Genomic DNA, 57671 nt, shown 5'->3' with positions numbered 1-57671 from the left:
GCCGGAAGTAGGGATCCAGCTTCATGTACTCGAGGAAGTCGTGCATCCAGCCCATGTTCCACTTGAAGGTGAAACCGAGACCGTTGTCCTCCGGACGGTGTGTGACCATGGGCCAGGCTGTGCTCTCCTCGGCAATGATCATGCTGCCGTCCTTCCGCCCGGCGATCACGGAATTCAAGTGCTTGAAGAACTCAATTGCCTCGAGATTCTCGTTGCCGCCGTATTTGTTCGGGCACCACTGACCGCTCTGTCTGCCGTAGTCCAGATAGAGCATCGATGCTACGGCATCGACCCGGAGTCCGTCCACATGGTATTCGTCTATCCAGTAGAGCGCATTCGCAATCAGGAAGTTCTTGACCTCGGTCTTGCCGTAATCAAAAACCTTGGTGCCCCAGTCCGGATGCTCGCCCTTTCTCGGATCGGCGTACTCGTAGAGCGCCTGTCCGTCGAAATCCACAAGGCCGAAGGCATCCCGCGGGAAATGCGCCGGCACCCAGTCGAGAATCACGCCGATGCCCGCCGCGTGCAGTGTGTCGACAAAAGCCTGAAATTCCGCCGGGCTCCCGTAGCGGGAAGTCGGCGCGTAGTAGCCGGTCACCTGATAGCCCCAACTCCCGTCAAACGGATACTCCGCAATGCCCATGAGTTCCACATGGGTATAGCCCATGTCCTTGACATAGGCCGAGAGCTCCCGCGCCAAGGTCTCATAGGAGAGAAAACCGTCCCGCTCGTTTTCATCGCCCCGCCGCCAGGAACCGAGGTGACACTCGTAAATGCTGAGCGCTTCCTGCCGCGGATTCTGCTTTGCCCTCTGTTGCATCCACGCCTGATCCTTCCACCGGTAGTCCCAGGGTTCTCCCGTGAGCTGTGACGCCGTGCCGGGGCGGAACTCCGCCCCGCGCGCATAGGGGTCTGCCTTGTAGAGAAGCTCCCCGGCAGCGCTTTTCAGAAGGAATTTGTAGAGCATCCCGGCTTTGAGTCCCGGGATGAAGCACTCCCAGATGCCGCCCTCAAAAATTTCCGCACACGGGTTTGCCTCTGCCTGCCAGTCATTGAACTCGCCGACCACGCTCACCGCGCGCGCGTGCGGTGCCCAGACCGCAAAGTAGTACCCTTCCACGCCGTCCCGCGTCATGGGATGTGCACCGAGCTTCTTATAAATCTCATAGTGCGTTCCCTGCCCGAACAGATAACAATCTGTCTCTGTGATGACACCCATACCTCTGTTGACTTCTGCCATACTCCCTCCGCGCAACGATTGTTTTGTATGCTACAAGTATAGCTTTTTTTTCGACATTTGACAAAGCAAGAAAAGGAGGATTTTATGTTTTTACAACTCTCTCCGCTCGCCCTCTTTTTGCCACTATTCTCGATTGCGGATTTGAAGGAACGCCGTATTCCGAACCGCCTCCTCCTGTTGGCCCTGCTGCCCGGTATGGCGGCACAGAATCCGCACTTCCTGCTTCGCCTCTGCCTCTCTGCCCTTCTCTTTTATCCCTGGTTCCGCCTGCATCTCATCGGCGCGGGCGATGTCAAGCTCCTCGGTCTCTGCTGCGCCTATCTGGGGCTCTCCGCCTTTCTCGGTTTCTTTTTTCTGAGCCTCCTCGCCGCTACTCTGCCGGCGCTCTGGCTGCTGCTCTCCGGACGGCGCTGTGAACAGCTGCCGCTTGCGCCCTTTTTCTTTGCCGGCTTTGCGCTCTTAAAGCTGCTCTCCGAAACCCCGCTTCTTCACACCCTTTTCTTCTGACACACCAAAGGAGGTTCTTCTCATGCGACGCTGTGCCGTTCTTTTACACCCCGACGCCGACTACGCCGGACGCCTTGCCGACTTCTGGAACCAGCGAAAGAGTCTCGGCCTTCCCGTCTATGCCTTCTCCGCACTCGAAGCGTTCCGCGCCTTTCGCGCGCGTGCCGATGTGGAGTTGCTGCTGTTCTCCGAGCACTTTGCCGAAGAAATGCAGGGCCTGCTCGGACAGAGCATGGCCATCCTGCTGAGCGAAGACGGCTTTGTCGGCGAGCGCTGTCAAAACGCGCTCCCGGTTCCCGCTGTCTTTTCCTATCGTCCGGCCGATGCCCTTGCGCGCCGCGTCATGCAACTCTATGCAGCCGCAAGACCGGGCTCCCTCTCCCCGGTTCAGCGCGGCGACTGCGAAATCCTGGGCATCTACTCTCCCGTCCACCGCTGCGGCAAGACCACCTTCGCCCTCTCCCTCGGACTCGCGCGCGCCGCGCAGGGCAAGACCCTGCTTCTCTCGCTCGAAGACTACGCCGGCGTCTATGCGCAAATTGCGCCGGATGCCGCCGAAAGTCTCTCGGAACTTTTATTTGCCCACAGCAGCGGTCGCTACAGCTGGGCCGTTTTGCAGAGCAGACTCTCCGCCTTCGGCGCACTGGATCTGCTGCCGCCGGTGCGCTGTGCGGAAGATTTGTCTCTGCTCCCCCCGGAGGAATTCGCCGCCCTCTTACAGCGTATCGCGCGGGAGAGCGGCTACCGTAGCATGGTGCTGGATTTCGGCGCCTTCGGCCGCCGCGCGCTCGAGCTCCTGGAACTCTGCGACCGCATCTTCATGCCCGTGCTCTCCGACCCGCTCTCCGCTCTGAAACTGAACTCGTTCCGGGAGTATCTCCGGCAGAGCGGCCGCGCGCAGCTGCTTGAAAAAACCGAAACGCTGGAACTTCCCCCGGAAACGGAAAAAGCGCAGGACTACGCCTGCGCTTTGCTGCCCGCCTATGAGAGCGGACCTCTCTATGAACTTGCCGCCGCCTTGCATTGAACCGCGGCAGTGTTTGCGCTGTCTCAGCGGAAGGTGGCAAAAATCGAAGCACCGACCACAGTCATGATACCGCTGACTACAATCGCGAGTCCCGCCATAGCACCCTCAATTTCACCGATCTGCATTGCCTTCGAGGTGCCGATTGCATGTGCCGAAGTGCCGAGCGCAAGTCCCTTGGCAATCGGGCTGTGAATCGCGAACAGATGACAAATCGGATCGGCGAGCACATTACCGAGAATACCGGTCACAATAATCGAAGCCACGGTGATGGTCGTATAGCCGCCGAGCTCCTCCACCACGCTCATACCGATTGCCGTCGTGATGGACTTCGGCAACAGCGTGATGTACTCCACATGGTTCATATGAAATATCGTGCAGAGCACGAGAATCGAACCGAGGCTCGTGAGCACACCGGCCAGGACGCCGAGCACGACCGCAAGCAGATTGTCCTTCAGAAGTTGCAGCTGCTGGTAGAGCGGCACGGCGAGCGCCACCGTCGCCGGCGTCAGAAGATAGCTTAAATACCGCGCGCTCCGGATGTAGCTTCCGTAGTCGATATTAAACGCAACCATGAAGCCGATGACCAGAATAATCGAGATCAGCAGCGGATTCAGCACCGCAAGCCCCGTCTTGACGCGCAGTGCGCTGCCGATATCAAAGGCGAGCAGACTGATGACGATGCCTATGATGGTCGAGTTTCGAATAACTTCATTCATGGCCTCATCCATGCCCATGATGCTTCCTCCTTTTCTTCCCGTGCGCTGCCGTTGCCTCTGCGGCAGCGTGTTCTGTTTTCGCGGTCTCTTCCGCTTCGGCAGTCTCTGACAGTGCGGCGCAGTCCGTTACTTCCGGCTCTTCGCTCTTGGTCACCTCGCCGTGCAACAGATGCTTGATTTTTTCCGTCTCGTGTTTTGCCGCCTCTCGCAATTCTTCGGCGATTACATTCTCTTCGGCCAGAACCTCTTCCTTTAACTCCTGAGAAGCCGTCTCGCCTTTTGCACGTCCGCGCGCCGTCACGGCGAGCAAAATTTCGGTCACGCGCCCCGTGATACCCATAACCAGCACGGTCGAGACAAAGGTCACGACCGTGACCGGCAGAATGATGGTACGGAGCTGCCCCCAGGCTGTCATGAGACCCACACCGGCCGGAATGAACATGAGCGGCATCGCATCAATCAGAAACTGCGAGGTCTCGAGCACACTCTCCAGCTTTATCATCCCTGTCATCAGCGCGATCATCATGAGCGCCAGGCCGTAAATACTGCCGGGCACCGGCAGCGGAATAAAATAATGCATCAACTCGCCGACACAAGTCATGCCCGCGATAATGCCGAATTGTCGCATCAATCTCATGGTTCGATTCTTCCTTTACCTTGCTTGCCTTAAGATTTCCTTATCATAAAACTTTTTTTGCAAACAGAAAAGTGTAAACCGGCAATCCGCTTGTCTTTTTTCAGCGACAGCCTTATAAAGAAAGAGACTTTTTGGTTTGAACAACTGCCTCTCTCCTGTTATCAGGCGAGAGGCATCGTGGTCAACGGGCGGCGCATAAAATCCCTGGTCTTCACGACCGATCTCGCGATTATCCGAAACTGTGACGCCGATGCGGTCTTCGCGGTCTACCCGTTTACCCCGCAGTCGGCCATCAGCCACGCACTGATCAACGGCTCCTATATCCCCGTCTTCTGCGGCTGCGGCGGCGGCACGACGAAGGGACTTCGCACGCTCTCGCTCGCACAGGATGCCGAGGGACAGGGCGCCATGGGCATTGTCCTGAATGCGCCGATCAGCGACTTAAACCTCCTCGCCGTGACCAAGGTCGTGGATATTCCGGTCATCATCACGGTCGTCAGCGAAGAGACCGATATCGCCGCGCGCCTTGCAAGCGGCGCGAGTATTCTGAATGTCGCGGCAGGCCCCGGCACCGCGGCGCTGGTACGGAAAATCCGCCGCGATTTTCCGGAGGTCCCGATCATCGCGAGCGGCGGCAATACCGAAGAGAGCATTCAGGCAACCATTGCGACCGGCGCCAATGCCATCACCTTCACACCGCCCTCCACCGCCGAGCTCTTCAAAAGTATGATGGCCAGGTATCGCGAATCTTGACAGAACTGCTCTGCTATTCTATACTGAGCCTGTAGTCTTCAGGGCAGGGTGAAAGTCCCTACCGGCGGTATAGCCCGCGAGCCGAAAGGCATGATCCGGTCAGATTCCGGAGCCGACAGTATAGTCTGGATGGAAGAAGCAACGCACCCTCCATAGTCAAAAGTCCCTTGGAATGGAAATTCCAAGGGCTTTTTTCTACTTGCCCCGAGCCTTACGCCGGGGCTTTTTTGATTGCCGAAAGGAGGTCTCATGCACGAAACTTTTATGCGCCGCGCCATTTCGCTCGCAGAGCGCGGCCGCGGTCACACCGCGCCGAATCCGCTGGTCGGCGCCGTCCTTGTCCGGGACGGCAAAATCATCGGCGAAGGCTTTCACGCATTCTACGGCGGCCTGCACGCCGAGCGCGCCGCGCTCGAAGACTGCTTTCAGCGCGGACTCTCTCCGGCGGGCGCCTCACTCTATGTGACACTGGAACCCTGCTGTCATACCGGCAAGCAGCCGCCCTGCACCGAGGCGATTCTCGCCGCCGACATCCGCGCGGTGTTTGTGGGAAGCAGCGATCCGAACCCGCTGGTCGCAGGCAAGGGCATTGCCGCACTCCGGCAGGGCGGCATTGCTGTCACGGAACATGTGTCGGAATCCGCTTGCGATGCGCTGAACGCTCCCTTTTTTCACCACATCAGAACCGGACTCCCCTTTGTCCTTCTGAAATATGCGATGACGCTCGACGGCAAAACCGCCTGTGCCTCCGGCGCCTCCCGCTGGATTACCGGCGAGGCCGCACGGGAGGAAGTTCACCGGACCCGCGCTGCGGTAGGCGCCGTGATGGTCGGCATCAATACCGTGCTGCAGGATGATCCTCTCTTAACCTGCCGCATTCCGGGCGGGCGAAATCCGCTCCGTGTGGTCTGTGACTCCGGTCTCCGGACGCCGCTTGACAGCGCCCTCGTAAAGACCGCCGCAGAAGTTCCGACCTTACTCGCCTGCTGTGTGAGCGATACAGCCAGACACGAAGCCTATCTTGCCGCGGGCTGTGAAGTTCTCACCTTCCCCGGCAGGCGCGTTGACCTCCGCGCCCTGCTCACATCACTCGGCGCGCGCGGCATCAATGAGGTGCTGGTCGAAGGAGGCGCGGAACTCGGCTGGGCGCTGCTTAGTGCCGGTCTCGTGCAGCGCGTACAGGCCTATATCGCCCCGAAACTCTTCGGCGGGAAAAATGCCCCCTCGGCGCTCGGCGGCACCGGTGTGCCGTACCCGATAGATGCGTTTGCCCTCAAAAATATGCACATCCGCTCTTTCGGCGCCGATGTGCGCATCGAAGGAGATCTCTGATTATGTTCACCGGCCTCATTGAGGAGCGCGGCACGCTTCTCAACTTTTCCGAAAAGCATCAGCTCACTATCGCCGCTCAAACGGTGCTCGAAGGTCTCTCTGCGGGCGACAGCATCGCGGTCAACGGCGTCTGTCTCACTGTCGTCTCTTTCACCGCACAGTCTTTTACGGCAGATGTCATGCCGGAGACACTGCGGCGCTCGAATCTCGGTATGCTTCGCGCAAAAAGCCAGGTCAATCTGGAGCGCGCACTCCCGGTCAACGGTCGCCTCGGCGGGCACTTTGTGAGCGGCCATATCGACGGCACCGGCGAACTGCTCGGCATCCACTGCGAGAACAATGCCCTGCTCTTTTCGATTCGCGCGGCCCCTGCTATTTTACAGGGCATCGTCGAAAAAGGTTCCGTCGCAATCGACGGCATCAGCCTCACTGTGGTCTCCGTCGACAAAGATCAGTTTTCGGTCTCCGTGATTCCGCACACAGCCGCAGTCACAACCCTCGCCGCAAAGCGTCCGGGCGACAAGCTGAATCTCGAGACCGATTTGCTCGGCAAATATGTGCTGCGCGCCCTCTCCCTCGCAGGGGAGGACGGGACAGACAAAAAGAGCCGAATCAACGAGGAGTGGCTTCGCAAACTCGGTTACTAAAACCGTTCGCCCCAATAAGAGAAAGGAATTCTGCCATGGGATTTTCAACGATTGAACAGGCGCTCTCGGATCTTCGCGCCGGAAAACTGATTGTCTGCATCGATGACCCCTCACGCGAAAATGAGGGCGACCTGATTTGCGCCGCCGAATTTGCCTCTGCGGAACTCGTGAATCGGATGGCCGGACTTGCGCGCGGTCTGATCTGCCTCCCGGTGGCTGCGGACTATGCAAAGAAGCTCGGGCTGCCGCCGATGTCCGCCGTCAACAGCGATAACCACGAGACCGCCTTTCTGGTCTCGATTGACCATGTTGAGACCACAACCGGCATCAGCGCCGCCGAGCGCGCGCTGACCGCAAGGAAACTGGTCGCCGAGGATGCCGCTCCCTCTGATTTCCGCCGCCCCGGCCATCTCTTCCCGCTCCTCGCGCGCCCGCACGGTGTCCTCGAGCGCCGCGGCCACACCGAGGCGACCGTTGACCTCTGCCGCCTCGCGGGACTGAAGTCGGCCGGCCTCTGCTGCGAGATTATGCGCGAGGACGGTGAGATGATGCGGACCAAAGAACTGCTTGCCCTCGCCGAGCGCGAAGACCTTTGCATCATCAGCATCGAGGACCTGGTTCGCTACCGCGAGCGCTACGACTACGCGCTCGAAGAAGTTGCGAGCGCCGCCCTCCCGAGCGCCTTCGGTGACTTTCAAATTTACGGCTTTCTCGATCCGCTGAGCGGGCTCGAACACCTCGCGCTCGTCAAGGGGGATCTCGCCGGAAAAGAGGCGGTGCTCTGCCGCATGCACTCCGAATGCATGACAGGCGATGTCTTCGGCTCCAGGCGCTGCGACTGCGGCGAACAGCTGCAGCGCGCACTGAAGCAAATCGAAACGGAGGGACAGGGTGTCCTCCTCTATCTCCGCCAGGAGGGACGCGGAATCGGTCTCCTCAACAAGCTGAAGGCCTATGCGCTCCAGGAACAGGGACTCGACACCGTCGATGCCAACCGCGCGCTCGGCTTTCCGGACGATCTCCGGAACTACGCACCGGCTGCTGCCATGCTCCGCGCCCTCGGTGTACGATCTCTGCGCCTTATGACCAATAACCCCGATAAAATCGCACAGCTCACGGACTTCGGCATTCCGGTCACATCGCGCGTTTCGATTGAGATTCCCGCAAATCGCCACGACATCCGCTATCTCCGCACCAAGCGACACCGCATGGGGCATCTTTTGGATTCGACCCTGCTCCGCGAAAGCTGCTGAAACGCTTTGCATGCAAATACCCCTGACTTTGAACCAGCGAAAGAGAGGATAAACCATGAATCTTTACGAAGGAATCTTACATCTCGAGTCCCCCGAAAAAATCCGCGTCGGCATCGTCGCGGCGCGCTTTAACGACATCGTGGTCTCCCGCCTGATTGACGGCGCGGAGGATGCTCTGCTCCGCCACGGCGTTCTTCCCTCACAGATTTCACTCGTCAAGGTGCCCGGCGCCTTTGAGCTCCCCCTTGTCGCCAAAAAGATGGCGGAAAGCGGCAAGTACGACGCAGTCATTGCGCTCGGCGCGGTCATTCGCGGCGATACCGACCACTATACCTATGTTTGCAACGAAGTCTCCAAGGGACTGGCCGCCGTCGGCTTGGAGAGCGGACTCCCCGTGCTCTTCGGCGTTCTGACCTGCGACACGCTCGAGCAGGCACTGCTCCGCGCAGGCTCGAAGGCCGGCAACAAAGGCTTCGAATGCGCGGTCGCTGCGCTCGAAATGATTTCTCTCCTCGAGAAACTCTGAGCCTGCTTTTCGTTTCGCTTCCCTTCGGAAACGAACTTCGCTTCCGAGGGCAAGCGTAAAGCCGGCACTGTTTGGGGAGCGCATACGCCGCGGCCTTTCTCATCTGCTTTTATCGCAAATCGCAATGGCAGCTTGCCGAAACAGGCACAGACTCGGCAAGCCTTCCGGCGAATACCGGAACTTGCGCGCCCACTTTACTTCCGCTTAGCCCAAAAAGAGCTCGTCTCCGGTCTTTCCGGCGACGAGCTCTTTTCCTGCCCTGAAATCCTGCTTTTTCAATTCAATCGCGCTCTGTCTTCACCGCTTTCTCCCTATCTTGCCCGCGCTTATTTCCTGTTTCGCCGCCGCGCCCGGTTTGCCGCGGCGATAACCTTGTTTCGCCCGGTTTTGCATGTTAGTATCAAATGCGATTACACGCTACGCTATCAATCCAAGATATATCGGGAGGCTGTCATGACCCTTCAGCAAATCTATTATCTCACGGAAATCGCCGATGCCGGCAGCATCAACCGCGCCGCGGAAAAGCTCTTCCTCTCGCAGCCCGCTCTCACGAACGCCGTCAAAGAGGCCGAAGAAGAACTGGGCTTCCGTCTCTTTAACCGAAACTCACGCGGCATCAGCCTGACACCGGACGGCACGGAATTTCTGGCGCGCGCGAGAGAACTCCACCAGCAATATGAACTCCTGATGGACCGCTTCGGCGCTTCCCGCCAGATCCGGCAGCGCTTTTCGATCTCAACCCAGCACTACTCCTTTGTGACCCAGGCCTTTGCCAATATGACCCGGCGTTTTGACACGAATGAGTACCAGTTCTCGGTGCTCGAGACCCGCACGAACGATGTCATCCGCAACGTGATCAGCGGCAAGTCCGATGTCGGCATCCTCTACGAGAGCAGCTTTAACCACCGCTTTCTCTCGAAAATTTTCCGCGAGGAACTGCTCGAATTCCACCCGCTGATTGAGTGCAACGCCTATGTCTATCTCTACAAAGACCACCCGCTGGCCTCCCTCGACGCAATCAGCTTCGAAGAACTGCAGCCCTACCCCTGCATTCAGTTTGACCAGGGAGAAGACAGTTCTGCCTTTCTCGCCGAGGAAATCTTAAGCGACCGCGACTACCCGCGCGTCATTAAGACCTCCGACCGCGCGACCAACTTAAATCTCATGCGCTCCATTCAGGGCTACACGCTCTGCTCGGGCATCATAAGCCGCGACTTAAACGGCTCCGACTATGTCGCCGTGCCCTTCCGCGAGGACAGGCACAATAAAAATCAGACCATGCGGATTGGTTACATTTTTAAAAAGGGAACCGTTCCGAATGATCTGATGCTTCATTTTCTCGAAGAAATCGAGCGCTGCCTCAGTGCTGAGCGGACGGCGGGGTGAGCGCGCGCATCGCGTTCAGCACAGCAATCACCGTCACACCGACATCGCCGAAGACCGCTTCCCACATGTTCGCGAGCCCGAAGATGCCGAGAATCAGGACCGCCGCTTTGACGATCAGCGCAAAGGCAACATTCTGCCGCACAATGCGCACCGTCTTTCTCGAAATGCGGATGATGTCCGCAAGCTTCGAGAGCTCGTCGTCCATGATAACAAGATCCGCCGCCTCGATCGCCGCGTCGCTGCCGAGCGAGCCCATCGCAATGCCCACATCCGCGCGCATCAAGACCGGCGCATCGTTGATGCCGTCGCCGACAAAACCGACCTTTTCGCCGTTTTTCTCGGCCGCGAGCAGGGCCTCGACCTTCTCAACCTTGTCCGCGGGCAGTAAGTCGTGATAGACCGTATCGACACCGACCTCCGCGGCAATCGCCTCCGCGGCGTCCTTCCGGTCGCCGGTCAGCATGACCAGCTTCTCGATGCCGACTTCGCGGAGCTGCCTAAGTGCCGCCGCTGCGCCCGGCTTCACGACATCCGCAATGATGATATGTCCCACATAACTGCCGCCGTGTGCGGCGTATACCACGGTTCCGTGCTCCTTGACCGCGGGGAAATCAATGTCTTTGCTCTTAAGCAACTTTTCGTTGCCGAGAAGCAACTCTCTGCCGTCCAGCATGCCCTCGAGCCCGTGCCCGGCCGCCTCATGCATCTCGCCGAGACGCGCGCGGTCAATTTCACCGCCGTAGGCCTGTAAAATGGATTGGGCAATCGGATGCGAAGAGAGGCTCTCTCCGTGCGCCGCCATCGAGAGAAGTTCCTCCTCGCTGCACCCCTCCGCGGGGTGAATCCCAACCACACGAAACTCTCCCCGGGTCAGCGTACCGGTCTTATCAAACACCAGCGTCTTTAACTCCGCAGCGGTCTCGAGAAAGTTGGAGCCCTTGACGAGAACACCGCGCTTTGACGCCGCGCCGATGCCGCCGAAGAAGCCGAGGGGCACCGAGATGACCAGTGCGCAGGGGCAGGAGACAATTAAGAAAATGCAGGCGCGCTTAATCCAGGGCGCCGCCGGTGCGCCGAAGAAAAGCGGCGGGATCAGTGCCAGCAGGAGTGCCGTGACCGTCACAATCGGCGTATACCAGCGCGCAAAGCGGGTGATGAAGTTCTCCATGCGAGTCTTCTTCTCGCTCGCGCTCTCGACCAGCTGCAGAATCCGCGCAACCGTCGAGTCCTCATAGGCCTTACTTGTCTTAACGCGGAGCGCTGTCTCGCCGTTCACACAGCCGCTGATCACCGCATCGCCGGGGCGCACTTCGCGCGGCACCGGCTCACCGGTCAACGCCGCCGTGTCGAGAAAAGAACTTCCCTCGAGGACAATGCCGTCGAGCGGCACCTTTTCGCCCGGGCGAATCAGTATCACTTCGCCGACCTCTACCTCGTCCGGATCCACTTCCTCGATTTTTCCGTCCCGCTCCACATTGGCCGATTCCGGCGCAATGCTCATCATCGCCGTGATCGAAGCTCTGGATTTTCCGACCGCGAGCGACTCGAAGAGCTCACCGACCTGGTAGAAAATCATGACCGCGCAGGCCTCCGAGTACTCACCGATGCCAAAGGCAGCGACGGTTGCAATGAGCATTAAAAAGTTCTCGTCAAAGACCTGACCGTTTCGTATGTTCTTGAGCGCCTTTAAGATGACCTCTCGTCCCACCAGAAGATAGGGGAACAGAAAGAGGACACCGAGTATCCCCCCGGGCATTTGCAGACTTTCGGCCGCGCCGCTCTTGTCAAAAATCAGAACGGCCGCATAGCCCGCGACCGCAAGTAAAATGCGCTTTAAGAGGGTTTGTTGTTTCCGATTCATACCCCTTCCTCCTATCAACGCACCACCGTAAAGTCCGCCTCAACACGCTGTCCGGCCCGGATTGCGGCATCCAGAACCTGCTCAAACGACGCGTCCTCTGCCTCGAGAGTGAACTTCTGCATCAGGAAATTCACCTTCACATCCACGACGCCGTCCACCTTCCGGATTGCATCTTCCACCTTCTGCGCGCAATTTGCACAATCAATTTCACAAGCGAACTTCTTTTTCATCTTTCGTCTCCTTATTCTGCAATGTGTTCCAATCCCTGCCCGATCATCGTGCTCACATGGTCATCGGCGAGCGCATATATCATCGACTTACCCTCGCGGCGCGCCCGCACCAGCCTTGCCTGTTTTAACAGTTTCAGCTGGTGAGAAACGGCCGACTGCGTGAGGTTCAGGCTCTCCGCAAGCTCATTCACGCCGTACTCTCCCGAAAACAGACGGTATAAAATCCGGATTCGCGTCGAGTCTCCGAAAACCTTAAAGAGCTCGGCGAGATCGTAGAGCTGATCTTCGCTCGGCACCTGCTGTCTGATTTTCTCCGGCATATCTCCTCCTCTGAATTTGCAAGTATCTATCACATTTGAACATATGAGCATTTGTTCATTTGTTGATTCCAGAATACCACCTTTTCCGGAAAAGTCAAAATTTTTTTAACTTTAGAGACACTAATTTTTGTTCGCGTCAGGCCTCCGCATCCGGCGCTGTCTCCGTATGCTTTTTTTCATCCCAGTCACCCTGTACGGAGAGCTCATCCAGCGTATTGCCGTAGGGCGGCAGACAATTCTCCATAAAATCCCGAAGCTCCGGCAATTCCCCGGCGAGCTTTTCAAGCTCTGCCTCTATGGTCTTCTTTGCCGTCCGAAATTCCGTATTTCCCGCGCTCTCTTCCTCAAGGCACTTGATATACGCCGAGAGCTTATCCGCTGCCTTGACGAGCCGCCAAAGATAGAGTTCTTCCGCGCCGCCCTCTTCCGCCGCCGTGACAATCCCGAGCAAGGGCGCATAGACTGCTGCGAGATCCTTCGGCAGACGCGCAAGTAAACTCTCCGTCGCCCTCTCCTCCGCCGCGTGATATGCTTCGCGGAGCGCTGCGCTGCCGTACTTGACCGGCGTCGGCATATCGCCGGTAATAATCTCGCTCGCGTCGTGGAATAACCCGATCACAGCCGCGCGCTCGGCATTCAGCTGTCTGCCGTGGCGCAAATTTCCGATCTCACAGAGCGCATGGGCGAGAATCGCGACCTCGGCCGCGTGCTCGCTCAGGTTCTCGCGCCGGCTCGCCCGCATCAGGGCCCAGCGGTCTATGTACTTCATGCGCGCAAGCGCCGCAAAAAATGTAACTGCCATTGTTTTCCTCCCTCTTCTGCTCTTTGCCCCCGTTGCTCTCCTAAGCAGCCTGAAGCACGGCACAAAAAGAGGCGCCCCTGCGGGCGCCTCTCGCGATTTACTCTGCCAACTCCTCGAGCTGTGTCAGCAGTTCATCAAAATACTTCATTGCGTCCTCAACCGGCTTCTCGGTCGAAAGGTCCACGCCTGCAATCTTCAGGATGCTGACCGGATCGTCCGTGCAACCCGCGGACAGGAAACGGATGTAATCCTTGAGTGCGGGCTCTCCCTCGGTCAGGATGCGCTTCGCGACCGCAACCGAAGCCGCAAAGCTCGTCGCGTACTGATAGCAGTAGAAGTTCATGTACATGTGCGGCACACGGCTCCACTCCTCGCCGATCAGCGGATCGGATATCATAGCCGGACCGTAGTACTCCTTGTTCAAGCGGAGATAGAGCTCGGAGAGGCTGTCCGCCGTAATCGGAACGCCCTGCTCCGACATCCGGTTGCTCTCGATTTCAAACTCCTCGAGCATCGCCTGGCGGAACAGCGTGCCCTTGAAGCTGTCAAGCAGGTGGTTGATGAGATACGCCTTCTCCTCGCGGGACGCTGCCTTACCGATCAGGTAGTGGTTCAACAGAACTTCGTTGGTAATCGAAGCGACCTCGGCGACAAACATCTTATACTGTGCATTGAAGAAGTCGTGACTGTGGTCGGAGTGCCAGAAGTGCATCGCATGACCCAGCTCATGCGCAAGCACAAAGGCATCCTCGAAGGTATTGTTAAAGTTCATCAGGACAAAGGGATGCGTCGCATAGACCGAGTTGCAGTACGCGCCGACGCGCTTGCCCTCGTTCTCGACCGCATCGATCCAGCGATTCTCAAACGCCTCGCGAAGCAAATCAAGGTAGTGATCGCCGAGCGGTGCAAGACCCTCGAGCAGCATCTCCTTTGCCTCCTCGTAAGTCACGCTGCGCTCGTAATCCTTTAACATGTTCGCGTAAACATCGTACATGTGAAGCTCGTCCACGCCGAGCATCTTCTTTCTGAGTGCCATATAGCGGTGGAACGGCGCAATGTTCTTGTGAACGCTCGAGAGCAGCCGCTCACAGACCTGCGGGGACACATTGTCTCTGCCGACCGCCGCCTCAAAGGAGCTCTTATACCCTCTCGCCTTCGCAAAGAAGAAAAGCTGCTTCATCTGCGCATCGTAGAGAGAAGCAATGGTATTGCGGAAGCTCTTATAGGTTCCGTAGTACTGCTCAAACACTTCCTTGCGGAGCTCACGGTTCGGAGATGCCTCGAGCAGCGTAAATCTGCCGTTCGTAATCTGCACTTCCTCGTCGCCGTCCTTTACCGTCGGGAACTTCATGTCCGCATTCTGCAGCATCGAGAAGCTCTGATAGGGGGCAAGTGCCATGATGTTTGCCGCCGCGAGCAGCTTCTCCTCGCTCTTATTCAGCGTGTGCGGCGCAAGGCGAATCGCATCGTCAATCGTAATCTGAAATGCGCGAAGCGCCGGGCAGCTCTCATAGTAGGCGTTCATCTTCTCCTCGCCGAGTGCCAATACTTCCGGCTCAATGAAAGCTGTCTTCTCGAGGATCTTTACATCTGCACTCTGTGCTTTCTGTAAGAGCGCGAGGTTATCCGCATTTCCGGTGTCCACATCGCTTCGCATCATCGCATAGCCGAAGAAGCGGTAGTCTGTCTTCTTGCACTCCTGGTAGAGCTCATAGACCTTTAAGAGTACCTCGGCGCCGTCGCCGAGTTTTCCCTCGTAGCCCGCAATTTCGTCCGCAAGGACGAGGCCGCGCTTCAGATCTTCTTCAAAGGCCTGTACATCCGGGTAGACATCCTCCAGCTTCCAGGTCTGCTCCACTGCAACTTCACTTCTCTTGGGCAGCTTCTGTTCCATTGGGTTCTCCTTTCGAGAGCAATTGTTGACTTCTGTATCATCGTACCAAAAAGAAAGCGCTTTGTGAATCTGTTTTGTAAGTTTTACACAATCACAAGCTTAGAGAAATCTATCATGTTCAATATGTCGCATTTTATGAAAGTATGATATAGTTATATGGCATAGAAAGGAGATATGTCATGAATCGAAATCGCTTGCTTATCATCATTTCCTCGGCTGTTGCAATTCTCGGAGCATTTCTCCCCTGGGCGAGTGTCTCTGCCGGTTTCTTCGGCGCCATGAGTATTCGCGGTACCCAGGGCGATGGCACCTTCATCGCGGTACTCGGCGTTATCGCGATTGTCCTCGCCTGCCTGCAGGACAATAAAACAGCGCTGCCGAGAAACTTTGCGACCGGCGTTTCCGTCATCGGCGCACTGCAGACCCTGATTATGTTAATCAACCTCCTCAACCTGAGCCGCGTGTTCGGTTCGCAGGGTGCCGCACTGAAAAGCTACGGTGTCAGCGTTCACATCGGCATCGGCTTCTTGTTCGACCTCCTCGCCGGTATTGCGACTGCCGTTTTCGGCGCAATGGCACTCTCCGGCGGCAAGCTCTCGAAGGACACGCTGACCGAGGTCATGGATGCGAGCAAAAATCTCTCCAAGACCGTCGCCCAGGCGACCACAACGGTTGTGAAGTCCGCGTCCGAAGAAATCAATAAACAAAGTGAGAAGCTGAAGGAAGCCAAAGAAGTGAAGGCCGCCGAAGCAGCACAGGCAGAAAGCGCTGCGACAGGTACGGCGGCACTGCCGGAAAGTACGACCCCCGCTCCCGAAGAGCCGGCAGTTCCCGCCGCTGAAAACGGTACCGAAGAACCGCCCGTAAGTGACAGTACTTCCGACAATTCCGCGCTCTAAGCCGACATCACCGCAATTCTCTTTTCAACCCGGCACAGCCCGAACAGGCTGTGCCGGGTTTCTTTTACCCTTCTCGCCCCGGCAATCCATGTCATGATTGCAGCCGCCGCGCATGCACACTATACTGGATAAAGTTCCGCTTTGCGGACCCGACCGAGCGCACTGCGCCACTACGAAAGGACAAGCATGAAATTTCAAGCCGTCAACGAATTCTCCCACTTCTCTTTTTCCGACTGCGTGCTCACCGGAATCGAATGGAACCCCGCCGGCATACAGCTCACACTCGAGGCACTCATCGTCCTCCCGGAAAATTCACAGAATACAAACTTCACCAAGAGCTACGCGGGTCCCGTACAGTTGCGCCTCATCGGCGGACAGCTGACAGACAGTGTCAAAGAAGGCTACCTCTACCGCGATGCCAACGGAAAGCTCCTCGAATCCGTCCCGGACACCGTGCTCTCCCCGGCCGAAGTCGAGGCGCTGCTCCCCACCTTCCGCGATGTGTACCTCTTCCAGATTCTCAGCGAAACAAGAGAAGACGGGAGTGTTCTCCTGGAGCTCGGCATCGAATTCCCGCAGGCCGAGGAATTTGACACGCTCGTAACCCCCTCCTACCGGATCGGCGTCCGCTGCGAAAAGGCCGTCTTCGGCTGGGACTACTATATGAACCGCGTGGAGAGCTGAGCCCGGAATGATTCTTTGGACTTCTCAGGAAGAAGCCGTCTACAACGAGCTTCTGAAAACCGGCGTCTATCGCTGCGATTTGAATCTCTCATCGATGAGAGACTGTCGTAAGCAGTACGACTGGCTGGTGCGACAAATGAAACAGCGCATCGGCCCGCCGCCGGACAAGGTCACTTACCCGGTCTGGGCCCTCTATCAACAGAGCGACAAACACCGTAAACCGGATCTCCACAGAGAGCGCTGGGAGTTCGGCTGCGACGGAGAACGTTTTGCCTGCATCGAAATCGAAATTCCCGACCGGGATGTTCTCTTATCCGATTTTGACGCCTGGTGCATCATCTTAAGCGACTTCCTGATTTCCGATACCGAGCAAGAAGACCGTTGTCTAGAAGCACAATACGAGGCGCTCTCACCTTCCGAGAAGCGCCGCATGAAAGAGAAAAACTGGGAGCGCGTTTTTAGTCTAAGCCCCCTAAACAACGGCTGGGCTCGAAGAGGGTACGAAATTCAGGCAACCTTCTGGGAACTCCGGCTTGAACAGGTTCGGGACGTTCGCTTCTTTCGCGCCGCAGCCAAATCCGATTCCCCGCAGTAGGACTCGGCTGTGCTGCCGGAAGTCCTTCTTTCCTCTCCTCGGTTTTCGGCAACTGCCCCGTAGCTTCGCTTTTCATCGGTTTCTCTCAGCCTGCGCAGGCGCCCCACCATAGCTGTGACCCGCAGTGCTGCTCCGAGAGTCCGGCCTTTGCCCCTATTTGACAGTTGCAAATTCGAAAAACAAAAAGGACAGAAACGCGTGATTTCGCTTTTTTGTCCTTTTCACGTTACAACAAACTCTCATTACGGCAAAATCTCAAGCCAGTAGCCGTCCGGGTCCTCGATAAAGTAGATGCCCATCGCCTCGTTTTCGAAGCAGATGCAGCCCATCTCCTTGTGCTTTTTGTGTGCCGCATCAAAATCGTCCGCCCGAAATGCGAGGTGAAATTCGCACTCGCCAAGATCATACGGCTGCGGATGGTCCTTAAGCCAGGTGAGTTCCACCTCAAATTCCCCGACCTCGCTTTTTAAATACACGATGATAAAGTCATCGCTCGTCTTCCGTCTCACCTCGTGTAAGTCGAGGGCTTCGTTATAGAAGCGGATGGAGCGCTCCAAATCCGCAACATTCAAATTCTCGTGTATCATCTTAAACTTCATATCTCTTCTCCTTTCGCTGTCTCCGTGTTTCTGATGCGGGCGCTATACTGCGGGTATTCCGTGAGAAAGCGCTGAATTACTCCAGGCTCTCCCCAGTAGTGTATCGGAAAAACGGCATCACAGTCCACATTTTCCAGGAAATACAGCAAGCCGTCCGCGTAGTGCGCTTCCAGTCTCGGGTCAAGCGGCACAAAGGCGCAATCAAAATGCCTGCCCTTGATTTTTCCGATCTCCCGGTGATAAATTTCGCGGAGCTCCCGGTTCTCTTCCTCCGGCTCCCCCTCCCAATACCAGTCGTTTAAGTCACCGGCGTGGTAAATGCTTCCCTCTCCGGTGCTCACGAGAAACGCGACGCCGCTGTCATTGGAAAGCAGCGTCTCAACCCGAATCCCGCTCTCAAGTTGATAGCTTTGACCCGGCGCAACGAAGCTTCGCTCTATCTTTGATAAGCGCTTCTCATCATTGATATCATTCGCCAGCACCGCCCGGTAGCGCAGGTCCCGCTCATCGAGTAGGTCAAAGATTTTCGGGTTGTAGTGATCCCTGTGGGAATGACTGCAAAAGACAAGCACTTTCTTTTTCCGGTCGAGCGGCGGCAGTTCACCCTTGTAATAGTCAAAAATAAAGTAGCGGTCTTTCCCTTCCAGCAAAAAACCGCTGTGGTCAAGATATGTCACTTTCATAAGAACCTCCTCTGTCCTTCAATCTTCCCGCCTACTTTCTCCGGTCGCATAGTCAATCACAATGCCCGGCTGTACATTGTAGAGAAACACATGGAAGCGAATCCCGCCCTTTTCCAGGGACTCAGCCTCCAGTTCCACGCCGCGCGCCACCAGCTCATCTCCGGAAAAGACCGGTGTTGCCTGGTAGAGGACAGCGCCGCCGCCGTTTTGGATAAAGTCCCCGACCTGCTTCTCATAGGGCAACATGCCCTCCACATTCAAATAGCGTGTGCCCGTAATCAGGTTATTCGGATTCGCATTTTCTCCGGAAAGCATATAGGCAATCAGATGACAGCGATTATAGAGGAATTTTCCGTCAATCAAATCATCGTAGCGCACCGTGTGCCAACCGCTCGGGCGCACCATGCCGATGCTACCCCGCGGTTCTGTCGGCATCGTCTCTTTGGTCAGAACTGCAAACGCACTGCCGCAACGCCCGAGGGCGTCGAGCGCCGCATAGGACTCATAGCCCTCCTTGGCCCGCGCCCTGCCGAGTTCCCGCTCCTCCGCCGTAAAGTCCGGGATTCCGTGGTTGATGTCGACAGCCGCCTGTCCCGTATAGCTGCCCGCTGCCGAGAGCACCGGAAATTCCGACTCTCCGGGCGGCGGCACAATGACACCGATCGCCTCACTGCTCTCCGGAACGGCTCCCACGCTCTCCTGTTGTACCGCAATCCCAGCTGTGTCCGTGCCGACTCGAAGTGCAGCCGCCGTCAACAGCAGTACCAGCAGCGTCGCGGCACTTCGAAGCGTTCTCTTCCTCAATTTGTGCTTTCTTCTCGCCATCTCCTCCTCCTGTCCATACCGAAAACCAGTATACCATATTCGCGATATGGGCAGGTTGCGGAGGGAGGGGGATTTGCCGGGATAGATTCTTGCATTCAATCTATTTTTCTGCTACTATCTACCCAACAGAGTTGCCCGAGGTAATGTGCGTCGGGGACCAGGCTGAACCTCCCGGTTCGGCCTTTTATTTTACTTATCTGCCACTCAATCCATCTTCCTGCACTGACAAAATATCCGTCTTGTCGCTCTGTTCCTAACAGGAATCGAACTCACAGCCTTTCGCCCAGGAAATCACAGAACTATTTTTTCACGGGCCATTCTACCGAAGTGTGTTCTATAACATTACAGTTTAATACAAAGTGTAGCTATATAGTCATTCCCATAACGAGATAATCTATTTCTCTTGTCACACGATTCATAAAAATCTATCATCGCGAGACCGTTTTTAAGTTGTCCTCTGATCTGTGTTTCTAATGTGTGGCTAAATTCATATCCATATTCCGGATTTATGCTTATCTTACCTTCCTCTTCAAGCTCTTTTGAATTAAACGGGATTGAAAACTTTAAACGTAATTCCTCATCGGGTTTGTCCCATACAATGTCAGCATCATACATGTATACCCAAGGATTCATAAATCCGACCATTAACAGTCCACCCTTTTTCAATACGCGAGAGGCTTCTTGATACATGTTTTCCAAATCTTCTATATACACATTTGAAACCGGATTAAAAATAATATCAAAATTCTCATCTTCAAACGGGAACGGTTTTGTCATGTCGGCTTGAACCGTGTTGATTTTTAAGCCTTCTCTTTCAGCAACCATATCATCTCTTTGTAATTGTGATGCAGAAAAATCCATGATGGTTACATCATACCCCTTTACAGCAAAAATCGGTCCCTGCTGTCCGCCGCCACAGGCTAAACCCAATACCTTTTTTCCGTTGGCTTTTTCAAACCATTCTATCGGAACTTTTTTCCCGACAGTTAATGCAACAGAAATCGGATTCTTTCTAACATTCTCTAATTCTTCATGTGTCAACGGCTCGGTATAGTCATTTTTTACATGATTCCATCTGTCTTCATTTAATTTGATATAATCCTTCATCTTATAGCCTCCTCGTGATTTTATACTGTTTCGATTTGAGTCGGATGTGTTGTCATGGCATTTTTTTGTCTTTACAAATCCTGACAAGTTCTCTTCCATCTCATTATATCTTATATCACTTTTTCCACATTTCCCCATTTACTCAAACTAAATATTAATTAACGATGGTTTGCGTAGCTCTTTTGGCGAAAAAATTAGTGTATTAGTTGTTCACGATCCATGTACTTTTTGCACTGTTATTTTATTCAATAATATTGCTTTTATTTGCATAATCACCTTCATTTTACGGTCTCCATGACACCATGAAAATCATGATAAAGAGCTTGAATCCGTTGAAAACAATGAGATTTTTAGGTGAGATACTCCGCTTTCGCATCTCTTAGATAGTTATAATAAGCGTTCGGATGAATGTATAGCCTTTTAAAAAATCATCTCAATCCGAACTCCTGCTTTTACGTATCAAGGAAACGATATGCCACTAATCGATTTCCTTCGCGAAGATTACCGCTGCTTTTTAAGAAGCTGTTCTCCTTTTCTAATCTGGCTTTTTCACGCCGGAGATGACGAAGTTCTTCCATCATCTCCAGCTGAGACTTCTCCTCATCATTGTTTTGGCAGTCTTCGCGATACGAGCGTACCCAGTTTGGAAACAGTGGCTCCGGATATGCCGTACTCAACCGCAAAGCCGGCAATCGTGCGTCCATACTGAATGTGCGCACGAACAATTTATCATCTGATTTCATCTGATATTCGAGTCATGTGTTTTTCTCCTCTGCTAATACTATAAGCTATTAGGCAGATGTGCTACAACTTCACTGTACCACTATACTTCAAACAATGTAGGCTTATTCAGGTACGTGGTAAAACGATTTGTGAATTCGATACGGTTATCTGTCTGAATGCATCGTATAGGCAGCGGAAATGCCTTGATCAGATGCTCGCTGTTTTGGTGACATCATGATGGGCCGCATAGTGAATGAGGGATAGGTGAAAACGCATATCCTGTGTTATAGTGGCCACAACGGAAGACCTCCTTTGGTGAGTGGACGTTTGTGGTGAACTTCACTTTAACACAAAGCGAGTTCTTCCTTTCTCTATTTTCACTGCTGTAACACATGTATGGTACTCCTACAAAGAGGATTTAAAATTCCCCTTGACTTAGAGTTAACTCCAAGGTTTATACTAGCATTAAACGCTTCGGACATTTATTCATTGTTCTCGAGGGGGTGCTTTATTTGAAAATTAAAGACGTCGTTGAATTAACTGGAACCGCAGCTGATACATTACGCTACTATGAAAAAATAGGTCTATTGCAAATCGAAAGGAAAAATGGTGTGCGTTCTTTTTCAGAGAAAAATTTAGAACAAATTCACATGATTTTACAACTGAAAGAGGCGGGTTTTCTGCTCAAAGAAATTGTTTTTTTGTTTACACTTGATGATGCCATCCAAAGCCCCATGTGCTTAAACTTAAAAGATGAACAAGTTTTAACGGATGTAAAGGATCTGGTCTTTACTAAGCTTAACTTAACTCGTAAAAAAATAATCCGAATGCAGGAAAGCGTTAAAATTCTGGAAAAAATGCACTCCAAGTTAGTCAATGCACTTAAAAGCGGAAAAATGGAAGGATATACAAAATGAATAAAATACTTTTTAAAGCATTGCTGAGTATATATGCACTTCTAACTATGTTGGCAGTAATATCAGATTTGCGTGTTAATCCATTCAATCCCGCTCATTTATTCTTTTTTATGGGCTGCGCAATTTTTATTTCCGTGGTATCCTTAAAAACTTCTCATACACTTGTACTTTTGATAACGGGATTGGTTTGTATGCATATTGCGGCGATTATTGCTGGTCAGATAAATGGTTTCCACTTATCTCATCATATAGTAAGAGCCGCTGTTTCCCTGACGTTGGTGTTGATGTTCCTTCGAATAAAACCCTAAAGGAGAGCTTATAAACAAAGGAATATCAATCAAAAAGGCTTTTATGGATTTTTATTTGATTCTTCCTTATAATTTTATATGCCACAATCGATATGATGAAATATAGTGATATGAAAGGGTATCGTTTCTGATTATAGCAGAACCCTAAACATTATTGTTGTTATTTTTGCATGGTGCTATTCTTTAATTTTCTTGCCCACATGCTTTCGCAGCGAGCATTGGCATGATATCGGCCACCATAGCTATTCATGCTCTGGGTGATATCATATTTGTCTCTTGTGGAGCGGTACAAATGGCTCGTGTACTGTATGCCACGGTCTGAATAAACGATTGCTCCTCTCAGTTTCGCCTTCATGTTGGTATCCATTGCCAGACTAAGAACACCAGAATCAAAGCAATCAAAAATGGCCGAAAGGTAGAGTTTGCCATTATGAGCTTTAATCTCTGTCACGTCAGTGACATACTTGGTCAACAGCTTATCAGACTTAAAGTTACGTTTCAGAAGATCGTCTGACTTACATGCTGCCGGATCTGCTTTGGGAATGCCGTTTGGCTTACGACGCGGACAATGTGGGTTAGCCCTATCTCCTGCATAATGCGGTAAACTGTACGCCCGCTTGGGATATCGACGCCTTCAGGCTTCTTAAGCTGCAACGCCTGATACATCCGTATGCGTCCATATGTATCATTGCATTCATCTTATGCATTGATCTCTCTCATGGCATCTGCCAGGTGCTGATACTTTCAGATCTGAGTCTTATTCATTAGATATTGATTGAGCCCCTGTCAAGTTACGCGCAGCATCCTGCAGCAGAAACTGACTTCTCCCTTTATACCCTACATTCCCGTGATTCCACGCTAGGATATCATTATGATAAGTTCTGCAAAGCCGCAGCATAAAGAACCTTAATCCTCCTGCAAAAAGAGGACTGGTACCTTTTGCATAGACGGAACGACTCTTCTTTGGTGCCACTTATCTATTCGATCAGATCGGCATCGTTACCGGCGTAACAGCAGATTTAAAGATCTGTTTCCCACATACCTATAAACAGATCCAGTTAATCACCTATTACCTGATCTTGGAGGACCGAAATCCGCTCTTCCGTTTTAAGAAGTGGGCCATGCTCCATAAACCCCCTTACGGGAATGACATTCCCTCTCAAAGGAGTTCGGAACTTTTCCAGTCCATTACGGAAGACGCAAAGATGCAGTTCTTCCGCCTGCAGGGAAAGCGACGGGTTGAAAAGGAATACTGGGCTTATGACAGCACTTCTATATCCAGTTATTCTGAGAACCTATGGCAGGTCAAGTATGGCAAGAACAAGGATGGGGAAAAGCTTCCGCAGATCAATCTGGCCCTGATCTTCGGAGAAAACTCTGGCCTGCCGTTCTACTACCGTAAGCTTGCCGGGAACATTCCAGACGTCAAAACGATTCGTGAACTGCTCCGCGAACTGGATGTCCTTGGCTATGAGAAGATCAAGCTGGTCATGGATCGTGGATACTACAGCGTGGATAACATCAACGCCCTGTACAAAGAGCATCGAAAGTTCCTGTGCAGCACCTCTGCGGCGTTGAAGTTTGCGAAGGATTCCATCCGTGAAATTGGAGCAGAGAAGGACCGCTATGAAGCTGAAGGAGAGTTGGCTTAATCCAAAACTTTATCTTATCGGAGCCGCTTACCATCAGCACGTTCTTATTTCTGGCATTGCATTGGCAGGATTCTTCGATCGGTTGCCCATTATGAGCCGCTCTGTTTTAGTGAGCATTACGTTGTTTTCAAAAACCAGATCATGAATGATGCAATGTCTTTTGGATCGCCCCAGAAAACGTTCTATCAAGTACTTTTTTAATTGATTGGAATTTTCTTTTCTGAAAAGAAGTAAGAAAAACAGCACCCCTTGCAATTTACTGCTTCTAAAATTGTTCTATTCATCAATTCAATAAACTGGAATTTATCGTGCTATATTTAGAATCAAAGCGTTAAACGCCTTTGCAAAAACCGGAGGGATATTGTGAGCTGCTTTCTTCCATATCTCATAGCGACAATACGGATTCATCTCAGCCATTTTCTTAACACTGTCGATAATCTCTTTCTGTTCCTTTTCGCCCGCCAAAGCAATAATTGGAAAAGGCACATTGACAAACTGTGGTTCGCTCTCAAAGGTGATGCCATTATCAACTGAATTGTGGATAGTTTCTGCTTTTACCTTCTGCATCCATCCAATGAATTCTCGCCTTGCTTCTCTGGGAAGACCGTTCATGAAACCAATACAATTACATAGCCATTTCTTTTTCAATGAAAGTAATTGCTTTTCGTTTATCTTCAATGCCTTCTTGATTGAGACCGCTGTTTTGTTCAGCCAGGGGCTGACAATGATAGCAGAATAGAAAAGCTCTGAGTGTTCAGAAATGAGTTTGAACGCAAGTTGTGCACCTAATGAGAAGCCTACTAGCAGAACTTTCTGATCAAGTTCGGAAATAGAATCGGCAATTTCGTTTGTGCAAATTTCGGCATCAAATACTCTGTCTGCCTCTTCACCGAAGCCCATAATATGGGGTATTATGATATGAAAACGATCAGCAAGCGAGTATTGTCTGCCAAAGCTATGAACAAAATTTGCCCCATGAAGCATTACGATCGTACTATTGTGTTCTTTTCCAAGCTCAATGATTTTCAACGTTTCATCACCTCAACCTCAATAAATTATAAATTGTTTTTCACTCAATATTCCTATTATTATATCATATTTTTGCTTAATTTTACAGCCATAACTCTTACTTTTTGACCTGCGTTAGTTCTCTGTTTTCTTTATACAATTTCCAACACGGATTATTTCCGTCAATCACATCGCCAACTTCTAATTTTTCTCTAAATATTGCTTGTGTTATAGTGTTTAGGGTATTTTATACGATCCACGATCAGATTCCTCACTTGCTCTCAAATATTCATCATAACATACAGAAAAAGATGGATAAAAAAATCATTTTTCCCCTGTTCTCTCTATTTCAATTTCATTACATTTAACAGTTTATCTTGAAATATATCCTTACTGATTTGGCTAAAATATATCTTTGCTGTAGAGGATTTCCCATTCATTTTTTATATGCGGTTTGGCTTTTGAGGAGTAACTCGTTCTTTGTTAGTCTGTGATTTTTCTGCTTTTTCAATCCCTTCCCTTATCTGTGCCATTTCCTGTTCTGTCGGTTCTATTTGTTTTTTGAGTTTGTTTTCAAATGTTCCTTTGTTGCCTGGTTTCGGCAAAAGAAAGACGTCTCCGATTCCTTAAAGGCGCTGTTCACTGGGTATTGCATTATCACTCCTGATCCCGGCTTTTCTTTCTTCACTCATGATTTCTCTTGCGGCATCCATGGTGAAGCTGCCTTCCTGAATCAGCTTTTTCAGACGCTGTGTCTCGGCGTAAAAAGACGGATTAGCTTATGTTGAATTCCATATTGCTTTAAGCGATCTTCAAACAACGTAGGCTTATTCATGTGCATGGTAAAACGATTTGTGAATTCGGTACCGTTATCTGTTTGAATACATCGTATAGGTAGCGAAAACACCTTAATCAGATGTTCCAGAAAACGTGTCAAAGCATGGGGATTGTGCTCGTCAAAGGCTTCTACATAGCGACAGCGAGAGTATTCATCAATAGCTGTATACCGAAAGAACTGTTCTTCGGCAACAGCGCTATTTTTAAGGCAGACGGAAGGAACATACTTCACGTCAACCTGAATGCGTTGTCCCGGGAACTGCATCTGTTCATAAGGTTTAGGGATGTACTTTGGATTCTTTGGATGAATTGTCGTGATACCACGTCGTTTTAGGATTCTATACAAAGAGCTGACAGAACGAGAATAACCTCGCTGCATAAGCTTTACCCAGAAAACAACCAAGCCGGCATGGGGATTGCGGCGACACATGTTAAAAATGAGTTTGATTTCTTCCGGAGTATGTTGTCGAGGATGGTGATGTGGTCGCCTGGAACGGTTACGCAGAGAATACCAGGAACCATCGTAACGATTTTTCCACCGATAGACGTATTGGCGATTGACATGATACTTAATCGCTGTTTTGGTGACGCCATGGTGGGCAGCATAGTGAATGAGAGATAGGCGAAAACGCATATCCTGTGTTATAGTAGCCACAACGGAAGACCTCTTTGTCGAGTGGATGTTTGTGGTGAACTTCACTTTAACACAAAGCGAGTTCTTCCGTTCTCTATTTTCACTGCTGTAACACATGTATGGTAATCCTACACTACCACGAACGAGTTCTTTCAGCTGATCCTTGATAACGTCCTCGTTGAACTGTACAATCTTATCAGACATGGTTTGTAGTCTCCTTTCTGAGTGTTGTCTCGCAACTTCATTCTACCAGAGGACTGCAAACTATGTCTTCTTTATGTGATTCTCAATTTGCGCAACTTGGTATACCTTATCGATACCGATGAGCGCGACACCGCCGCCTGCCATGTTGTTGGCTTGGATCCGCCAAGGAAGACCTGGCTGTCCATGTTGCCGATAATCGTGTCAGCGTTGTCTTTGTAGATTGCCTTTAGCTGAGACCTTGCCTGCAGCACCAGGCAGGCGCTGATTTCGCGGGAGCGAATCGTGGCGACCAGCTTTTCCAGATTCGGAATCTGGCCAATGTTCGCCGCCTCGTCAATCAGGCACATCACATGGACCGGAAGCCTGCCGCCGTACACATTATCCGCCTTCTCACAAAGCAGGTTAAAGAGCAGGGTATAGATCATGCTGATCAGGAAATTAAAGCTGCCGTCCGTATCTGACATCATCAGGAACAAAGCGGTTTTCTCATCTCCGAGGGTATCCAGGCCCAGCTCGTCATACATCGTGATCTCACGGACTTCCTGAATATCGAAGGGCGCAAGTCTGGCACCGGCTGACACGAGTATCGACTTAAGGGATTTTTCCTGTTGCTCCTTGTCAAGGACTTTTTAATCAAAATCCTCTTTTTTTTCGTCCGATTTTCTCCTAAGCTCTCTCAGCATTATTCTTGTAAGTTTATCTTGCATTGTTTCAGGTGCATTTTCATTGAAATGTACAACAACTTCATAGGTGATCTTTCCAATCTTTCTCTTTGTGCTAATGCCTTTTTTATCTGTATTTTTCAGTTCTTCCATGAATTCGCCTTTCCATGTTTGGATTTTTGACACCGAAAAAGGAAGTATCGGCAATTTGCTTTTACTTCCTCTCTATAATTTTATTTGATTGTTTTACTTCGACAAACTTGGATTTAGATTTTAACCCTTACGGAAAACAAAACGGGCTATTCTCCTGAAGTATGTTCTATAACATTATAGTTTAATACAAAGTGTAGCTATATAGTCATTTCCATAACGTGATAATCTATGTCTTTTGTCACACGATTCATAAAAATCTATCATAGCGAGACCATTTTTAAGTTGTCCTCTGATCTGCGTTTCTAAGGTATGGCTAAATTCATATCCATATTCTGGATTTATGGTTATCTTACCTTCCTCTTCAGGCTCTTTTGAATTAAAAGGTATTGAAAACTTTAAAAGTAATTCCTCATCGGATTTGTCCCATACAATGTCAGCATCATACATGTATATCCAAGGATTCATAAATCCGACCATTAACAGTCCACCCTTTTTCAATACGCGAGAGGCTTCCTGATACATATTTTCTAAATCTTCCATATACACATTTGAAACCGGATTAAAAATAATATCAAAAGTCTCATCTGCAAACGGAAAGGGTTTTGTCATATCGGCTTGAACCGTGTTGATTTTTAAGCCTTCTCTTTCAGCAACCATACCATCTCTTTGCAATTGTGATGCAGAAAAATCCATTATGGTTACATCATACCCCTTTACAGCAAAAACCGGTCCCTGCTGTCCGCCGCCGCAAGCTAACCCTAATATCTTTTTCCCGTTGGCTTTTTCAAACCATTCTATCGGAACCTTTTTCCCGACAGTTAATGCAACAGAAATCGGATTATTTTTAGCTTCTTCTAATTCCTCATGTGTCAACGGCTCAGTATAGTCATTATTTACATGATTCCATCTATCTTCATTTAATTTGATATAATCCTTCATCTTCTAGCCTTCTCGTGATTTTATACTGTTTCGATTTTAGTCGGAGGTGTTGCCATGACACTTTTTTCGTCTTTACAAATTCTGACAATTTCTCTTCCATCATCTCCACCTGAGACTTCTCCTCATCATTGTTTTGGCATTTTTCGCGATACGAGCGTACCCAGTTGGAACCAGTGGATCCGGATATGCCGTACTCAACCGCAATGCCGGCAATCGTGCATCCATCCTGAATGTTCGCACGAACAACTTTTCGCCTAGTTTCGTCTGATATTCGAGTCATGTGCTTTTCTTCTCTGCTGACAATACAATCTATCAGGTAGAGGTGTTACAAATTCACTGTACCACTACAGTCAGAAAACACAATGCTTCTTCATAAGTGCATACAATACTTTTCTGTCATCATCAAGCACTATACTCTCTTTTTTCAAAGCATAGTGATGGGTAAATTCTGTATCTATGTATGCGTGATCGTTGATTACAACGGCATTTTTATACCGCGGCCGCACATGGATATGCAGATGTGGATTTGGTACCAATTCTTTGTAAAAGTTATTCAGCAGACAACTCCAATTGCATAATTCAGCACCTAATACCTCTTTATAGATCCATTCCAGTCGATTTATAATCGTTTTCAATTCCATCCACTCAGGAACATCCAATTCGGAAAGACTGCCGCAATGCCGATTCAACACCAGAATACATCTGCCGACATAATCCTGTCTATCTGCCAAATAGACTGACCAATGCAGTGATTGATATAGCAACCACTCAGTTTCCTTATACGCACACCATTCGCAGCCACGCATTACATCTCTCCATAGATTCCGATTTGTTGCTCAATTTTCGTATTCAAATTATACCATAAAACTTTTGAACAATTCTGCCGTAACTTTGGACTATATGAGAAAGGTCCGAACAGTCTCCTGCCCGGACTTTCTCTTATAAATCAATTCCGCTTTCACAACTTCCTTTGCCTGTACCTTGCAAGCGTTTATCTGCCATCCCCATTCCATTTGGTTTTCGGCTTTCAGTTACTCGGTCACGCCGTCTCGCTCTGCCAGTAACCTCACGATCAGCTCCATACGGTTTCGTTCCGCTTCGTCAATCTCGCGCAATACCTCAATAGCTTGTCAGATAGCACCTGTTCATTGAACAGTATCGGGAGATACATTTCCAGATATGCCTTGCAAAGTCTGCCATAGTGTCTGATGAGCTTGGTCGTGCGGATAGCGATGTTCGGGATAAGATAATCGCCGTTCTGTGTGTAAGTGATATTCATGCTGTTTGCACTCCTTTCATCGGCTCTCCCTGCGGTAAATTGCTGACGGGAACGAAAACGCCCTTTGCAATGTCTTCCGCACGAATAGTGGCTTTCTTGACTTCGATTTCTGCCTTTTCCAAAGACTTGCCGAATGATTTTTAACGGCTGCGTCGATTGCATCTGCTGCCAGCTGTTCCCCGGTGATGCCGTAGCTCTTGCGCATCGCATCGGTCACCAGAGCGCTGGAGGTTTCGCGTTCATTGCTACCTAAGTCAAAGCGATAGACTACCGCCATGTCCTCTACCGTCTCATGGGGAATCTCGGCAAGTTTCTCTTCATTCCCCTTAACCGGAATCATCTGCAGCATCAACGTTTCCTTCATCTGCTCATAGTTGCCGAGGACATTCCAGTCAATCTGCGGCATGTTCTTAGAAGCCTCCCGAACCGCACTCTCAATCATATCCATCACCTGGTGCTCGGAAACACCTGTATTGGTGCGCTCATAGTAAGAATACAGACTCATGCTTGCGCTCACCTTGCTGCCGGAAAGTGTAACCATAACTCCCTCATAGGACGCTCCCTGCAGCTTCTTCATCACCCGGAATGTAAATTCCGGATTCGGGAAGCATTCGCGCATTTCATCCACATTCTTGAATTCAATTCACTTTTCTGTTACCATCTACTCAACAGAGTTGCCCGAGGTAATGTGTGTCGGGGACCAGGCTGGACCTCTTGGTTCAGCCTCTTATTTTACCTGTGAATTGGGGAACGGACATGAATCTGAAGATACCGCTGACTTTCTCGGAACACCGCATCCTTTCCCGGAAATTAAGAAGCGTTCCGTTCCTGACGGGAGTCGAACCCGGAGCCTTTCGCCCGGGAAGCGATAGGGCTCTTTTCGTCGATGTTCACCCTTTCGTTAGATATCCACGAATTCTCATTAGACAACTTTTAGATTATCTAATCGCGGGGAAAAGGAACTCTTTCCGGCTATCGACTTTATTAGCAAAATCTCTATCGTTGACATTCAGTTGTTATTCATAAATATCCGCAATTCTTGCACTATTTGCGTTGAAATTCAGTAGAATATTCAAATTGAATTGCATATTATAAAAATAAACGAGAGAAAGATTTTTTTAATCTTCCTCCCGTTTTGTGCTGTTCCCGGCGGGAGTCGAACCCACGACCTTTCGCTTAGGAGCAAGTCCGGCGTTTGGTTCTTATTATCCATCCGTGTTCACAGGTGTTCATGAAACCCGCGTATTTCCAATGGTTTTTCGTGTTCCGAGTTGTCCTCTGTTCACAGATTTCTTTAGATGTTCACCGCTGTCTAATCGTTTCCATTAGACGGATTTTAGAAATCGCTAAAACCGGCGTCTTGTGCCCTTACCAACTGTCGCCATTTTTAGATATTTTAAGCCCACAGAGCCTCTCTTACAAGGTCCTGTGGGCTATGTATTCTTATGCGTTTCAACTTAGCTTTTTCAATAGATTCATCAGTAGCGTTGCAGTCGATTCATCACTCATAAGCTTCTCAAGCAGCTGTCTGTCACCAGCGGTTAGAGCGTCTCTTGTTTTTGTTTCGACCTCCGGTAAATGTTCTCCCGTATCCTCCCGAACAATATCCTTCCGGTAAAATGCCTTTTCAAAAAGCTTTGCATTCTGCTGCCGGTCATCATCCAGGATATGCGAGTACTGGTCCGTGACCATCTTAGCCTGCGCATGACCGGAATCGCCCTGAACTGCTTTAATATCACCTCCGTTCAGTTTCAGCTTATAGGTGATACTGGAATGCCGCAGGCTGTGGAATACCACCGGCGGAAGATCATGCTCCTTAATCAGCTTCTTGAAGGATTCTGTTATAGTGCTTGCTTCCGTGGGCATTCCGTAGTCTCCGGCAAAAACAAGATCATAGTCTGAATATTCGGATCCCAGGGCCTCCTTCAGTTCTTCCTGCTCCTCCTTCCTGATGACCAGCATTTTTGCAACCGTACGGGGGAGAAATACCTTCCGGATACTGGACAGCGTCTTCGGCTTCTTCAAAACGAGCTGCGTCCTGTTCTTTTCAGAAATAACCGGAAACGCAAAAATAACATCCTTTTCATCCAGTTGCTGCATAGCACTGCGGTTCACCCGCTGCAATTCCTTATTCACATAGACATAAGCGACTCCCTTTTTGATGCTCTCATCCGAAACATCGATGCAAGACCAGGTTAAGCCGAGCAGCTCACCAATTCGAAGAGAGCAGGCAAATGCCAGATTGATGGCAAGCCTGAGCTTTGAATCCCCGCAAAGCTCAACCGCTCTCATGAGAGTTTCGGCATTCCAGATCTCACGCTGCTTTTTCGTTGACTTCGGCACCGTGGCGTAATCCGCCGGATTCCGTATCATCAGATCCCAACGGACCGCCTGTTCAAAGCAGCTGTGAAGAAGCTTATGTATGCGCCTGACCGTTTCCGCCGATACCAGCGCAGAGGTCTTCTTATGCCTATTATCCGTGCATTTGGGAACCGCCCGCGTCTTCAGCATCGTCTGGTAGTACTTCTCCAGTGACCTTGCGGTAACATCTCCCAGCTTCATTTGTCCCAGGTGCGGGAGAATGTAGGCGTTAATCATATTGATATTAGAAGTGTAGGTCGAAAGCGCCCAATTGTTCTTGCCATACATGGATATGTATTCCTTCAAAAGGTCTGCCATGGTTTCGCACTGCGAGATTACGATGCTGCCAAGTTCTTGGCGATATTCTACCTCCGACTTTCTTCTCTGCGCATCCGCCTTCGTCTTGCAACTTTCCCATTTCTGTTTCTTTTCTCCGGCTTCGTTTCCGTAAGTGTATACCACATAATACCTGTTCTTCCTTTCAACAAGCGATGCCATCACCGTTCCTCCTTCTCACAAGCGTTGTCCTGAGAGGACAGCCACCATTCCAGGGCAGCACGCCTAATCCGAACCATCTTTCCGACACGAATGCCCTTGAGAATATCATCTTCAATCATCTTGTATATCTCACGGGGCGTTGCGCCGATTAGGAGGGCGGCCTCTCTGACCGTAAAACTCATCTTGTCAGCATCCAACAATACCGTGCGCTCGGAATCATCGACCTCTTCGAGTTCTTTATCAAGACCCGAAGTTTGCTCCGTGACCTTCTGATAACAATCCTGTCTCTGATACCAGCGTTCAAAGCTATCCAGTGTAACACGTTTTTTGTCCGCAACCGTGATAATCTCGAAAACACCCCGATTACGCTTTCTTCTGACCAGCGAGTAGGCTTCCTCGCGGCTGATGCCCAAAAGCCTTGCCATCTGCGGCAGCGTCATGGAAGTATTTTCCCGCTCCGCATCTCGCTGCCGATCCTCCGGCGTCCTGTACTTCGTCTGGGCCTTATACCACGCATCAAAGATATCCTTACGGACGCGCCTCCAGGAAGCAACCTCAAACGTTTCGAGCTTGTCCCGCTTGATGATTTCATAGACAGTCGAATCACTGATACCCAAAAGCGTCGCAATCTCCGGTATCGAATAAGAATCGGCCTTCAATTCGGCACCTGGCGGCGGACCGGCGACCTTCTTGTATTTAACCTGATTTGCATACCAGTGCTCAAAGCTATCAAGTACCACCCGCATCTTTCCGGCGACAAGAACCGTTTCAAAGAGCTGTCTATGTACCAGCCAATAGGAGTCCGTTTTCTTCAGACCAAGCATCTGCCGCATTTCCGAAACGGACATGGTGGTCTTATCTCTGTTATTCATCCCACAACCTCCTTATCGTGATTTAGCCAGGTCTTATGACCTGGCTAAATCGTAGCGGATACCCGTTTCCATTGTTAGGATGTCACCGATTGAACGGGCATCCTTGACACTTTACAGCTTACTGTCCAGCCACTCATCAAAACTCTTTTTCGAAATCCGATACGTGGATCCGATTTTGAACCAGCGGAACTCATGCCGTTCAAGTAGCTTGTACGCGGTTCCTCTTGCAATTCCGAGGATGATTTGTAAGTCCTCAACGGTATAACAGCGCTTTTCTGCACCGGCAACTGCTGCTGTTTCCTGGCGCTCAAAGGTTTCAATCGCTTCCATTATGCAACCCCCTCACTTTCTGTATTTTTCGTTTGGCTTCTCAGCATTTGCCTCATTACGGAAATTCCAGGCACTCACCAGGAATCGGATCCTCCGGATTCGTGTACCCGGTCGCCACACGGATTAATTCATTGACCTTGTCCATCTGCCACGGCATCAGCTTCCCGAGATATTTCACCACCCGGCACTTATCAACCGGCGTCGGCTGTTCGCCAAGTATCATAGACGGCTTCTCAAGGAACGGCACATTATAGAGGACGTAGTGCGTTTTCTGCCCGAGCTTCTTTAGCTGCGTTGTCAGCGGATAAACCAGAAGATTCGGGCTGTATCTGTTCCCCATCTCATTCTGGATGTTAATGCACGGGCGAAGGCCGCCCTGGATGTGATTTACCGGTTCCGGCAGATCAATCAGATAGACATCTCCCCGTCTGTAAGTCCAATTATCACGAAGCATGTGTAATCCCTCCTTGTCTTCGCAGATATTCCTATGCAAATGGCAGGCATCGCTGCCTGCCGTATCCTAAACAGATCTGTTGTGACCTGCTTATTACGTATGTTATCCCCACATTTGTCCTCGACACCCCTGGGAACTGGCAGACCCTCTGTCCTGCCGGGAATACATTCCGGCGTCCGGTTGCTGCCGGATCCATGGGACTCTAACCCCTCCGTGGTTCTCACCGAGCTGCGTACAGAAGTATCATTATGCTGTGACGGATCAATGCTGTACTCCGGAAGCAATCCGGAGCTTACAGACCGGTTCTCGCTCCTGTCTTTTACGGACAATCGTTGCGCTTCCCGCTGATGTGGCTCCCCGTCACAGGGTTGTGCCTGAAGAATGTAGATTCAGTTTTCAAGGATCTAAACAGGAACCGCTTGGCTCCTGACATATATAAGTTTAGCTGTACAGATGATGAAGCTTTAGGAACTGATAATACGGATTTACCATGCTGGTTATACGGATTCGCGAATTCAACGGTGATTACAACACTATGTGTATAAGAACGAAGTGTTCTTGACTCAACAGCTTGGCATATTTACAGATGTTGTAAAATGAAATATATTTTTTGTCGAAGCCTTTCGCAGAAGCGGTGCGGTGGAATATAGTAGAATATAGTATTAGAAGAGACGTCTGAGACAAGCGCAATGGGATGAAGACAATGCGAAGAAATGAACTATTAATTCAACATATCAACAGAAGATAAGGTGATCTGCTTACCTCTTTTCGCTCTGTTTTCCTTGACGGTCAAGGTTCATCTGACTAAAATAGAATAAATTTCTCATCCGAATCGATAATTCATTATTAACGCATACACATTGGGATTTGATTTTTAAAGGAGTCCGACAATCTTATGAGTACACCTACTAAGCCAATGAAGTCCGCCCAGGACCTTGTTGAACATATGAAACGCAAAGGAATTACGTTCAATATCGTTTCTCCGGAAGACGCCGTCCAGTACATGGAACAAAATAATAATTATTTCCGTGTGGCGTCCTACCGCAAGAACTATAATAAACGACTTAATTCAAAGCAAAATCCAATAGACGAGTATGTAAATCTAGATTTTGGATATCTTCAGGATCTTGCCATTATCGACATGGAACTGAGATACACATTTATTCAACTCGCACTTGATATTGAGCATTTTGCAAAAATGGATCTTCTAAGGGAAATTGAACGTCATAACGAAGACGGTTATAAAATCGTCTCAGATTTTCTTAATGCTCAGAAAACCGACAGAAAACAACACATTCAATCAGAATTACGGCAAAATCAGAACAGCTATTACACGAAAGACGTCTATAATAAATATAATCCTGATTTCCCTGCTTGGGTTTTTTTAGAACTTCTTCCTTTTGGTACAATCCTTGATTTTTATCTCTTTTGTGCTAAACACTTTAACTCTAAGCCGATGTGCGATCGCTTTTATATCATGATAAGATGTAAAAGTGTACGAAACGCCTGTGCCCACAACGACTGCTTCATCAATGATTTCCATACAGGTACTGCACCATATAAGCCCAAGTATCCTGTAATCCAAAAGTTAGCAGTAATCCCCTCGCTTTCATCTGATTCCCGTAAACGTCGTATGCAGAATGAACGGATGCAGGAGCTAATATATGTTCTCTATATCCATAACGAAATCGTGACCAGCAAAGGGGTCCACGACAAGGCCGCTCAAAAATTACATGCTTTTAAAGATCGGATGATGAGGCACGCTGACTATTACAATACGAATCAGTTGATTGCCGCGAATTTCAACTTTTTGAAACTGGTCATTGACAACTGGTTCTCCATCGTTTAAACTAATGGCACGTCGAAAAAGCAGCACTGCTTTTGTAAGGGCTCTATCCTAGGATCGAGCCCTATTTTTTTGTCCAAAAACCTGCAGGTACCACAATTGTGGTACCTGCAGGTTTTTCTTTGCCCCTAGGGCAACCAAACCAATTCCATGAGGTTTACATCAGGACTCAGGTTGGCATTCACCTTCTGGATTGTGGCTATATGTAAAGTTGTCTATAGCATTTTTTCTATCAACAGAAAAGGGAAAATTCTACTACTTCCGATGCTCTACAATTTACTGGCAAATTCCATCATATGAGAAGCCATTTCAATAAGATTCCTGCGAACAGAATCTTTATCAAGCTCATTCCCCAGAAGCAGATAGTCCGTACTAACATTAAAATAGAGCGCAATTTCAACAAGTAGTTCCAGCGATGGTTTCCCTTTTCCACGCTCTATATTGCCGAGATGTTCGAGACTGATGTTGAGTTCTTCGGCACTTTTCTCCTGTGTCTTACCTCGAGCTTTACGAAGTGCTTTCAAACGCTCTGCAAAATCAGCTTTCCCTAAATTGTACAAAATTATTTTCCTTTCCTCCTGACACGGGAGATTTGAAGGAGCCACTCCTTCCTGCAGACAGATTGGAACCTTCAGGGCCTTACGAAAGCCAAAAAGATAAGGATACCGATATCGCATTTCTCCGAAATCTGAACTATGCAATATGTATATCCTCAGCCCTTCATACATGCCAGGACGCGATATATTTAAGAAGTGGATTGAAATCATACATTTGTCTTGCTAAACGGTACAAAAAAGAAGCCACCGACAAGGAAGGGATCCTATGGATATAGGAATCCTATCCTTGCCGATGACCTCTCATGTTTGTCTGGCTTAACGCATCGACCGTTCAAGCATGTGACCTGAAATGGATTTACGCAGTCTGTTTCACCTCAACCATTCCCGTCTGTATGCCGATTCAATTGTGTTTGTTCTATCTCAGTTCAGTCCTGCCCCTCAGGCGCATACACATCGATACGATTGTGTCGGCGCCCCATTCGCTTCTGTACCATAACCGATTTGCAGCGTTTGCAGGTGATGCGTACTATGCCGTCGCGATCCTCCAAACCGTGATTTATTTCATGGCAGTTGGGACAACAAACGCTTCTCGGGCGTAATACGCCCCGGCTCTCATGTGCCAATTACCTCGCTCCCCTCTCATTCGCTCGTTTTTCATACTGCAGGAATTGCGACATGCTCAAACTCTCTTACCAACGAAAAAGGCTTCTGTATCTTCCACATTCTTCGGAGCTGCTACGTCGTTTCCCCACAGTATTCGCATTCCATCCATCCGTCTGTCTCTTCGAGAAGCAACTGATAATTCACCTTGCCGCAGACCGGACATCTCATATCGTATTGATTCATGCTTTCACCTCCGTTTCATCGGATTACAGTGCCTTGATGACGTGCCTGGCGACACCCTGAACGATCAGATCTTTCGTGCGTATCTCTTTACCGGGATAAACGGCTTCGTTCCGATAAAGGAGAATCGCTTCCTGATTCTCAGCATCAATGCCGCCAAACACCTTCAATGTGCTCTCATTGTCCCCTAAGAGGGCAACAACGATATCACCAACCTTGGCCTCGCAATCCATCCTGATAACGACTCTGTCACCATCATCGATGCCCGCATCAACCATAGAGTCACCACATGTCTCCAGGATATAAAACTCACCCTTCCCGAAAAGGGAAACAGGAAGGCTGATGTACTCCCGAATGCATTCCTCCTTTTCCTCCGCAGTTCCACACGGAATGGATCCGACAACAGGACAGGGGGCAGAACCGGTCGTGAACTTGTTAATCATCGGCGTATTGATGGCACGAGACTGACCATCGTACTCGATCATTCCGCGGTTATCCATTTCAACCAGGTAGCGATATGCAGTTGTTTTAGGGATATCCACGCCCTGAGCAATTTCATTCACCGAGGGAGTGACATGCTTTTCGCAGAAATACTGATCAACATAGGAAATGATGAGTTCCATCATCTCTGAGTTCATTTTCCTCATGGTCTCAATTCCTTTCAATCGATAACGGAACGAATCGTTCCATTAGTGGCATCATAAAACCCCTTGACGGTGAGGTCAAGGGGTCAGGTGTTTAACGGAACGCAGGTGCGCAGAATATTGGGCACCAAGTTTTGACTACAGCTCTTCGAGAGCCTTCCGGAGCATTTCCCGATACGCAGTCTGGACCGATTCCGGGCCCAGAATCCTAATCTTACCGTTAAAGCCAAAAATCCAGCGGTAGAAGGTAGAACTGGTACATAAAAAAACATTGGCTCTAAAGCTCTCTTCATCAATCGGTTCTGTCTCAACATCCGTGCCGAAGTGATCGATGATATGCTTCATCGTCGATACATGACAAAGGAGCTGAACCTCTTCCGGCTGATCCGTGTCAAACATACGGAAAACACACTTACTGTACTGAGCAGGCGAGTAGTCTTCCGGCGATGATACCGCAATCTGATTCAGAATCTTTGGCTGCTCCGCAATCCGGTCGATGCGGAAGGTCCGCACAGCCTGGCGCTCATCGCAAAATCCGCGCAGATAATAGTAATCGCCATTCCATTCCAGCGTATAGGGACTTACCGTGTATGGCGCACCGTCATTGGTCATGTAGCGCTTCTTGTTCACATCATAGTCCGTGTAAATGAGCCGGATTTTCCTGCGGGTATCAATCGCTTCATGGATGGCATCCACAATGTAATACCCTTGCTCGTTCTCCGACTTGGCGCGTCCGGATAGATAGACATGCCTGCGAAGCTTGGCAGCATTCGCTGCAGCGGTCAGTGTGAGAAGCTTTGAGATCAGTTCATCACTCTTACGCTGCGTGATGAACCTGGAGGAAGAAATTGCATCTACAAGAAGCCTAAGCTCAGCCAGGTCATAGGTGTGACCATCATAGTAATACTTGTTCTACGTAGACTCATAGTGCTCAATGTGAAGGCCGCAGTCGTGGAGAATGGCGAGGTCATTGCTGATCGTGTTCCGGGAAACCTTGATGGCATATTGCTCTTTCAGAATCTTCATCAACTCCGCGGTAGAGAGCGGATGTTCTGCATCGGTGTGCTGAAACAGGTATTGGTACAAAAATAGAATTCTATGTTTCGTTCCATACTCCATAAGTTACCTCGAACCTGTCTAAAACTCTGACATCTATGTTGTAGTTAGTTTATCTCTCAACTACAATTGTCAGCATGACCAGATCCTCAACTCCGGTATTGATGATGCTGTGTTCTGACCATCACAGATTGCTTTTCCGATTCCCGACAGGCTGTAATTGATATCATCGCCTGTTTCTTGAAGATGCATTCCGATGGATCCGCCCAGATAAATCCAGCATGCAATAATTCTGGTTCCCGAGTGATAATACATCGTCGCCGTCATCTCACCGGTTCCGTTATTCATCTTGCGTCATCGGACAAAAAGAGTTGGTAAAAAGTGCTTCAAACCCTTGATCCACAAGGCTTTTCTCTGCTTACATTTTTCTTGAAACAGTATGTTTGGAGAAAAAAGTTATGAAGCATGCTAGCTGTCCTTCTTGTGGTGGGCCTTGTATTAGATACGGGAAGAATACTTCCGGAACCCAATGGTGGCACTACAATGCCTGCTCGATGATTATTACACCCAAGTTTGATAATGCGGAAAAACAGCTACAAGCCACAGAAAAGGGTGGAAAGTTCAATCCCGATGTGGGGGATGCAATCGTATGGAGTGAGCTCCATAGGACAACTCCATACCCGGAACTCTGGAGCTAGAGCACCAACTCTTTTTGTCCGCTTAACCTTCATCCCCAGAGAAGTTCTCTCCAGCATTTCATTGAAGTTGGTCAGAATGATAAATCACCTCGTTGTTCTCAAATAAATCTGCTCCCAGATGACCGCGTTCGTACTACACAATCTGAGCCGATTAGTCCTTCAGCGGCATTTTCTGCTTCTTCTAGTTCATATCGTAGCATTCGACCGTTATTTCCTTGTATCTGGTCGTCTTTCGAACACCATCCTATGAAAGAAATCCTCCCTTCGTTTCATAATGTCCACTTTTCGAAACAATTACTGGATTGAACATAACTATATCCATAAGGCCAATATTGGCTGCCCTACCTACGCAGCACTCGTGATTAGGCCTCAGAATATCCTGTAGATTGCGTCCCACCTGTAGATCCTCTTTTGTCGTCGGTTCTGATTTCTGCCCAAGGAAAAAACGTCACTCCCGATTAGCTTGACCATTAGCTTTCTCCTTACAGTACAGCCATTGACCACCTCTCAACAACAGCCTTGGAATCAGTAGTCCGACTGCCGTTCACCGGCAGTCACTTGCCAAGCGTTGCCATCTTGGCATACCCTTTGATATCACGCTCGCTGGAACTCATGACTCCTCCTTCGTTCGTGCAAAGTGGAAGAATGATCTTTCTACTCCAGTCATACGGCTCCCGAAATGTCACGACGACCATCGGAATTGTTCCGTTGTAGCTCCAGTACGCAAGAATTACCTTGTCACATTCATCAATTCTGGTCAGCGTGTTTTGAACGTAGGAGGTCCATCGGTCTGCAGATATTTCTTGGCTCATTAACGCAGGCTCTGTAGTCACAAGAGTAATGCGTCCCTATCTCAATTTTGAATACATCCGCACCAGTCAGATTCCATATGATATCTGCAGCAATCTCCCTGTTTCTAACTTTCACATGGCACACAGCACTGCCCAAATATTTCTCATCTGACTCGAAAGGAAATCGATTAATGTCTTTCCCATAATCAATCTCCAAACGCTTTGTTTAGTCACTGTTGGTAGAAGAAACATCTTGTTTCTGCCATTCTCTAATTACTGGCACCCAATCTTGTTCCCTAGCTTCTTGTCCCGTCCAAACCTTCCAAAAGTCCGGAGTCTCAGACTTCGGTCTCACTGAACTTGGTAATTCATTTATATCGACGATTGTTGGAACTGTTATCGCAGATCCTAAAACAATCGCTTTCTTGGTTGGAAGCGCAGGAAGTTCGCCAAGAATATTTCCCAAATTATCTGGCACCATTTTGCGGACCATTTCCTGGTCTCTATCATTCACAATTCTATGCAAAACAAATGAATTACATTGAGATAATACCGTTGAGGATAATTCCGAAGGACGCTGCGATGAGATTAGCAATCCAAGTCCAAACTTTCTGCCTTCTCGGGCAACCCTTTCAAATACTTGCGTACAAAGCTTTCCAGAGCTATTATCCTCAACATCGCTATATTTATGTATGAAAGAATGTGCTTCTTCTATCACCAGAAGCGTGGGGATTTCTTTGCCATAATGCTTGCGATAACGCTGAAGAGCTTCAAAAACGAGTCTTGCTATCGTTGCAACCAATAAATGAACAATTTCTGACGGTAATAAAGAACAATCAATGATACAAACTTTTCCTCTAATGCCACTGTCTTCTTTTGATGTTCCCAGATATGTCTCAATCCAATCTAGTAAAGATATATCAGGAGTATTTCCAATAACCGGAGCCAAGATGGCATTCCTGAGCATGCTTTTTATCCTGACTGTCATAAAATCAATGTATTGAGCAGCTGCAGTGGACTTAGCAAGACCTTCAATACATGGCGCAAGATCGGAAATATGAAATTCAACCGGATCGTCTTCAGAGACAATGCTCGAATCTTCACATTGCTTCATATTAGCCAAACATTTTTTGACTTGCTCATAGAGTTGTTTCACACTGTCATCAGCAAAAAAGTCATAATATTCGATTTGTTCCCCATTTTTGATGAAACTCTTTTTGTTTTTCTTCAACAAGGCTTCGGAATCTGCTAGCATTTTTTTTATTTCATCTCCACATGGCAACTCTGAATCAATTTTTGCAAGTTGGTCTCTTACACTTTTCACCCTTTCTTCAAGTTCTCGTCCGAAATTTCCCTTTTCTTCTTTACTTAGATAGCTTTGCTTATTTATTGCAACACACAAGAAATTGTCTATGTATCTAACAATTTGAGTCAACTGCTCTTCCAGATTATTTGAGGCCCCTGTTGTCATTTGTGATCCTCTCAGGATTCTCAATGCTTCACGTAGCAATGGCTTCTGCGTTTTATCGCTAGCTTGAAAAACGCTTGACCACTCCGAACCATTCCACATCCATGCAGGAACTCTCAATTGATTTGTACTATCCTCGATTGATTTGACGGAGCATTTTAACACATCAATGTCCAATCCATTAAATGCAGAACCATATTCTCCGTTGGGATCCAAGACAATAACTCGAGCATTAGGTGATGATCCGCGTTTTGTTATGCAGGCTTCAATCGTCCATCGTATGAGCCCTGCAACAGTGCATGATTTCCCACTTCCAGTATTGCCCAGAACTGCAATATGCCGTCCAAACAACTCATTAATAGGTAGTCGAACAGGCTGATTCCCTGTTAATGGCGATTTTCCTATAACGATTGAATCTTCCTGCGTGTTTTTAATGATGGCTTCTAACTCTACTTCTGACGGTAGCAAAATTTGATCACCAACAGTTGGCAGGGAAAAGGCACCTCTTTCAAAAGCGACTCCATTCAAGCGATGTTCAATATGACCCAGGATACTCATTGAAACCATTCTGGAGCCTTTCGGCAAATCAACGTCATTACCTGTCGCCATATGATTGAAACCAATCCAGTTTACCATTCCAACAAGATTACCTGTCTCGTTAGGAATCATCAAAAAGCCATTAACTCTCGGGAATAGTGATAATCCACCGAGGGACAAAGCTACGTTCTGTGGAGCGGAATCTAAAAGGTATCCTTTTACTTCTGATGCAGATACAGAATCTACTACACCGACACATTTATCAGAGTTCTGCATCATTATTATTTTCGCCTCCTTTTCCAGATTCCACATATCCCCTTCTTGCCTCGACCAATTTACTCGCAGTTTCGGTTAGCGTATCAATTGCTGCCTTTGGCAAGTAATAATTCACTAAATTTTCGAGAGACGCAAATTCTTCACCAGCCAGCAAAGTGACTTGAGCCATATTAATTTGCTTTAAGAATGCTTCAAGTCGGGCGTCAACGCTATACGCAATAATAACAATATGTGTTGACGGAGTGTGAAGCATTTCTTTTATGATTTTGTTTATGTGTGTGTCACCAAAACCATAACCGTAAGTCACTAATGTCGAATTCGGTCTACAAATGGCAGAGCTAAAATCTCTGAACAACTCAGCATATGGATAAAATGCCGTTTCAACTGACTTCATTGAATTTGGATAGATCATCAGATGATCCTTATAGCTATCACCAGTCGGTAATTGAACCTTCTCTGCGCCAAATCTCAACGCATCACGATATACTACACCGCCTTCTTCATACCAATCTACAGAACCATGAATTTTGGTATAGCGAACAACTCCTTCCGCAAATCTAAATTCATTTTTTGCATCTAATGTGCGGTAGTAGTAATCGATCCCTGATGGGCTTTCTTCAAATTTAGGGATAATTTTTCCCCAGAAACGGTCCAAAATCTTTATTCCAGCCAAGTCGCATCCATATTCAATCATTCTGTCGTAATTAGTAGTGAATATATGTGTCCGTTCTCTGGTCGCATTTCGACTTGCAAATGTCAGCAAGAACGATTTCAACATGGCAATAGCCTTAAATGCAGCTTGATTATTATCGGATTTTACCGTTCTGAAAAGATTGCATTCCGACGAAAGAATGCTTTCTGAAAACTCAGAAAGAACATTATCTATGCACTCCCTAAGATCCTTTGAATTATCTTCTTCGCCGTCTATCTCATAACCTTGCAACAAAGAAATGGCAGTTCTTAACTGATCCTCAATATTGTACTTACCTCTACCAAGGCGAGTTGCTGCCTTTTCAGCATATGCGTTTATCTTTTCATCGAATTTTCCAAAATTTGCTGTGCCCATTGAGGAGGAGTTAACAGAGGCAATTTGGCAAACAGCTGCTGTAAATCCAGCCCCTATTAGCATAGCGAGATGATCCGTCTGTAACGCTGCACTTAACCATGGCTCTATTATTCTCTTGAGATTTTCTCTAGCCTGCATATCTTCAGCACCCGTGCTACATTTAAAGAACTCCTCAGCTGTGCCAACTTTGACAAAGTTCTTACCTCTGATTTCTTCGATTTTATGTTTCATTGCACACCACCTCCTTGTCGCTTTATAGGTAATATACGCAACCACAAATGTTCGTATGGCTGAGCATATTACTATCAGTCGTCAAAGCCGAAATCTGTTACCTTCAGGGTTCTGAAATTCTCAGACACAGTTCTTACCGTAGTAGACGGAGTACCGTTTTCTGCTTCAACTTCCAGCTTCAATTCAACATTTGCACCATCAACAACCATCAGATGCTGTATAAACTCAGAAACAAGGTTGTTAATATCACGGTTTACGTGAGTATTATCCAGCATTGCAGATATATAGAAATGTTTATTCTGTACTATTGGTATAGTAGTTCCACCACCAGCGACTGTACCTGTTCCACTGTCAAATCCGCCACCTGCAGTGCCGCCGTTATTTACTGCCCCCCTTCCATTATTGCCACCGGCAGTGGAACCCCACCATTATTTACGGCTTCGCGTTCCTTTTCTTCCTCTCGTTTCTGGCCTAACGCAATACCTGGTTTTACAAGATAATCCGACTGATTGAAACCAAATATAGTCTGATTGGATTTTGGATCAATATAATGACCTTTATCCTCGGAGTATGCAGCTGCGATGCCATAATACTCTTCAGAAGCAAGCCCCTGGCAAACTGCTTCTTCCAGAACCATGTTGCTGAAAAGGCGAGGCAGATCGCAGCATGTGCTGAGGTATTCCCACAGCTTCTTTACCTGAATATCGTTGCTATCACGCCAAAGAAGCTCATCAAGACACATCTGCAGAAGTGCCGGAGCCCACTTTGTAATAATCTGCTCACCCTGAAGCATCTTTCTGGATACTTTTGTAGCAATGCTATCATTGCCACCACCGATATCACCTATTTCCCACTGGAGGATCTTCATGTCTTCAAACTGATCTATAAACGGAACAAGAAGCCCGCAATAGGTTTCTTTCAGCTGAAGTTCAACAGTATCCTTGCTACACTTCAGATTATTCTGCGTTTCTCTAAATTTGATTGCCATTCAAATTTAGAGAAACCTTATCAGACATGATGGCTGTCCAGGCAATGAGCCTCTTATTTCTTCGGACGAGGCCATTCATCACACTCCTTCCGAAAGCATTTCTCGCCATATCCCCTGGAACTCTTTAATTATCTGCCGCGCTTGACTCTTCCATCCCTCGGCCTTTCAGCATCTGCCAAAACTGCCCAGTATGAGCCAATCTTTGTGGCTCCCGGTATCCTTCCTCCGACACAATACTCATTCACTCTGCGCACGGATAAGCCCCATTTTCAGCTATCTGTTTCACCGATAAGTACTCCATAGTTCACCTCAGAATCCCACAAAAACATATAATATGCCAAAATCTATTATGTTCGGAACTTGGCAGAAAATCAACCTGGTGTTACTGTTCTTGTGCTCAGAATCTTGCACATATCACAAATTTGCGAGCAGTGTCCCGATGGATGGTTTTCCATCGGCACGGACTCGCTGGGATATCCCAGGCCCTTAAAGATCGCACTTCGTGCGGCTGCGCGTTTCTGCGAAACGCTGATACTGCCCCGGCATCAGGAAGAAAAATCATAAATGGCAGCATCAACAGGAGGCAGCTGAGTGAATATGACAGGCATTTTTGTTGAGTATTCCGGGCCTCGTGACACCAGTGTCCGGGCCTTCGGAAACCAGCATTCCGGGAAATAGGAAACCGTGATTCCGATGCTTGGAAACCAACGATCCGGCAATGGAAACCACTCATACGCTGCCTTAGAATTATGGTATGCGCCATCACGGCGTAAATAATTCTAAGGAGGTCGCTCATATGACCAAGTACCGAGAGATTCTGCGCCTGGCAAGTCTGGGTCTCAGTCAACAGAGCATCGCTGACAGTAGCGGTGTATCCAAGAAAACGGTCAACCGTGTGCTTAAGCGCGCCAAAGAGCTCAACATCTTTTGGCCGTTGGAAGCCAACGAGACCGATGCCGTCCTTGCGGAGAAGTTGTTTCCATCCGCACAGAAGCAAGTGTCATCAACAAAACGGATGCCTGACTTCAACTACATCCAGAAGGAGTTGCTTCGCAACGGAGTCAACAAAAAACTCCTCTGGACGGAATACCTGGAGGAGTGCCGCCAGTCCGGCGACGATCCCCTAATGTATTCCCAGTTCTGCTATTACATCCAGCAGGACGAACAGAAATGCCGTGCTACGATGCATATCAACCGAAAGCCCGGTGAGCAGATCGAGGTCGATTGGGCCGGAGATCCTGCTCAGATCACCGATCCGGATACCGGTGAGATCATCCCGGCATTTCTCTTTGTAGGCGTTATGACGTACAGCCAGTACCCTTACGTTGAAGCCTTTATCGATGAGAAACAGCGTGCCTAGATCACAGCTCATGTACATATGTATGAGTACTTCGGCGGTGTTACCCGTATCCTGGTTCCGGATAATACCAAGACAGCTGTGATCCATAACAATGACTGGTATAATCAGGAACTCAATACCATCTACCATGAGATGGCGGAGCATTAAAATCTCCGCTGCAATAATGCCCCGCTTTTGACATAATCCTCCACTTTTATTATTGCAGAGAGGCCTTAATGGGGCAAGTTAAAACCCCCGGAAATCGGATCTCCGGGGGGTTCTCTGCACGATATTCTGTTCCCTGCGGTCAGCAGTCTTTCTCCAAATGCCAGATATCATTGTTGTACTGGTCGATCGTTCTGTCGGAGGAGAAGTAGCCCGCCTTGGCGATATTGACTGCCATCTTCTTCGCCCAGCCCATTCTGTCCTCATAAGCTGCCAGAGCCTTGTCCTTGGTCTTGCAGTAACTCTCGAAGTCAGGGAATGTCATGAACCAGTCTTTGCCCAGCAGCTCGTCATAGAGCTGCTTGAGAAGCTTCCTGTCGCCGGCTTCGAGCATCTCTTCACTGACCAGGAAGTCCACAGCCGCGGCAAGTCTCTTGTCCTTCTTATACCAGTTCTTTGCGACGTAATCCGCGTTCTTATAGTGCTCGATGACCTCCTCGGAGGACTGTCCGAAGGTGAAAATATTGTCTTCCCCGACAAGTTCCGCGATCTCGACGTTCGCTCCGTCCATGGTTCCCAGCGTCACAGCGCCGTTGAGCATGAACTTCATATTGCCGGTCCCGCTGGCTTCCTTGGAGGCCAGTGAGATCTGCTCGGAAATGTCCGATGCGGGGATCAGTTTCTCCGCCATGGACACGTTGTAGTTGCGAAGCATGACGACCTTGAGGTAAGGACTCACTTCAGGGTCGTTGTTCACGATGCTGCTGAAGGCGAGGATCGCATGGATTATATCCTTGGCGATCACATAGGCAGGAGCTGCCTTTGCGCCAAAAAATACCGTGACCGGTCTTCTCGGCCTGTAACCGTCCTTGATGTGCAGGTAACGGTCGATGGCCCACAGGAGGTTGAGCTGCTGTCTCTTGTACTCGTGCAGGCGCTTGATCTGCACGTCATAGACGGACTCGGGGTCAACCTTGTCGCCCTGATATTGTTCAATCCATGCGGAGAACTTGTGTTTTTTCGTGTTCTTCCTGTTCAGGATGCACTGCAGGAAAGTCTCATCCTCCGCGTAAGGAATAAGCTGCTCAAGCTGTCTGGCGTCCGTCTTCCAGCCCTCGCCGATCTTCTCGGTGATCAGCTCTGTCAGCTCAGGGTTGCACTCGATGACCCATCTGCGGAAAGTGATGCCGTTGGTCTTGTTGTTGAACTTCTCGGGATAGAGCTTGTAGAAATTGTTGAGCTCTGTCTCCTTGAGAATGTCAGTGTGAAGTCTCGCGACGCCGTTCACGGAGTGGCTGTAGTGAATGTCCATGTGGGCCATATGCACGTTGCCGTACTCGTCGATGATCTGAACGGAAGGTTCTTCATATTTTGCCTTAACAGCGTCATTCATCCTCTTGATGATCGGCATAAGGTGCGGTACGACAGCCTTGAAGAAGTGCTTGGGCCATGTCTCCAGTGCCTCAGCAAGGATCGTGTGGTTCGTGTAAGCACAGACATCAGTCACAATCTGATATGCTTCTTTCTCCTCAATGCCCTTTTCGGTCAGAAGGCGCACCAGTTCCGGAATGACCAGAGAAGGGTGCGTATCGTTGATCTGGATCGCCGCGTAGTCGGCAAGGTCATGCAGGTTGCTGCCGCGCTCCACGCACTCGTCGAGGATCAGCTGGGCGGCATTGCTGACCATGAAATACTCCTGATAGACGCGGAGAAGCTTTCCGTCCTCATCGCTGTCATCGGGATACAGGAAGAGGGTCAGGTTTTTCTCGATCTCTTTTTTGTCAAAACCGATACCCGAGCCGATCAGTCCCTCATTGACCGTGTCCAGGTCAAATAGACGAAGGCGTCCGCACTTGCTTCCGTAACCTGTGACATCGATCTCATACATGGTGGAAAGAAGCTCCAGATCGCCGCACTGCACCTTATAGTGCTTGTCGGTGCGCTTCATCCAGTTGGCCATGCCCCACTTGCGCCAGTAGTCAGGTCTCATGTGCTGCTTGCGGTCCTCGAAGGACTGTTTGAACAGACCGCAGTGGTAGGCCAGGCCTACGCCGTCAGCGGGAAGGCCCAGTGTCGCAAGGCTGTCGATGAAGCAGGCTGCAAGTCTGCCAAGGCCGCCGTTTCCGAGGGAGGGCTCGTATTCAAATTCCTCCAGCTCCGTAATGTCTTTCCCAGCCTCAGCCAGTTCCGCTTTCACATCATCGTAGATGCCGAGGTTGATCAGGTTGTTGGAAAGAAGTTTACCGATTAGGAATTCTGCCGAAATATAGTAAACTTTCTTCTTTCCGCTGTTGTATCCCCTGTTCCTGCAGGCGTCCTGCGTCAGGGCCAGCGCCGCGTTGTAAAGTTCCAGAATCGTGCACTCGCTAAGTGCTTTTCCAGTGTAATCTCTGAGTTTTAATGTATTCATTACTGCCTCCTGCGGAAGATCTCCGCTGCTTACAATGGTTCCATTTATTAGAATGCATTATAATGATTTATATGTGTGATAATCTTGCAGAATAACGGCAAATAATAGTACAATAATGATATTAATTAATTCAGCACAAAGAAGGGCACAAAGAAGGGTTCCGTTTTTATGAATCTCGAGGAATACTCACAATACAGAGAGACCCTGCTGCATGAGCAGCCGGGTTTCGCCTACAACACTTACCTGTGTACCATCCCCCAGGACTTTGCCCGGCTGGATCTACACTGGCACGACCAGATGGAGATCATCTATGTCAAAAAAGGGCGCGGCACAGTGACCGCCTCTTCCCGCAAATATCCCGTCATGGCCGGTTCCATCATGCCCATCCTCCCCGGTGAACTCCACGCCATCGACGGCGACCCCGGCGTGCGGATGGAGTACGAGAATATCATATTCCCCCTCTCCCTTTTGGACAATCAGGTTGAAAACGACTGGGCAAGGCGCAATATTCTGACCCCTCTGCAGATGGGGACCCTGCGCTTCCCCCGCCCGATCTACGCGGACACCGCGATGCACGCCGAGGTATCCGCTGCCCTTGACGCGGCTGACGATGCCTGCAGCAAGAGGCCTGACGGCTATTCTCTTTTGGTGCGCAGCAGCCTGTTTCGTTTTATCTTTGCGCTCTACACCCATCGGATCCGCGAGGAAAGCTTACCGCCGTCCCCCTACGAGGACGCCATCAAGCAGGTCCTGCTCTACGTCCAGAATCACTTTTCGGAGCCGATCACGGTAAGCGACGCCGCAAGTCTTATTGACTACAGCGACGCTCACTTCATGCGGGTCTTCCGCCGCGAGACGGGATTCACTTTCGGCGAATACCTGTCGGATTACCGGCTCAGATACGCGTCCTATCTGCTCAGGGAGCGCCCGGACTCTGTCGGTGCCATCGCCTCCCTGTGCGGGTTCGACAACTTCTCTTATTTTATCCGGCGCTTCCGCCGCAAATACGGAATGTCCCCGAGGGAATACCGCTCCCACGGGCGCCAGAATACAAAAAGCCCGTAAATTAAGGCTTTATACAACATTTCTCCGTTTTAAGAAGATCGTAAAACGAGTATACTATTAAATACAGGCTGCACTATTCTGCACATTTTTCATTTCCTGCGGCGCGCCTGTATCAAAAGGCTGTCGGGATGGTATGTGCCAGGAGTTCCCAAAGGAAAAGTGGGTGGACGCCCGCCGGGAAGATGTACTGGATGCGCCATACTTCCACGTAGTCTTCACTGTCCCGGAGGAACTGAACCCGGTAATCTATAGCAACCAGAAGCTTCTGTATGATGCCCTTTATCACGCTTCATCTGACACACTGCGGGAACTGGCCTCAGACAGCAAGTATCTTGGTGCGGATATCGGGTACATCTGTATTCTCCATACCTGGGGGAGTGAGATGAACTTCCATCCCCACATCCATGCCGTTGTGCTTGACGGCGGTCTTGACTCCAAAAACCATTGGAAAGACAACGGAGAAGAGTTCTTTCTTCCTATCAGGGTCATTTCGCGCCTTTTCCGTGGCAAGTATCTTGCGGAGCTGAAACACCTTTGGGAAGATGGAAAACAGCTTGAAATTACACTAAAAAGAGAAGGGAAATGAACAGAAAGGAGCAGGAAATGAGTAGGATGTTGATACTGTCCCCTCTGGATGGCAGGGTGATACCGCTGGAGGAAGTGCCGGATGAGGTTTTCGCGGAAAAGGTGCTGGGAGACGGCGCAGCCGTGATTCCTGAGAATGGAAACATTTACAGCCCGATAGACGGCGAGATCGTCTCTATTCCGGAGAGCCTTCATGCATACGGAATCCGGTCTGACGCCGGGATCGAAATGATCGTCCACTTTGGCCTTGAGACCGTGAACCTTCGGGGAGAAGGGTTCTCCCCGAAGGTGAAGGTGGGGGACAGAGTGAAAGCGGGTCAGCTTCTCTGTACAGCGGATATGGACTTCCTGAAGTCAAAGGGCATCAACACGGTGACGCCGGTGCTGGTGACAGACGGAGCAGAGGAGGGAAGCTTCTCTGTAAAGACAGGAGAGATCCGCCATGGGGAAGAGATCATGACTGCGGAGATCAGCGTGGATGCGGCAGCCGCCGCGGATGGAGATGCGCAGAAAGCGGACCCCTCGGACGCACAGCCGGCAGGCAAGGCAGCTGCGGCAGCACCCTCCGCCAAAAAGAAGTTCCCCATCGACTTTGACTTCCTGCAGAAGCTCGGCAAGTCCCTCATGACCGTGATCGCGGTCATGCCCGCCGCGGGTCTGATGATCAGTCTCGGCAACATGCTGACGATGTGCTTCCCGGAAGGCTTCGGCCTCATGGCGGGCAATACCATGGCCCAGATCGGCTGGGCGATCATCGGAAACCTGCACATCCTGTTTGCTGCCGCCATCGGCGGTTCCTGGGCGAAGGAGAAAGCAGGAGGCGCCTTTGCCGCAGTCATTGCTTTCTGTCTCATCAATGTCGTCACCGGCGCCATGCTGGGTGTGAGCTCGGCCATGCTGGAAGATCCGACGGCAGTCACCCACACGCTGCTCGGAAAAGAGATCCTGGTGAAGGATTACTTTGTCGGCATCCTGGGAAGGCCCGCGCTGAACATGGGCGTGTTCGTAGGTATTATCGCCGGTTTCGTGGGCGCCAACGCATACAATAAGTATTATAACTTCCGGAATCTTCCGGACGCGCTGTCTTTCTTTAACGGCAAGAGATTTGTTCCCCTGGTGGTGATCTTCTACTCTACGGTGACGGCGATCATCTTAAGCGTAGTGTGGCCGGTGGTCCAGGGCGGCATCAATGATTTCGGTGTGTGGATCGCGAACTCCAGCTCCACCTCCCCCATTCTTGCCCCGTTTATCTACGGCACTCTGGAGCGTCTGCTGCTCCCCTTCGGCCTGCACCACATGCTGACCATTCCCATGAACTATACCTCTTTCGGAGGCACCTACACGATCCTTACGGGAAGCAGCGCCGGGACCCAGGTGTTCGGACAGGATCCGCTTTGGCTCGCCTGGACCACGGATCTCATCAACTTTAAGAACGCGGGCGATACCGCTGCCTATACGAACCTCCTCACCACGGTGACGCCTGCCCGCTTCAAGGTTGGCCAGATGATCGGCGCCACAGGCCTTCTTCTCGGCATCGCCCTGGCGATCTACCGCCGGGTGGAGCCGGAGCACAGGGCAAAGTACAAGTCCATGATGATCTCCACTGCGGCCGCGGTCTTCCTGACCGGTGTCACGGAACCTCTGGAGTTCATGTTTATGTTCTGCGCACTGCCGCTCTACGGGGTGTACGCAGTTCTCCAGGGCTGCGCGTTCGCCATGGCCGGCATTATCCACCTCAGGCTTCATTCCTTCGGGAACCTGGAGTTCCTGACCCGCGTTCCCATGGCGCTGAAGGCAGGGCTTGCCGGGGACCTGGTAAACTTTGTGATCTGCGTGGTCGTCTTCTTTGCGATCGGTTACTTTGTGGCGTATTTCATGATCGGAAAGTTCGGCTACGCTACGCCGGGCCGTCTGGGAAACTACATGGATGACGAAGGCAAGGAAGAGGCAGGCCCCGCTGCCGGCGCGGCAGGAAACGCAGCGGGCGGGAACAGCCAGCCCGAGCGTATCATCGCCCTCCTTGGCGGACGGGAGAACATTGAATTTGTGGACGCCTGCATGACCAGGCTCCGCGTGACAGTGAAGGATCTCTCCAAGGTGGCTGAACTTCCGGCGTGGAAGGCAGAGGGCGCCATGGGCCTTGTGAAGAAAGACAACGGCATCCAGGCAATTTACGGACCCAAGGCGGACGTGCTGAAATCGGATATCAACGATATCCTGTAACAATTCAGCACCCCGGAAAAAATGAGTGAAATATGAACGGGGAGCCTGCTCACCGGGCAGATTTTGCTCAATACGCAGAGGAAAGAACTATGAGACTGCTTACTATCAATATTCACAGCCATGGAAGTGACTTTGAACCGGAACTTTATCATCAGAAGATGAAGGCGCTGGCGGCATTTATGAAGGAAGAAGAGATCGATGCCGCGGCGATCCAGGAATGCAGTGAAGAGGAGGACAGGCCGGTGGTCTCCGGCCCCCTCCCCATGCATTGGGTGCCGGCCGGACCGGACTCCCGCGTCCGGGAGGATAACTGTGCGCTGATCCTGGCGGAGGAACTTCAGGGCCTGCAGCAGGAGTACTGGTGGACCTGGACCGGAGCGAAGCTCGGGTACGGAAAATACAATGAGGGTCTGGCCATCTTCAGCCGCCGCCCTGTTACAGGCGCGGACAGTTTCTATATTTCCGGCGTCCGGGACTTCTCCAACTGGAAGACCCGGAAGGCGCTGGCGGCCTGCACCGCTGACGGGCCTGCCTTTTTGAGCGTCCACATGGGATGGTGGAATGATCCGGAGGAAAACTTCCGGGGGCAGATGGAACGGCTGCAGAAGGCGCTCCGCGAAAGGAAGCTTCGTCCGCAGGACGGTTCTGACAGTTTCCTTATGGGAGATTTCAACAGTCCCGCAGCGATCCGCGGAGAGGGAAGGGACATGGTCCTGGACCTCGGGTGGCGGGACAGTTATGAGGATGCCGAAATAAAAGACAGCGGCATCACCGTTCCGGGAAACATCGACGGATGGAGGGACGGTGAACATACGGGCATGCGCCTGGATTATATCTGGACCGCAAAAAGGCACAGGGTGCTTCAGTCAAAGGTGGTCCTGAACGGGATCAGCGGGCCGGTGCTTTCCGACCATTTCGGAGTCCTGGCGGTGATCGAATGAATAAGGGAGCAGACAGCATGAGAGAAAGTGGAATTCTTCTTGCCATCAGCAGCCTTCCTTCCGAATACGGGATCGGCTGCTTCAGCAGGGAAGCATATGAGTTTGCGGACCGCCTTTCAGAGGCGGGCCAGAGTTACTGGCAGATCCTGCCGCTGGGGCCGGTGGGATACGGAGATTCACCGTACCAGTCCTTCTCCACCTTCGCGGGCAACCCTTACTACATTTCACCTGAGACGCTGGTGGAAAAGGGATGGATCACTGAGGCGGACTGCCGCGAAGCCGGCCTTTCTTCCGACCCGCGCGGTGTGGATTACGTGCTGCAGTACCAACGCCGCTATGAGCTGCTCCGGAAGGCGTACAGAAACAGCCGGATCGAAGAGAATGAGAAGTTCCGGGCGTTCACGGAGAAGACGGAATGGCTTCCGGACTACGCGCTGTTCATGGCTCTGAAGGAAGAGAACGGAGGAAGGCCCTGGTACGAATGGGAAGATCCGCTGAGACTCAGGGATCCGGAAGCCTTGGCCGCGGCGCGGGAACGCCTGGAGGAAGGCATCGGTTTCTGCAGTTTCCTGCAGTTTGAGTTTTACGAAGAGTGGATGCAGCTGAAGGACTACGTGAACCGGAGGGGAATACGGATCATCGGAGACATCCCGATCTATGTATCCCTGGACAGTTCAGACGTCTGGGCGGATCCGGAACTTTTCCAGCTGGATGAAAACCGCCGACAGACCGCGGCGGCGGGCTGCCCGCCGGATGGCTTCAGCGCTGTGGGACAGCTCTGGGGCAACCCGCTCTATGACTGGGACTATCACAAAAAGACCTGTTTTGCCTGGTGGCTGAAACGTCTTAAAAACTGCTTTGATATTTATGATGTGATGCGGATCGACCATTTCCGCGGCTTCGATGAATATTTTTCCATTCCTGCCGGTGCGGAGGACGCAAGAGCAGGCCATTGGGAGAAGGGACCCGGCATGGATCTGTTCCGGAAGGTCTCGGAAGCCTTCCCGGGACGGGAGATCATCGCGGAGGATCTGGGGTATGTGACGGACAGTGTCCGGCAGCTGGTGAAGGACAGCGGCTATCCCGGGATGAAGGTCCTGGAATTTGCCTTTGACTCAAGAGATTCCGGCTGTGCGGAGGATTACCTTCCCCACAATTACGAAAAGAACAGTGTGGTCTACACCGGCACCCATGACAACGAGACGGTGACCGGCTGGTTTTCCGAGGGCCTGAAGCCGGAGGAGAAGGAGGCAGTCAGAGACTATTTCTGCGACCATACGACTCCCGACGCCGGGATGCACATACCCCTGATCTGCGCCGCCATGCGAAGCGTCAGCAGACTCTGCATCATCCCCATGCAGGACCTTCTGGGGTACGGAAACGAGGCAAGGATGAACGCTCCTTCCACCTACGGAAACAACTGGAAATGGCGTCTTCTGAAGGATGAATTCGGAGAGAAGGAAGTGAAGACGCTGTATGAGATCACGAAGCGGTACGGAAGGATCGGAAAATGAGAAAAGAGGAGGGAGCTGCCGCAATGGTGTGCTACCCGTCAAGAGGACAGTGAATAATTAAAAAGCTCTTTACCGCCAGTCAGAGCAATAATCGGCTGGCGGTATTCTTATGCCGCAGCATCGAAATAATCATGGAATTCCGCAGGTGTCATCAGATGCATCTTCCGCTGGATCCGCTCTGTGTTGTAATACCTGATGTAGGATTCAACAGCAGTAATTAGGTCTCCTTTTGAGGTGAACTTCTTGCCATAGTACATTTCCCGCTTCAAAATACCCCAAAAACCTTCCATCGGCCCATTGTCGGTACAATGGGCGCTCTGGACATACTCTGCTTCATATGATGTTAATTTTGCCCTTATCCTTGAATTCACTTCACTTTTCTGTTATTATCTACTCAACAGAGTTGCCCGAGGTAATGTGTGTCGGGGACCAGGCTGAACCTCTTGGTTCAGCCTTTTATTTTACTTGTGAATTGGGGAACAGACATGAACCTGAAGAAACCGCTGACTTTCTCGGAACAGGTGGAAAAGCTGAACGAGCACGGCATTATAATCAAGGATGCTGAGAAAAAAGCTGTAGAAGAATACCTCAGTCACGTAAATTATTACAAGCTGACGGGATACGCGTTGCAATTCCGCAAAGAAGCTGAAAGTAGCAATCTTGCCACATCTCATACCTTCTCAGAAATTAAGAAGCTATATGATTTCGATGCCGATATGCGACAAATGCTACGCGGTTATCTGGAAATCGTAGAGACCTACTGTAAGACACAGATTGCAAACTCTTTCGCACTTGAAAAGTGCATGACACCTCCCTATGATCAGCATTACAATGAGGCCAATTACTACAACGAAAAGGGCTTCCAGCACATCATGCAGAACTTTGGGAAGGAACAATCCTACTACGCAGACAGCCTCATCGTTAAGCACCACAGTGAGAAATATGAAGGCAAAATGCCCTTGTGGGTAATGATGGAACTAATGTCATTTTCAAGCGTTTCCAAGCTCTACAAAGCGATGTTCGAATCTTCGCAAAAACGAATCTCAAAGAACTTTGGAGTTGGATTTAGGACACTGGGAAACCAGCTTCACTGCTTGGCCGTACTCCGAAACAAGTGCTCTCATGCAGGACGTCTCATGAATGTCCGTTACAACCCGCCCGCGCATCTTTCAAGAAAATTTTTGAACGATCACCCATCGGTCAGCAGCTCTTCTCTCTTTGCGTATCTGCTTGTGCTCAAATGGCGTCTGCCAACATCAGAGCAGAAAAGTAATTTCCAAGGAGATCTCTTCGCTATTCTTGAAAAATATAAAGACATTGTCGACCTTTCTTTAATCGGATTCCCGAAAAATTACAAGAACATCCTATGAAGTTCAACGGGAGGCGGGGAATTATCCCCGCCTCCCGTTTTAGTCAACCGAAAAGACCGGCAAGCTGGGGCACCAGCGTGATACCGATGAGCGCGACACCTCCGCCTGCCATCAGCTGCTTCATGCCCTGCGACTTTGCTTATGTGTGATAAAGAAGCAATAGAAGTGCAAAAAATTTTGCCGTTCCTATCCGACACTTGGCCATTGTGTCGGATAGGTCGGGCGGTTATTCGGGCAAGTCAATCTTGCCGACAAAGCTGTAATAAATCTCAATGTCCTGCCTGCGGGTGCCGTTCTCATCATAGCTGCACTCATGCACCACAATTTTCTCGATCATTTCCCGCAAGAGAGTGGGGGTCAGTTCTTCAAAGGCAAGGTGCTTGCGGACAATGCCCATAAATTTCTCGGCGTTGACGGTAGCTGCCTGTGACTTGTCCAGTTCGGCTTGCAGGGCGGCGGCTCTCTTTTTCAGCTCCGCTTGCTCGGCTTCGTAGTCAGCCGACAGTTCCATGAAACGCTCATCGCTGATTTTGCCGTTTACATTGTCCTCATACAGCCGCTTGATAATGCGGCTGATTTCAGAAATGCGTTCCTGCGCCTGTTCAAGCTGCTTGATGGCTGCGGCGGTCTTTCGCTTGCCGCCGATCTCGTTCTGCTGGACAAGTAGTTTCACAAACCGGCTCTCATGCTTGGCTGCGTATTCG

General features: G+C 50.0%; 55 protein-coding genes, 7 pseudogenes and 1 riboswitch (2 of these 63 cut by a window edge). Of the genes and pseudogenes, 23 read left to right on the top strand and 39 right to left on the bottom strand.

Translation table 11 applies throughout. The annotated features are described in order from the left end of the window. On the bottom strand, positions 1-1240 hold the 5' portion of the coding sequence (gene glgB, locus HMPREF9623_RS10450) for a 1,4-alpha-glucan branching protein GlgB (RefSeq protein WP_009533829.1). It extends 878 nt beyond the left edge of the window; only the first 1240 of its 2118 coding nucleotides appear in the window; the start codon lies at positions 1238-1240; its stop codon lies beyond the left edge, outside the window. Positions 1241-1324: 84 nt separating this feature from the next. On the opposite strand from glgB, the gene HMPREF9623_RS11040 reads away from it, so the two are divergent. Both HMPREF9623_RS11040 and HMPREF9623_RS10440 read left to right on the top strand, forming a co-directional pair. Continuing rightward, positions 1325-1747: a prepilin peptidase gene (locus HMPREF9623_RS11040; protein ID WP_009533828.1), complete on the top strand. Its 423-nt coding sequence runs from the start codon at positions 1325-1327 to the stop codon at positions 1745-1747. Positions 1748-1769: 22 nt separating this feature from the next. Then, complete coding sequence (locus tag HMPREF9623_RS10440; RefSeq protein ID WP_009533827.1) at positions 1770-2774, top strand: P-loop NTPase family protein; 1005 nt, start codon at positions 1770-1772, stop codon at positions 2772-2774. A 23-nt stretch (positions 2775-2797) separates the two neighbouring features. On the opposite strand, the gene HMPREF9623_RS10435 is transcribed toward HMPREF9623_RS10440, so the two are convergent. Continuing rightward, complete coding sequence (locus tag HMPREF9623_RS10435) at positions 2798-3490, bottom strand: LrgB family protein (RefSeq protein WP_040800546.1); 693 nt, start codon at positions 3488-3490, stop codon at positions 2798-2800. A gap of 4 nt (positions 3491-3494) precedes the next feature. Then, positions 3495-4127, bottom strand: coding sequence for a CidA/LrgA family protein (locus tag HMPREF9623_RS12050; protein ID WP_009533825.1), 633 nt, complete (start codon positions 4125-4127; stop codon positions 3495-3497). A 177-nt stretch (positions 4128-4304) separates the two neighbouring features. On the opposite strand from HMPREF9623_RS12050, the gene HMPREF9623_RS10425 reads away from it, so the two are divergent. The 6 genes from HMPREF9623_RS10425 to HMPREF9623_RS10400 all read left to right on the top strand — a co-directional run bounded on the left by HMPREF9623_RS10425 (position 4305) and on the right by HMPREF9623_RS10400 (position 10024). Further along, complete coding sequence (locus tag HMPREF9623_RS10425) at positions 4305-4880, top strand: beta/alpha barrel domain-containing protein (RefSeq protein WP_207635122.1); 576 nt, start codon at positions 4305-4307, stop codon at positions 4878-4880. A gap of 30 nt (positions 4881-4910) precedes the next feature. Then, a riboswitch (FMN riboswitch) is annotated at positions 4911-5024 on the top strand. Between the two features lie 105 nt (positions 5025-5129). Then, positions 5130-6212 carry a bifunctional diaminohydroxyphosphoribosylaminopyrimidine deaminase/5-amino-6-(5-phosphoribosylamino)uracil reductase RibD gene (ribD, locus tag HMPREF9623_RS10420; RefSeq protein ID WP_009533823.1) on the top strand — a complete coding sequence of 361 codons (1083 nt, stop codon included), beginning with the start codon at positions 5130-5132 and terminating at the stop codon, positions 6210-6212. Between the two features lie 2 nt (positions 6213-6214). Next, on the top strand, positions 6215-6859 hold the full coding sequence (gene ribE, locus HMPREF9623_RS10415; protein ID WP_009533822.1) for a riboflavin synthase: 645 nt from the start codon (positions 6215-6217) through the stop codon (positions 6857-6859). Positions 6860-6894: 35 nt separating this feature from the next. After that, positions 6895-8112 carry a bifunctional 3,4-dihydroxy-2-butanone-4-phosphate synthase/GTP cyclohydrolase II gene (locus HMPREF9623_RS10410; RefSeq protein WP_009533821.1) on the top strand — a complete coding sequence of 406 codons (1218 nt, stop codon included), beginning with the start codon at positions 6895-6897 and terminating at the stop codon, positions 8110-8112. 55 nt (positions 8113-8167) lie between these two features. Further along, the gene (ribH, locus tag HMPREF9623_RS10405; protein WP_009533820.1) at positions 8168-8638 is read left to right on the top strand and encodes a 6,7-dimethyl-8-ribityllumazine synthase; all 471 of its coding nucleotides are present in this window, start codon (positions 8168-8170) and stop codon (positions 8636-8638) included. Between the two features lie 453 nt (positions 8639-9091). Continuing rightward, positions 9092-10024 (top strand): LysR family transcriptional regulator, encoded by a 933-nt coding sequence (locus HMPREF9623_RS10400; protein WP_009533819.1) that lies wholly within the window; start codon positions 9092-9094, stop codon positions 10022-10024. Here the strand turns inward: HMPREF9623_RS10400 and HMPREF9623_RS10395 are convergent. The 5 genes from HMPREF9623_RS10395 to pepF form a co-directional block, all read right to left on the bottom strand. Beyond that, complete coding sequence (locus HMPREF9623_RS10395) at positions 9999-11885, bottom strand: heavy metal translocating P-type ATPase (protein WP_009533818.1); 1887 nt, start codon at positions 11883-11885, stop codon at positions 9999-10001. The two genes, HMPREF9623_RS10400 and HMPREF9623_RS10395, sit on opposite strands and share 26 nt — an antisense overlap. Positions 11886-11899: 14 nt before the next feature. Then, a complete protein-coding gene (locus tag HMPREF9623_RS10390; protein WP_009533817.1) occupies positions 11900-12115 on the bottom strand; it encodes a cation transporter in 216 nt (71 codons plus the stop codon). Positions 12116-12126: 11 nt separating this feature from the next. Then, on the bottom strand, positions 12127-12435 hold the full coding sequence (locus HMPREF9623_RS10385; RefSeq protein WP_009533816.1) for an ArsR/SmtB family transcription factor: 309 nt from the start codon (positions 12433-12435) through the stop codon (positions 12127-12129). Between the two features lie 136 nt (positions 12436-12571). After that, complete coding sequence (yfbR, locus tag HMPREF9623_RS10380; RefSeq protein ID WP_009533815.1) at positions 12572-13237, bottom strand: 5'-deoxynucleotidase; 666 nt, start codon at positions 13235-13237, stop codon at positions 12572-12574. 97 nt (positions 13238-13334) lie between these two features. Beyond that, entirely contained in the window at positions 13335-15131 is a 1797-nt protein-coding gene (gene pepF, locus HMPREF9623_RS10375) for an oligoendopeptidase F (RefSeq protein ID WP_009533814.1), read from the bottom strand. Between the two features lie 179 nt (positions 15132-15310). On the opposite strand from pepF, the gene HMPREF9623_RS10370 reads away from it, so the two are divergent. The 3 genes from HMPREF9623_RS10370 (at position 15311) to HMPREF9623_RS10360 (ending at position 17309) form a co-directional block, all read left to right on the top strand. Beyond that, positions 15311-16030, top strand: coding sequence for a hypothetical protein (locus HMPREF9623_RS10370; RefSeq protein WP_009533813.1), 720 nt, complete (start codon positions 15311-15313; stop codon positions 16028-16030). Between the two features lie 186 nt (positions 16031-16216). After that, the gene (locus HMPREF9623_RS10365) at positions 16217-16714 is read left to right on the top strand and encodes a hypothetical protein (protein WP_009533812.1); all 498 of its coding nucleotides are present in this window, start codon (positions 16217-16219) and stop codon (positions 16712-16714) included. Positions 16715-16721: 7 nt separating this feature from the next. Next, positions 16722-17309, top strand: coding sequence for a DUF3841 domain-containing protein (locus tag HMPREF9623_RS10360; protein WP_009533811.1), 588 nt, complete (start codon positions 16722-16724; stop codon positions 17307-17309). 242 nt (positions 17310-17551) lie between these two features. Here the strand turns inward: HMPREF9623_RS10360 and HMPREF9623_RS10355 are convergent, their stop codons facing one another. From HMPREF9623_RS10355 to HMPREF9623_RS12045, 5 genes are all read right to left on the bottom strand, one after another. Beyond that, positions 17552-17908 carry a VOC family protein gene (locus HMPREF9623_RS10355; protein ID WP_009533810.1) on the bottom strand — a complete coding sequence of 119 codons (357 nt, stop codon included), beginning with the start codon at positions 17906-17908 and terminating at the stop codon, positions 17552-17554. Beyond that, positions 17905-18591 (bottom strand): MBL fold metallo-hydrolase, encoded by a 687-nt coding sequence (locus HMPREF9623_RS10350; protein ID WP_009533809.1) that lies wholly within the window; start codon positions 18589-18591, stop codon positions 17905-17907. Before HMPREF9623_RS10350 ends, HMPREF9623_RS10355 begins: the two co-directional genes overlap by 4 nt. An 18-nt stretch (positions 18592-18609) precedes the next feature. Beyond that, complete coding sequence (locus HMPREF9623_RS10345) at positions 18610-19416, bottom strand: DNA/RNA non-specific endonuclease (protein WP_009533808.1); 807 nt, start codon at positions 19414-19416, stop codon at positions 18610-18612. A gap of 342 nt (positions 19417-19758) precedes the next feature. After that, positions 19759-20523, bottom strand: a complete 765-nt coding sequence (locus HMPREF9623_RS10340) for a class I SAM-dependent methyltransferase (protein ID WP_009533807.1) — start codon at positions 20521-20523, stop codon at positions 19759-19761. 452 nt (positions 20524-20975) lie between these two features. Then, the gene (locus HMPREF9623_RS12045; RefSeq protein ID WP_306697594.1) at positions 20976-21104 is read right to left on the bottom strand and encodes a hypothetical protein; all 129 of its coding nucleotides are present in this window, start codon (positions 21102-21104) and stop codon (positions 20976-20978) included. Positions 21105-21758: 654 nt separating this feature from the next. Here HMPREF9623_RS12045 and HMPREF9623_RS11035 point away from each other — a divergent pair. After that, positions 21759-22163, top strand: coding sequence for a MerR family transcriptional regulator (locus HMPREF9623_RS11035; RefSeq protein WP_050806366.1), 405 nt, complete (start codon positions 21759-21761; stop codon positions 22161-22163). Then, complete coding sequence (locus HMPREF9623_RS11590; protein WP_154646174.1) at positions 22160-22471, top strand: hypothetical protein; 312 nt, start codon at positions 22160-22162, stop codon at positions 22469-22471. Before HMPREF9623_RS11035 ends, HMPREF9623_RS11590 begins: the two co-directional genes overlap by 4 nt. 187 nt (positions 22472-22658) lie before the next feature. Here HMPREF9623_RS11590 and HMPREF9623_RS12205 read toward each other — a convergent pair. Then, a pseudogene (locus tag HMPREF9623_RS12205) lies at positions 22659-23275 on the bottom strand (IS3 family transposase); the annotation flags it as partial. Between the two features lie 110 nt (positions 23276-23385). On the opposite strand from HMPREF9623_RS12205, the pseudogene HMPREF9623_RS11735 reads away from it, so the two are divergent. Continuing rightward, positions 23386-24123 (top strand): annotated as a pseudogene (locus tag HMPREF9623_RS11735) (IS1634 family transposase); the annotation flags it as partial. On the opposite strand, the pseudogene HMPREF9623_RS12290 reads toward HMPREF9623_RS11735, so the two are convergent. The 15 genes and pseudogenes from HMPREF9623_RS12290 to HMPREF9623_RS10255 form a co-directional block, all read right to left on the bottom strand. Continuing rightward, positions 24095-24296, bottom strand: a pseudogene (locus HMPREF9623_RS12290) (VirD4-like conjugal transfer protein, CD1115 family); the annotation flags it as partial. The pseudogenes HMPREF9623_RS11735 and HMPREF9623_RS12290 sit on opposite strands and share 29 nt — an antisense overlap. A 130-nt stretch (positions 24297-24426) precedes the next feature. Next, positions 24427-25152, bottom strand: coding sequence for an alpha/beta fold hydrolase (locus tag HMPREF9623_RS10315; RefSeq protein ID WP_009533803.1), 726 nt, complete (start codon positions 25150-25152; stop codon positions 24427-24429). A gap of 422 nt (positions 25153-25574) precedes the next feature. Then, entirely contained in the window at positions 25575-25736 is a 162-nt protein-coding gene (locus tag HMPREF9623_RS11575; RefSeq protein ID WP_154646171.1) for a hypothetical protein, read from the bottom strand. 137 nt (positions 25737-25873) lie between these two features. Then, positions 25874-26806: a DDE-type integrase/transposase/recombinase gene (locus tag HMPREF9623_RS10310; protein ID WP_009533802.1), complete on the bottom strand. Its 933-nt coding sequence runs from the start codon at positions 26804-26806 to the stop codon at positions 25874-25876. Positions 26807-26949: 143 nt separating this feature from the next. Next, a pseudogene (locus HMPREF9623_RS10305) lies at positions 26950-27408 on the bottom strand (type IV secretory system conjugative DNA transfer family protein); the annotation flags it as partial. Positions 27409-27435: 27 nt separating this feature from the next. Beyond that, entirely contained in the window at positions 27436-27621 is a 186-nt protein-coding gene (locus tag HMPREF9623_RS10300; protein WP_040800464.1) for a transposon-encoded TnpW family protein, read from the bottom strand. Between the two features lie 174 nt (positions 27622-27795). Further along, positions 27796-28560: a class I SAM-dependent methyltransferase gene (locus tag HMPREF9623_RS10295; protein WP_009533800.1), complete on the bottom strand. Its 765-nt coding sequence runs from the start codon at positions 28558-28560 to the stop codon at positions 27796-27798. Beyond that, on the bottom strand, positions 28535-28840 hold the full coding sequence (locus HMPREF9623_RS12285; protein WP_083826816.1) for a transposase: 306 nt from the start codon (positions 28838-28840) through the stop codon (positions 28535-28537). Before HMPREF9623_RS12285 ends, HMPREF9623_RS10295 begins: the two co-directional genes overlap by 26 nt. Before the next feature lie 70 nt (positions 28841-28910). Next, entirely contained in the window at positions 28911-29366 is a 456-nt protein-coding gene (locus HMPREF9623_RS11370; protein ID WP_009533799.1) for an HIT family protein, read from the bottom strand. A gap of 266 nt (positions 29367-29632) precedes the next feature. Further along, complete coding sequence (locus HMPREF9623_RS12315) at positions 29633-29839, bottom strand: TnpV protein (RefSeq protein ID WP_009533798.1); 207 nt, start codon at positions 29837-29839, stop codon at positions 29633-29635. 145 nt (positions 29840-29984) lie between these two features. Beyond that, positions 29985-30458, bottom strand: a pseudogene (locus tag HMPREF9623_RS11705) (DUF5688 family protein); the annotation flags it as partial. Between the two features lie 833 nt (positions 30459-31291). Further along, positions 31292-32698 (bottom strand): site-specific integrase, encoded by a 1407-nt coding sequence (locus HMPREF9623_RS12130; protein ID WP_009533796.1) that lies wholly within the window; start codon positions 32696-32698, stop codon positions 31292-31294. After that, entirely contained in the window at positions 32698-33570 is an 873-nt protein-coding gene (locus HMPREF9623_RS10265; RefSeq protein ID WP_009533795.1) for a helix-turn-helix domain-containing protein, read from the bottom strand. The genes HMPREF9623_RS12130 and HMPREF9623_RS10265 overlap by 1 nt, the downstream gene beginning before the upstream one ends. 111 nt (positions 33571-33681) lie before the next feature. Then, on the bottom strand, positions 33682-33900 hold the full coding sequence (locus HMPREF9623_RS10260; RefSeq protein WP_009533794.1) for a helix-turn-helix domain-containing protein: 219 nt from the start codon (positions 33898-33900) through the stop codon (positions 33682-33684). Between the two features lie 55 nt (positions 33901-33955). Further along, positions 33956-34354, bottom strand: a complete 399-nt coding sequence (locus HMPREF9623_RS10255) for a type II toxin-antitoxin system PemK/MazF family toxin (protein WP_009533793.1) — start codon at positions 34352-34354, stop codon at positions 33956-33958. An 895-nt stretch (positions 34355-35249) separates the two neighbouring features. Here HMPREF9623_RS10255 and HMPREF9623_RS10250 point away from each other — a divergent pair. Beyond that, positions 35250-36203 carry an Abi family protein gene (locus HMPREF9623_RS10250; RefSeq protein ID WP_009533792.1) on the top strand — a complete coding sequence of 318 codons (954 nt, stop codon included), beginning with the start codon at positions 35250-35252 and terminating at the stop codon, positions 36201-36203. Positions 36204-36469: 266 nt separating this feature from the next. On the opposite strand, the gene HMPREF9623_RS10245 is transcribed toward HMPREF9623_RS10250, so the two are convergent. The 6 genes from HMPREF9623_RS10245 to HMPREF9623_RS10215 form a co-directional block, all read right to left on the bottom strand. Beyond that, entirely contained in the window at positions 36470-36760 is a 291-nt protein-coding gene (locus tag HMPREF9623_RS10245; RefSeq protein ID WP_050806370.1) for a helix-turn-helix domain-containing protein, read from the bottom strand. A gap of 866 nt (positions 36761-37626) precedes the next feature. After that, on the bottom strand, positions 37627-38226 hold the full coding sequence (locus HMPREF9623_RS10240; protein WP_242822177.1) for a LexA family protein: 600 nt from the start codon (positions 38224-38226) through the stop codon (positions 37627-37629). A gap of 156 nt (positions 38227-38382) precedes the next feature. Next, the gene (locus tag HMPREF9623_RS11025; protein ID WP_009533789.1) at positions 38383-38940 is read right to left on the bottom strand and encodes a WYL domain-containing protein; all 558 of its coding nucleotides are present in this window, start codon (positions 38938-38940) and stop codon (positions 38383-38385) included. A 2075-nt stretch (positions 38941-41015) separates the two neighbouring features. Then, a complete protein-coding gene (locus tag HMPREF9623_RS10225; protein WP_083826814.1) occupies positions 41016-43106 on the bottom strand; it encodes an ATP-binding protein in 2091 nt (696 codons plus the stop codon). Next, positions 43057-44367 carry an SIR2 family protein gene (locus HMPREF9623_RS10220; RefSeq protein ID WP_009533785.1) on the bottom strand — a complete coding sequence of 437 codons (1311 nt, stop codon included), beginning with the start codon at positions 44365-44367 and terminating at the stop codon, positions 43057-43059. Before HMPREF9623_RS10220 ends, HMPREF9623_RS10225 begins: the two co-directional genes overlap by 50 nt. 382 nt (positions 44368-44749) lie before the next feature. Then, the gene (locus tag HMPREF9623_RS10215) at positions 44750-45355 is read right to left on the bottom strand and encodes a hypothetical protein (protein WP_040800459.1); all 606 of its coding nucleotides are present in this window, start codon (positions 45353-45355) and stop codon (positions 44750-44752) included. 796 nt (positions 45356-46151) lie between these two features. On the opposite strand from HMPREF9623_RS10215, the gene HMPREF9623_RS10210 reads away from it, so the two are divergent. Both HMPREF9623_RS10210 and HMPREF9623_RS12310 read left to right on the top strand, forming a co-directional pair. Continuing rightward, positions 46152-46715 carry a transposase gene (locus HMPREF9623_RS10210; RefSeq protein WP_009533783.1) on the top strand — a complete coding sequence of 188 codons (564 nt, stop codon included), beginning with the start codon at positions 46152-46154 and terminating at the stop codon, positions 46713-46715. An 18-nt stretch (positions 46716-46733) separates the two neighbouring features. Continuing rightward, positions 46734-46862, top strand: coding sequence for a hypothetical protein (locus tag HMPREF9623_RS12310; protein ID WP_330362083.1), 129 nt, complete (start codon positions 46734-46736; stop codon positions 46860-46862). 139 nt (positions 46863-47001) lie between these two features. On the opposite strand, the gene HMPREF9623_RS10205 is transcribed toward HMPREF9623_RS12310, so the two are convergent. Continuing rightward, positions 47002-49269 (bottom strand): glycogen/starch/alpha-glucan phosphorylase, encoded by a 2268-nt coding sequence (locus HMPREF9623_RS10205; RefSeq protein WP_009533782.1) that lies wholly within the window; start codon positions 49267-49269, stop codon positions 47002-47004. Between the two features lie 168 nt (positions 49270-49437). Here HMPREF9623_RS10205 and HMPREF9623_RS10200 point away from each other — a divergent pair, with 168 nt between their 5' ends. The 5 genes and pseudogenes from HMPREF9623_RS10200 (at position 49438) to malQ (ending at position 55597) form a co-directional block, all read left to right on the top strand. Next, positions 49438-50334 (top strand): AraC family transcriptional regulator, encoded by an 897-nt coding sequence (locus HMPREF9623_RS10200; protein ID WP_009533781.1) that lies wholly within the window; start codon positions 49438-49440, stop codon positions 50332-50334. 133 nt (positions 50335-50467) lie between these two features. Continuing rightward, a pseudogene (locus HMPREF9623_RS10195) lies at positions 50468-50884 on the top strand (IS91 family transposase); the annotation flags it as partial. A 32-nt stretch (positions 50885-50916) separates the two neighbouring features. Continuing rightward, positions 50917-53142, top strand: coding sequence for a PTS transporter subunit IIBC (locus tag HMPREF9623_RS10190; protein WP_242822176.1), 2226 nt, complete (start codon positions 50917-50919; stop codon positions 53140-53142). Positions 53143-53231: 89 nt separating this feature from the next. Beyond that, positions 53232-54083: an endonuclease/exonuclease/phosphatase family protein gene (locus tag HMPREF9623_RS10185; protein WP_009533778.1), complete on the top strand. Its 852-nt coding sequence runs from the start codon at positions 53232-53234 to the stop codon at positions 54081-54083. 17 nt (positions 54084-54100) lie between these two features. Continuing rightward, entirely contained in the window at positions 54101-55597 is a 1497-nt protein-coding gene (gene malQ, locus HMPREF9623_RS10180) for a 4-alpha-glucanotransferase (protein ID WP_009533777.1), read from the top strand. 107 nt (positions 55598-55704) lie between these two features. Here the strand turns inward: malQ and HMPREF9623_RS12280 are convergent, their stop codons facing one another. Then, a complete protein-coding gene (locus HMPREF9623_RS12280; protein WP_207635121.1) occupies positions 55705-55968 on the bottom strand; it encodes an IS3 family transposase in 264 nt (87 codons plus the stop codon). Between the two features lie 114 nt (positions 55969-56082). On the opposite strand from HMPREF9623_RS12280, the gene HMPREF9623_RS10170 reads away from it, so the two are divergent. After that, entirely contained in the window at positions 56083-56967 is an 885-nt protein-coding gene (locus HMPREF9623_RS10170; protein ID WP_040800457.1) for an Abi family protein, read from the top strand. 43 nt (positions 56968-57010) lie between these two features. Here HMPREF9623_RS10170 and HMPREF9623_RS11935 read toward each other — a convergent pair. Both HMPREF9623_RS11935 and HMPREF9623_RS10160 read right to left on the bottom strand, forming a co-directional pair. Then, a pseudogene (locus HMPREF9623_RS11935) lies at positions 57011-57106 on the bottom strand (Maff2 family mobile element protein); the annotation flags it as partial. Between the two features lie 87 nt (positions 57107-57193). Then, positions 57194-57671 carry the 3' end of a recombinase family protein gene (locus HMPREF9623_RS10160; protein WP_002596236.1) on the bottom strand. 1139 nt of this gene lie beyond the right edge of the window, so 478 of the gene's 1617 nt are visible here — the last part of the coding sequence; its start codon lies beyond the right edge, outside the window; the stop codon is at positions 57194-57196.

This window comes from Stomatobaculum longum (assembly GCA_000242235.1).
Classification (GTDB): Bacteria; Bacillota; Clostridia; order Lachnospirales; family Lachnospiraceae; genus Moryella; species Moryella longum.
This window is presented reverse-complemented; position numbering and strand designations above follow the sequence as displayed.

Coding starts and splice junctions, on each gene's coding strand:
- malQ (WP_009533777.1), top strand. CDS start 54,101: ATGAGAGAAAGTGGAATTCTTCTTGCCATCAGCAGCCTTCCTTCCGAA.
- HMPREF9623_RS11590 (WP_154646174.1), top strand. CDS start 22,160: ATGAATAAAATACTTTTTAAAGCATTGCTGAGTATATATGCACTTCTA.
- ribH (WP_009533820.1), top strand. CDS start 8,168: ATGAATCTTTACGAAGGAATCTTACATCTCGAGTCCCCCGAAAAAATC.
- HMPREF9623_RS12315 (WP_009533798.1), bottom strand. CDS start 29,839: ATGAATATCACTTACACACAGAACGGCGATTATCTTATCCCGAACATC.
- HMPREF9623_RS10345 (WP_009533808.1), bottom strand. CDS start 19,416: ATGGCGAGAAGAAAGCACAAATTGAGGAAGAGAACGCTTCGAAGTGCC.
- HMPREF9623_RS10390 (WP_009533817.1), bottom strand. CDS start 12,115: ATGAAAAAGAAGTTCGCTTGTGAAATTGATTGTGCAAATTGCGCGCAG.
- HMPREF9623_RS11040 (WP_009533828.1), top strand. CDS start 1,325: ATGTTTTTACAACTCTCTCCGCTCGCCCTCTTTTTGCCACTATTCTCG.
- HMPREF9623_RS10265 (WP_009533795.1), bottom strand. CDS start 33,570: ATGAATAACAGAGATAAGACCACCATGTCCGTTTCGGAAATGCGGCAG.
- HMPREF9623_RS10170 (WP_040800457.1), top strand. CDS start 56,083: ATGAACCTGAAGAAACCGCTGACTTTCTCGGAACAGGTGGAAAAGCTG.
- HMPREF9623_RS10395 (WP_009533818.1), bottom strand. CDS start 11,885: ATGAATCGGAAACAACAAACCCTCTTAAAGCGCATTTTACTTGCGGTC.
- HMPREF9623_RS10225 (WP_083826814.1), bottom strand. CDS start 43,106: ATGTGGAATCTGGAAAAGGAGGCGAAAATAATAATGATGCAGAACTCT.
- ribE (WP_009533822.1), top strand. CDS start 6,215: ATGTTCACCGGCCTCATTGAGGAGCGCGGCACGCTTCTCAACTTTTCC.
- HMPREF9623_RS10410 (WP_009533821.1), top strand. CDS start 6,895: ATGGGATTTTCAACGATTGAACAGGCGCTCTCGGATCTTCGCGCCGGA.
- HMPREF9623_RS10210 (WP_009533783.1), top strand. CDS start 46,152: ATGACCAAGTACCGAGAGATTCTGCGCCTGGCAAGTCTGGGTCTCAGT.
- pepF (WP_009533814.1), bottom strand. CDS start 15,131: ATGGAACAGAAGCTGCCCAAGAGAAGTGAAGTTGCAGTGGAGCAGACC.
- HMPREF9623_RS10350 (WP_009533809.1), bottom strand. CDS start 18,591: ATGAAAGTGACATATCTTGACCACAGCGGTTTTTTGCTGGAAGGGAAA.
- HMPREF9623_RS10200 (WP_009533781.1), top strand. CDS start 49,438: ATGAATCTCGAGGAATACTCACAATACAGAGAGACCCTGCTGCATGAG.
- HMPREF9623_RS10300 (WP_040800464.1), bottom strand. CDS start 27,621: ATGGAAGAACTGAAAAATACAGATAAAAAAGGCATTAGCACAAAGAGA.
- HMPREF9623_RS10435 (WP_040800546.1), bottom strand. CDS start 3,490: ATGAATGAAGTTATTCGAAACTCGACCATCATAGGCATCGTCATCAGT.
- HMPREF9623_RS10185 (WP_009533778.1), top strand. CDS start 53,232: ATGAGACTGCTTACTATCAATATTCACAGCCATGGAAGTGACTTTGAA.
- ribD (WP_009533823.1), top strand. CDS start 5,130: ATGCACGAAACTTTTATGCGCCGCGCCATTTCGCTCGCAGAGCGCGGC.
- HMPREF9623_RS10365 (WP_009533812.1), top strand. CDS start 16,217: ATGAAATTTCAAGCCGTCAACGAATTCTCCCACTTCTCTTTTTCCGAC.
- HMPREF9623_RS10215 (WP_040800459.1), bottom strand. CDS start 45,355: ATGGCAATCAAATTTAGAGAAACGCAGAATAATCTGAAGTGTAGCAAG.
- HMPREF9623_RS10440 (WP_009533827.1), top strand. CDS start 1,770: ATGCGACGCTGTGCCGTTCTTTTACACCCCGACGCCGACTACGCCGGA.
- HMPREF9623_RS10255 (WP_009533793.1), bottom strand. CDS start 34,354: ATGCTTCGTGATAATTGGACTTACAGACGGGGAGATGTCTATCTGATT.
- HMPREF9623_RS10260 (WP_009533794.1), bottom strand. CDS start 33,900: ATGGAAGCGATTGAAACCTTTGAGCGCCAGGAAACAGCAGCAGTTGCC.
- yfbR (WP_009533815.1), bottom strand. CDS start 13,237: ATGGCAGTTACATTTTTTGCGGCGCTTGCGCGCATGAAGTACATAGAC.
- HMPREF9623_RS10310 (WP_009533802.1), bottom strand. CDS start 26,806: ATGTCTGATAAGATTGTACAGTTCAACGAGGACGTTATCAAGGATCAG.
- HMPREF9623_RS10220 (WP_009533785.1), bottom strand. CDS start 44,367: ATGAAACATAAAATCGAAGAAATCAGAGGTAAGAACTTTGTCAAAGTT.
- HMPREF9623_RS12130 (WP_009533796.1), bottom strand. CDS start 32,698: ATGGCATCGCTTGTTGAAAGGAAGAACAGGTATTATGTGGTATACACT.
- HMPREF9623_RS10400 (WP_009533819.1), top strand. CDS start 9,092: ATGACCCTTCAGCAAATCTATTATCTCACGGAAATCGCCGATGCCGGC.
- HMPREF9623_RS10355 (WP_009533810.1), bottom strand. CDS start 17,908: ATGAAGTTTAAGATGATACACGAGAATTTGAATGTTGCGGATTTGGAG.
- HMPREF9623_RS10190 (WP_242822176.1), top strand. CDS start 50,917: ATGAACAGAAAGGAGCAGGAAATGAGTAGGATGTTGATACTGTCCCCT.
- HMPREF9623_RS10370 (WP_009533813.1), top strand. CDS start 15,311: ATGAATCGAAATCGCTTGCTTATCATCATTTCCTCGGCTGTTGCAATT.
- HMPREF9623_RS10385 (WP_009533816.1), bottom strand. CDS start 12,435: ATGCCGGAGAAAATCAGACAGCAGGTGCCGAGCGAAGATCAGCTCTAC.
- HMPREF9623_RS12285 (WP_083826816.1), bottom strand. CDS start 28,840: ATGACTCGAATATCAGACGAAACTAGGCGAAAAGTTGTTCGTGCGAAC.
- HMPREF9623_RS10360 (WP_009533811.1), top strand. CDS start 16,722: ATGATTCTTTGGACTTCTCAGGAAGAAGCCGTCTACAACGAGCTTCTG.
- HMPREF9623_RS12045 (WP_306697594.1), bottom strand. CDS start 21,104: ATGATGGAAGAACTTCGTCATCTCCGGCGTGAAAAAGCCAGATTAGAA.
- HMPREF9623_RS12050 (WP_009533825.1), bottom strand. CDS start 4,127: ATGAGATTGATGCGACAATTCGGCATTATCGCGGGCATGACTTGTGTC.
- HMPREF9623_RS10340 (WP_009533807.1), bottom strand. CDS start 20,523: ATGAAGGATTATATCAAATTAAATGAAGACAGATGGAATCATGTAAAA.
- HMPREF9623_RS10295 (WP_009533800.1), bottom strand. CDS start 28,560: ATGAAGGATTATATCAAATTAAATGAAGATAGATGGAATCATGTAAAT.
- HMPREF9623_RS10205 (WP_009533782.1), bottom strand. CDS start 49,269: ATGAATACATTAAAACTCAGAGATTACACTGGAAAAGCACTTAGCGAG.
- HMPREF9623_RS10240 (WP_242822177.1), bottom strand. CDS start 38,226: ATGATGGAACTCATCATTTCCTATGTTGATCAGTATTTCTGCGAAAAG.
- HMPREF9623_RS12310 (WP_330362083.1), top strand. CDS start 46,734: ATGTATGAGTACTTCGGCGGTGTTACCCGTATCCTGGTTCCGGATAAT.
- HMPREF9623_RS10250 (WP_009533792.1), top strand. CDS start 35,250: ATGAGTACACCTACTAAGCCAATGAAGTCCGCCCAGGACCTTGTTGAA.
- HMPREF9623_RS11370 (WP_009533799.1), bottom strand. CDS start 29,366: ATGCGTGGCTGCGAATGGTGTGCGTATAAGGAAACTGAGTGGTTGCTA.